Genomic DNA, 56,761 nt, shown 5'->3' with positions numbered 1-56,761 from the left:
CCAGCATGTCGGGGTGCACGACCGACACGTCGATCAGCCCTTGCAGCCCCTTGAGCGTGCGGAAGATCAGCGTGCGATGCGCCCAGGGGCAGGCGTAGGAGACATAAAGGTGATAGCGCCCCGCTTCGGCCTTGAACCCGCGGGCGCCGTCCGGGCCCGGCCCGCCGTCAGGGGTGATCCAGTTGCGAAACCGGGTTACCGTGCGTTCGAATCGCCCGCCGGTGGCGGCGGTATCGTACCAGGCCGGGTCCCAGACCCCGTTCACCAACTGTCCCATCGCGCCGATCCCCTTTGCTGTTGCAGGTTACCTAGGCGCTTGTCCGCGGCGCGCCTAGCCGGGCCTGAGGCGCAGACCACCCTGCGAATCCGCACAATCGGCGTGTCCGCAAGGGCAGTTTCACGAAAAGTCTCTGGCATGTCATGGATTTGACTTGAAAAACGGCAAGCCTGCCCCAACGTCGAAGGGCAGGATCACGGGGAACCTCCATGCTGGAACATCTGCCTGCCGAAGTGCGCGAAGGGCTGGAACGGGCCCGCAAGCGGTCGTCCGCCCGCAGCCGGCGGCTGGCCTTGCACCTGGGCGATGCGGTGTTTCCCATCCGGCGCCTGTGGGACGACGGCTTTGCCGTGGATGCCGACCGGATTTCGCACCTGCGCGGGTTCGTGGAGATTCACGAAGGCGCGCGCATGATGCTGACCTGCCTGATCCAGGCGGTCGAGGTGCAGGACGGCGAACTGATCTGCACCTTCAAGCGCGCCACGCCGGCGCTGGACCGCGCCGCGCTGGACTATGAAATCGAGGTCGAGCAACCTGCCGGCCTGTTGCCGCGGCAATAACGCAGCCTTCAGCCCCCGGGCCACTGACCGCGCCGTTGCAGCACGGCTTTCAGCAACGTCGGGCGGTCGGTCATCAGGGCATCCACCCCCATGTCCAGCAGGCGGGTCATTTCGGCTTCGTCGTCCACCGTCCAGACCTGCACGAGGATGCCGCGGGCATGGGCCGCGCGGACCACGCGCGCGGTGACCACGGGGATGCCGCGCCAGGCCACCGGAACCTGCACCACCGGAAAGTCGCAAGGCAGCGGCAGCCCCCAACCGCAGGCCCAAAGCCGCGCCACCCCGGCATGCGCCGGCGACCAGCACAACCCCGGACCCAGCGCGGCCCGCGCCGCCGCCGTGCGGGCCGGCGCGAACGACCCGATGCAGACCCTGTCCAGCGCATCCGCCCGCCGTATCACTTCGGCCAGCGGGCCGACCACGGCATCCGACTTGGCCTCGATGTTCACGCACAGACGTGGAAAGCTGTGCAACAGGTCGGCCAGCAAGGGAACGGTCGCCCCGCCTTGCGTGCGGATACCCGCAAGGTCAGCGACCGTCATATCGGCCACCGCGCGATCGACCCCGAACATGCGTTGCAAGGTTGCGTCGTGGTGGATCGCCACGGCACCATCGGCGGTCAGGTGCACGTCGATTTCGACATGGCTGTATCCGAGCCGCACCGCGTGTTCGAAGGCCGGCATGGTGTTTTCCTCGGCCTCCAGGCTGCCGCCGCGATGGGCAAAGGCGGTGGGGCTTGGGTGGTTCAGGAACGGGTGCAGGGTGCGGGCCATGCCCCCATCTTGCCGATTGTCCGCCTTGTGTCGAGGGGGCTGGCCTTTGCCGCCCACGCAAGGCACCAAGAGCGCGATGAACGCCGAGTCGCTGATCGCCCTTGCCGTCTATGCCTTTGCCACCTCGGCCTCGCCGGGGCCGAACAACATGATGCTGCTGGCGTCGGGGGTGAACTTCGGGTTCCGCCGGACCTTGCCGCACATGCTGGGCATTGGCATGGGCTTTACGGTGATGATCGTGCTGGTGGGGTTGGGGCTGGTGGGCCTGTTCACCGCCTGGCCACCGGCGCGGGTGGCGTTGCAAGGCGTGTCGGTCGTCTACATGCTGTGGCTGGCCTGGAAGATCGCCGATGCCGCCCCGTCGGCCGAAGGCGGCGCCGCCGGCAGGCCGCTGAGCTTTCTTCAGGCGGCGGGCTTCCAGTGGGTCAACCCCAAGGCCTGGGCGATGGCGCTGACCTCGGTTGCCGTCTATGCGCCCGGGCAGGATGTGGCGACGGTGCTGCTGGTGGCGGCGGTGTTCGGGGCGGTGAACCTGCCTTGCGTGTCGGCCTGGGCGGTGCTGGGCGTTGCCTTGCGCCGCTGGCTGGCCAACCCGGTGCCGCTGCGCTGGTTCAACCGCGGCATGGCGGCGGCACTGGTGCTGTCGCTTTACCCCGTGCTCGGGCTATAAGGGCGCATCCTGCCCGGAGGCGCCATGAAGCTGGCCTATATCGTCAACACCTATCCGCGCCCCTCGCACAGCTTCATCCGCCGCGAGATCCGCGCGCTGGAGGCCGCAGGGCACGAGGTGCAACGGCTGGCCATGCGCGCCGATGCCGCCCCGCTGGTGGACCCGGACGACAGGGCCGAGGCCGCGCGCACCTTTCGCGTGCTGGATCAGGGGCCCGTGGCGCTGGGCGCCGCTTTGCTGCGGGCCGGTTTGCGCCACCCCCTGCGTATGGCCCGGGCGTTGCGGCTGGCCTGGGCCTGTGGGCGCGCGGGGCGCGGCGGCGTGCCGGGCACCGGCGGGCCCTTGCGGCACCTGATCTATCTGGCCGAGGCCGCCGTGGTTGCGGGCCGGATCGGCGGCGCCGACCACATCCACGCGCATTTCGGCACCAACTCGGCCACCGTCGCCATGCTGGCCGGGGTGCTGTCCGGCATTCCCTACAGCTTCACCGTGCATGGCCCTGAGGAGTTCGACGCCCCCCGCGCCCTGGCGCTGGGGCTCAAGGCCCGGCAGGCCGCATTCACCGTGGCAATTTCCAGCTTCGGCCGCAGCCAGCTGATGCGCTGGACCGATGCGGCCGACTGGCCGCGCCTGCACGTCGTGCCCTGCGGGATCGAGCCTTTGCGCTTTGCCAAGCCCGCCCCTTTGCCGCCCGGCACCGGCCGCCTGGTCGCCATCGGGCGCTTTTCGGAACAGAAGGGCATGCTGCTGCTGGTGCAGGCGCTGGCGCTGGCCGCCCCGCGCGCGCCCGACCTGCACCTGACGCTGGTGGGCGATGGCGAACTGCGCGGCGCGATCGAGGCCGAGATCGCGCGCCATGCCCTGGCCGATCGGGTCCACCTGACCGGCTGGCTGGACGAGGCGGGGGTGCGCGCCGAACTGGCCGCGGCCCATGCGCTTGTGCTGCCCAGCTTTGCCGAGGGCTTGCCGATGGTGGTGATGGAGGCGATGGCCGCCGGTCGCCCGGTGCTGGCCACCGCCATCGCCGGGGTGCCGGAACTGGTGGTGCCGGGTCAAACCGGCTGGCTGCTGCCGGCCGGCGATGCGGATGCGCTGGCCGACGGCATGGTGGCGCTGGCCGCCACCCCGCCCGACCGGCTGGCCGCGATGGGCGATGCCGGGCGCGCCCGCGTTCTGGCCCGCCACGACATCACCGCCAGCGCCGCCGCGCTGGCCGCGCTGTTTGCCCGCAGCGACGGCTGACAGCGCTTGCACATCCCGGCCGGGCGCGCCAGCATGCCCCCGCCATTACCGGAGCCCGCCATGCCCATCCTGCCGTCCGTTGCCGCCATCGCCCCGGAGCTGACCGCGATCTACAAGGATCTGCACGCCCACCCCGAACTGGGGTTCGAGGAAACGCGCACCGCCGCCATCGTGGCCGCGCAACTGCGCGCCTGGGGCGTGGACGAGGTGCACGAAGGCATCGGCGGCACCGGCGTGGTGGGTCTGGTCCGCGGCAAGGGGCGCGGCAACCGGCGCATCGGCCTGCGCGCCGACATGGACGCGCTGCCGATCACCGAGGCGACGGGCCTGCCCCATGCCTCGACCGTGCCGGGCAAGATGCACGCCTGCGGGCACGATGCCCATACCACCATGCTGCTGGGCGCCGCCAAACACCTGGCCGAAACCCGCGACTTCGACGGCACCGCCGTGCTGATCTTTCAGCCCGCCGAAGAAGGCCTGGGCGGCGCCCGCCGAATGATCGCCGAAGGCCTGTTCGAGCGGTTCCCGTGCGACGAGGTCTACGGGATGCACAATTCCCCGAACGGCCAGCCCGGCACCTTCGGCATCTGCAAGGGCGCGGCAATGGCGGGGGCCGCGTTTTTCGACATCACCATCAAGGGGCGGGGCGCCCATGCCGCGCAACCGCACAACGGGCGCGACCCGCTGGTTGCCGCCGCATCGCTGGTGGGAGAGCTTCAGACCATCCACAGCCGTAACCTGCACCCGCTGGATACGCTGGTGCTGTCGGTCACGCAGTTGCACACCGGGTCGGCCTACAACGTGGTGCCCGAAACCGCCACGCTGGCCGGCACGATCCGGTATTTCAAGGACTCGGTCTACGACATGGCCGCGCGGCGGATGCGGGAAATCTGCGCGGGCTATGCCCTGGCGCACGGGGTGGAAATCACCGTGGATCTGCGCAATGCCTTCGACGTGCTGGTGAACGATGCCGCGCTGTCCGACGCCTACCTCGACGCGGCGCGCGATATCGTGGGCGATGACGCCGTCAGCGACGCCGAGGAACCCGCGACCGGGTCCGAGGATTTCGCCGACATGCTGAAGGTGGTGCCGGGCGCCTATTGCCGCGTGGGCCATGCCGGCACCGTGCCGCTGCACAACCCGGGTTTCGTGCTGGACCCCGATGTGCTGCCGGTCGGCGCCTCGATCCTGGCGCGGGTGGTGGAAAAGCGCCTGCCGCTGGCTGCGGGCTGAGCGGTCAGACGATGGGTCGGGCGGGGTAGCTGACGCCGACCCAGGCACAATCGGCAAAGATGTCGGGCTTGCGCGAGGATACCCGCGCGGCCTGCACATGCGGCAGGCCGGTCACGAAGGCGTGGATGCCGCGCACCAGTTCCTCTTGCGTTTCGATGGTGGTGCCGGCGCGGGCGCGGATATGCCCGACGATGGCATCGTAATCGACATAGCCCGCCGCATCGCCTGCCACATCCGCCGTCAGCACCTGCACCGAGATCACCACCCTTTGCGGTGCGACCTTTTCGAAGTCGTGCAGGCCGATGACCATGGCCACCTCCTGCTCGTGCACCTCGACCAGAAACTCAGCCATCGGCCAGCCCTTCCTTCACCAGAAACGCCACGTCGCGGTCCAGCCGCCAAAGCACCTGCCCGCCGTCCAGCACCAGTACCTGCCCGTTCTGCGACGGGTCGCGCCACAACAGCATCAGCGCATCGCAGATATCGTCCGGGGTCACGCGCCGCCCCAGCGGGTTGATGCGGGCGGACTTTTCGAAGTTTTCCTGGCTTTGCTTGCCGGAAATCAGCGTGATCGAGGGCGCGATGCCGCACACCCTCGGGTGCCCGCCGAACCGCATGGCGCACATCGTGGTGGCGGTGTGCAGCGCGGTTTTCGACAGGGTATAGGTGAAGAAATCCGGGTTCAGCGCAAAGCACTTGTTGTCCAGCATGTTCACGACCAGCGCCCCGGGCGGCAGGTCGCGCTGGCTGGCCAGCCGCTCGGTCAGCCACAGGGGGGCCTTGAGGTTGACGGCCATATGCGCATCCAGATCGGCCTCGGCCGCACCGATGATGTCGTCGTTGCGAAACAGCGAGGCATTGTTGACAAGCAGGCGGATGGGGCCGACCCGCTCGACCGCCGCCTCCCATACCGCCTCGACCTCGGCCCGGTGTGCCAGATCGCCGGTCACCACTTCGCACACCCCGCCGCCCGCGCGCAGTTCGGCCGCCAGTGCATCCGCCTCGTCGCGCGAGGCGTTGCAATGCAGCGCCACGCGAAAGCCTTCGGCCACCAGCCGCCGCACCATCGCCGCGCCAAGGCGACGCGCTGCGCCGGTGACCAGCGCGGCAGGGGGGGCAGGCGAGCGGTCGGGCATGGCGCATCCTCCGGGGTAATGCCGACCGATCTAGGGCGCCGCACGCAAAAGGGAAATCCCTAGCGAACCGCCAGCCCGCGCGCGACCTGCATCACGCGCACGGCTTCGGCGCGGTAGCCGAAGGGATCGGTTCCCTTTGCCCCGTCGGCCAGGGCAATCGCCTCATCCCAGGTCCAGCCTTGCAGATAGCGGCCCCCGGTCAGCAGTTGCGCAAAGCCGGCGATGGCGGCGGCAAAGCGCGCGTCTTCGTCGGCGTCGGCAACATCGGCCGGGATCGGCGCCTCGATCAGCGCGCTGACGGTTTCGCCGGGGGCCTTGTAGCGCAGCCTGAGCCAGCCGGCTTCGTCCTGCGGCCCGCCTGCGGGGGGCGTGCCATAGCGCAGCGGGTCGGTCAGCCGCGCGGGGCTGCCGACCGGCGTGATTTCGTAAAGCGCCGTCACCTGATGGCCTGCGCCGATGTCGCCGGCATCGACCTTGTCGTCGGCAAAGTCCTCGCGCGCGAGGCCCCGGGTTTCGTAGCCCAGCAGGCGGTATTCGGCGACCACGGCCGGGTTCCATTCGACCTGCACCTTGACGTCGTTCGCAATCGGGAACAGCGCGGCCCCGGCCTGATCGGCCAGCACCTTGCGCGCCTCGGCGGCGGTATCGATGTAGGCGGCCACGCCGTTGCCGTTCTGCGCCAGCGCCTGCATGACGGCATCGTCCAGATTGCCGCGCCCGAAGCCCAGGACCGAAAGGTAGATGCCGCTCTGGCGTTTTTCCGCGACATAGGCCGCCAGGGCGGCCGGGTCCGAAGGGCCGACGTTGAAATCGCCATCGGTGGCCAGCACCACCCGGTTGACCGCACCCTTGCCGCCCATGCGCTCGGCCAGGCGATAAGCAAGATCCAGCCCTGCACCGCCGGCGGTGCTGCCGCCGGCCTTCAGGCTGTCCAGCGCGGCCAGGATCGTGGCCCGGTCCGTTGCAGGCGTCGGGGCCAGCACTTCGCCCGCGCTGCCGGCATAGGCAACGATCGCCACCTTGTCGGCATCGCCCAGTTGCCCCAGCAACTGACGGAAGGCGTATTTCAGCAAGCCCAGCCGGTCGGGCCCCGCCATCGACCCCGAGGTATCGATGAGAAACACGAGGTTGACCGGCGGGCGGGTCACGGGTTCGGGCAGGCGCCCCTGCAACGCAATCCGAACCAGCCGGGTGCCGCTGTTCCAGGGCGTCGGCATGACCGCGATGTCGGGGCGGAACGGTGCGGCGCCGGCCTCGGGGGCGGGATAGGCATAGGGGAAGTAGTTCACCATCTCCTCCAGCCGCACGGCGGCCGGGTCCGGCAACTGCCCCAGGTTCAGCGATGCCCGCACCCAGGGCCACGAGGCCGTATCGACATCGACCGAAAAGGTCGAAACCGGCGCCTCGGCGGTGACCTTGAGAGGGTTCGGGTCAAAGGCGGCAAAGCGGTCGCCCCCCGGTTCCGGCGCGGGCGCTGCAAGGCGCGCGGCATCGGCTGCCGGCATCGAGGCGACGGCCGCAGCGCCGGCGACAGCTGCGTTGTCGGACAGGGTCGCCATCGGTGCCGCGGCCATCGGCGGCGGCAAGGGCGCCGTGGCCTCGGGCGCTGCCTTGGCCGCCGGTTGCGCAGCCGGGGCAGGCGTTGGTGCCGGGGCAGGCGTTGGTGCCGGCACAGGCGCCGTTGCGGCCACCGGAGGTGCTTCGGGTGCCGGCGCCTGTGGGCGCGTCACCAGAAAGGCACCGATCGCCACCACAGCCAGCGAAGATGTTGCGGCCAGCGCCGCACGAGAGGTCAGACGGTTCAGCATGTCACGCACTCCGGCCAGGGTTCCCGCCCCTTTCGAGCGGCTCCTGCCTTGACGCACGGCGCGGCCGAGGTCTTGGCGCGCATCGAAACTTTCCATCGCGCGGCGCAAGGCTTCGGCGCGGGCCGCCGGGTCGGGCGGGGGGGCGCCCCCTTGCAGCGCATCGCGCAGGCGGTCCAGATCGTCGGGCGCGGTCATGCCTTGGCCTCCTCTGCCGCCACGGCCCGCAGGCGGCGCTTCACTTCGGACATGCGCCAGGCAACGGTGCCTTCGGACAGGCCCAGCACCTCGGCCGCCTGCGCCTGCGTCAACCCTTCGCCCAGCACGATCGCCACGGTATCGCGCAAGTCCTCGGGCAGGCGTGCCATTGCCTGTGTCAGCCAATCCTGCGCGGCGCGATCCTCGGCCATCGCATCCTGCCGGGCCTGTTCCCAGTCGCCCCAGCCGGCGGCCGCACGGTCGCGCACCGCCTGCCGGCGCCGGCGGTCATGGGCCGCGTTCACCGCCACCCGGTAAAGCCAGGTGGTGAACCGCGCCTCGGCCCGCCAGCCGGCCAGCTTGCGCGGCAAGGCGATGCAGATGTCCTGCGCCAGATCCTCGGCCTCGGCGCGGGTGCCGGTCAGGCGCCAGGCAAAGCCGAGCAAGCGGTCGTAATGCCGCGAGACCAGCGCGGCAAAGGCCGCCCGGTCGCCTTGGGCGGCCGCAAGGGCAAGGGCTTCGTCCGAGGTTTCCATGCGCATCACGATGCTGGAACGCGCGCCGCCCTGCAATCCTTGGCGCAGTGACAAGATATGTCATTCCGTTGCGCGCAGTCACGCCGGCGCGCGCCCGCCCCCGCCTTAACGGCGCGGAAACAGCGGATACCAGGCCCAGTCGGGCAGCATCTGCCCCAGCCGGAACAGCAGCGAAAAGCCGGTCGGAAAGCTGACCTTGAAACGGTCGGTGCCCATGTGTTCGAACATGCGCCGTGCGGCTTCGTCGGGTTCCATGATGAAGGGCATGTCGAAGCTGTTCTGCGCGGTCAGCCGGGTGCGGATGAAGCCGGGGTTGACCTGCTGGACCAACACCCCGGTGCCGCGCAGGTCGGCATGCAGGCTTTCGGCCAGCATCATGCAGCCGGCCTTGGAGGCGGCATAGCCGACCGAACCGGGCAGGCCGCGAAACCCCGCCAGCGACCCGGTAATGACGACATGCCCCGCCCCGCGCGCCACCATGCCGGGCACCACCTGCCCCAACACACGTGCGCAGCCGGTCAGGTTGATGTCGCACATCGCCTCGGCCTGATCGGGGTTCCAGCCCGCTGCCGTCATGGGCCAGTAGACCCCGGCCAGCCATACCACGCCATCGACTGGGCCGACCTCGGCCGCCGCCGCCCGGACCGAGGCGCTGTCGCCCACATCCAGCGGCACCACCTGCGCGCTGCGCGGCAGTGCGGCGGCCACCTCGGCCAGCCGGTCGGCATTGCGGGCCGACAGCACCAGATCCACCCCCGCCGCCGCCATGCGCTGCGCCAGCGCCCGCCCCAACCCTTCGGAGGCGCCCACCAGCCAATAACGCTTGCCGGCCCAGGCTCTCATGCCGCGACCGGGCGCATGGTGGCGACCAGCTCGGCAACCTTGATGCCGAACTTTCGGAACTGGCTGCGGTTCATGATGGTGCCGTTTTCCATCAGATACATCCAGTCGGTCACGTTCAGCACGTGGCCGCCGGCGTCTTCGGGCAGGCGGATGCGATAGTCCAGCCGCAGCGCGGGCCCTTCCAGCCGCCCGGTTCCTTCGCCTTCGACGTCGGGCGCGGTTGCATGCACCACGCCATCGTTGCCCACACGCAGGGTCCAGACGCGGTGCTGAACCGATCCGCTGTCATAGCGGAAATCCTCGGTCATGGTGCCGGTCGATCCGTCCCAGGTAGCGTGCATGTCGGCGACAAAACGCGAGGTCACGCGGCCCAGCGGCCCGTAGATCACGCCTTCGCACAGGATCGGGCCCGACAGGTGGCGGCGCAGGTCCAGCACCGGACCCTTGCCGCGAAAGTGTTCGGGGCGTTGCGACAGGAAGCCGGCGAACCGGCTGCGGGCGGCCATCAGCGCCAGCGCAAGGATGAAGCCCAGGAACAGGGCTAGCGTGGGGGTCATGGGGTTTCCTCCGTCACAGGGGTGGCGAGAAGAAGCGCAACGGCGATCAGCTTCAGCGCGCAGGGGACAAGGGCGTAAAGGGTGGAAAGCAGGCGCAAGGCGCTGTCCGGGCTGGCCGGCCCGGCAAAGCCTGCCGCCTGCAGCAAGGGCAGCAGCGTGACGGCCGCAAAGGCCAGCGCGAACTTGGACACGAACGACCACAGGCCGAAACCCGCGGCCGCCTGCGGGGCAATCACGCTCATCAGGCGGGCGAACAGCGCGGGCAACAGCGTCAGGTCCGCGCCCATCGCCGCGCCCGAGCCAAGGCAGATCAGCGCAAAGGCCAGCGTGTCGCCGCGGCCCAGCGTGGCCGCAAAGGCAAAGGTGACAATGGCCAGCATCATCGCCGCCAGAAGCACGCGCTTTTCGCCGAAGCGGGCGGCAAGCCGCGTCCAGCCCGGGGCCGAGGCGGCGGCAGAAAGGAAGAACAGCAGCAGCAGCGGCCCCTCCCACCCCGGCGCGCCAAGGCGGCTTTCGACAAAGAACAGGAACAGGGTGGAGGTCACCGCAACCGGCGCCGCATTCACCAGCGCGATCAGCAGCAGCCGACGGGCCAGCGGGTCGGCCAACACCGGGCGCAGCCCGCCGGTGGGTGCGGCACCGCCCCCGGTCCATTCGTTGCGCATGGCCCAGGCGGCCAACACCGCGAGGCCGGCAAAGCCCAAGGCAAACCCGGCAAAGGGCGCATTCGTCACGCCGGCCAGGGCAACCGGCGCCACCGCCGCCAGCGACACGCCGACCAGCGCCCCGGTTTCGCGCCAGCCGGCCAACCGCAGGTGGCCGCCGGGGCCCATGCGGCCGGCCTTGGCCACGCCTTCGGCATAAAAGGCGATGGTCAGGAACGAAAAGGCGGAAAACAGCCCCGTCAGCATCAACGCGAACCAAACAAGCGGCGCGACGGGGGGCACCACCGCAAACAGCCCAAGCATGCTGAGCGCCAGCAGCGCCACCGCGCCGGCCACCATCCATCCGCGCCGTGCCCGGGTGCGTTCCGCCAGCCAACCCAGCAGCGGATCCTGCACCACATCCAGCAGACGCAGGCCGAACAGCGCTGCCCCCAGGCTGGCCAGGGGCACCCCGTAATCGTCGGCATAGACCTTGGGCGCGTGAATGTAGATCGGCAGCCCCGCCGCCGCGATCAGCCCGGAAAACAGCGCCCAAGGGGCCAGGCCCCCGCGCGGCATCGCCCGGTCTTGCGGCAAGGCATAGGTCACCGCGACACCTCCTCGGCCGGCGGAGCGATGCGGGTGCGGTATTTGGCGCCCTTCAGGAACAGCTTCAGCGCCTGCCAGTGGATCAGCGCCAGCACCCGGCGCGACCCGAACGGCCGGCGCAGGCAGGCGCGCAGGATGCCGCGATTGGTCAGCGGTTGCAGCGTGCCGGTCAGCGTGGCGTATAGCCCGCCTTTCGCTGTCTCGTAATCGATCCAGACCCCGACACGGTCGGGCCGGATGTCGAAGCGAAAGGTGTATTGCCCCTCGACCGGCTGGAACGGCGAGACGTGAAAGATCTTCCTCGCCTTGATGTGGTCGGTCCGGGTGATGGGCGACAGGTCGTCGTTGTGGCATAGGTAGCTGTGCCGGTCGCCGAAGGTGTTGCTAACCTCGGCAATTGCCACGCGCAAGGCGCCGGTCGCGTCGTGGCACAGCCAGAACGACACCGGGTTGAACACATGGCCCAGCACCCGGGGTTGCCCCAAGAGCAGGATGCGGTCCGCGCCGGGCAGGCCGTGGGCGGCCAGCACCTCGCGCACCCAGGCGGTGCCGCGGCCCCGGCCCGGCGCGCCGCCGTGATCGGCGTCGGAAAGTTGCAGCAGATTGCGGCGGTTGCGCGAAAACAGCCGCGGCAGCGGGCCGGGGTTGTCGGGGTCGATCAGCAGGTAGTCCACGCCATAGCGAAAGCGGTTGTCGACCGCCCCCTTCCGGCCGTGGAACGTTTCGCCGACCAGATGCTGCACGGTCATGCCGCCACCCGTTCCTCGCGCGTCACCAGGGCCGTGACCACATCAACCGCGCTGGCGATGCCGTCTTCGTGAAAGCCGTTCTTCATCCAGGCGCCGCAGAACCAGGTGTTGCGGGTGCCGTTCATCGCCCGCACCTGTTCCTGCGCCGCCAGAGCCGCCAGATCATAGACCGGGTGGCGGAAGGTGGCGGTATCGTAGATCAGATCCTGCCGGATCGGCTGCGTGGCGTTCAGCGTGACGAACAGCGGGTCGTCCTTGGGGATCGGTTGCAGCGAGTTCATCCAGTAGGTCAGGTCGATCCGGTCGGCGGTCTTGCCGGCGGCTTCGGTATAGTTCCAGCTGGCCCAGGTCAGCCGCCGTTTCGGCATGACCGAGGCATCGCAATGCAGCACGGCTTCGTTCGGCTGGTATTTCACCGCCCCCAGGGCGGCGCGTTCGGCGGGGCTGGCATCGGCCAGCAGGGCCAGCGTGTCGTCGGAATGGGTGCCGAACACCACGTCGTCGAAGGGTTCCCACTCGCCGCCCTTCGCCCGCACCAGCACGCCGCCCGGCACGCGCTGCACCCCGACCACCGGTGCGGCCAGCCGGATATCGACCCCCGCCTGCACCATCGCATTGCGCAGTCGGGTCACATACTGGATCGACCCGCCGCGCACGGTATACCACTGGTGCTGCCCGCTGGTGGACAGCAGCGCATGGTTGCGGAAAAACCGGATCATCGCCTGCGCCGGAAAATCCAGGATCCCTTGCGTGGGGGTCGACCAGATCGCCCCCGACAGCGGCAGGATGTAGTAATCGCGGAACCACGGCCCGGTGCCCAGCCGGGCAAGGAACTCGCGGATGGTCATCTGCGGGTCGTCGGCCACGGCCTCGGCCCGGGCGTTGAAAGTCAGGATATCGCGCATCATGCGCAGATAGGCCGGGCGCACCAGGTTGCGCCGCTGGGCGAACACGGCGTTCAGCGTGCGCAGCCCGTATTCGATGCGGCCGCCGTCGATGCTGGCGGCAAAGCTCATGTCGCTGTCGGCGATCGGCACGTCGAGGCTTTCGAACAGACGCACCAGATGCGGATAGTTCACCCGGTTGAACACGATGAACCCGGTATCCACCGGCTGATCGCCGCGCTTGCCTGCGATGATGGTGCGGGCATGGCCACCCAGGCGCCCCTCGGCCTCGAACAGCACGACCGAGTTGCCGCGCGACAGCATGTGCGCGGCGCTCATGCCGGAAATGCCACCCCCGATCACGGCGATGCGGCGGGGGGCGGCGTTCGGTGTCTCAAAGGGCATCAGGCGGGCTCCGTCGTTCTGGATGCAGTGTATACGGCGGCATATCCCGGCCGGATCACTGGCGCGAGAAGATTGTCCAGATTGACTGTCATGGGTGTCAGATTTTTCTGACAGTGATCTTGACGTGCGAAAAATGCGCCTCAGATGCACGATCCGGTGATCCGGCAAGGTGGGGCGCGCGTATCTGCCACATGATGCTGGTAACCCGCCCGAGCGAATTTCCCGATGCGTCGAACCCGACGCGCGCCTATGGTAGGCGCGCGGCAGGAAAGACGGATCGCAAGGCAGAGGCGGGCGTGGAAAACCGGACAGCGGCGGAACCTTCGCCGCAACATTGGGCGGACCTTCTGGTCCGGGTGCGCGACGATCAGGACCGCGCGGCGTTCGCCGTGCTGTTCCGGCACTTTGCGCCTCGGGTCAAGGGCTTCCTGATGAAGGCGGGCACACCCGCGGCAGTGGCCGAGGACTGTGCGCAGGATGTCATGGCGACGCTGTGGCAAAAGGCGCATCTGTTCGACCCTGCCCGGGCCAGCGTGGCGACCTGGGTCTATACCATCGCCCGCAACCGCAGAATCGATTTGGCGCGCCGCGTGCGCCCCGACCCCGAGGAATTGCCCTGGGGGCCGGAACCCGAACCGGATCAGGACGAGGCCCTGATCCTGCAACAGGAAACCGAAAGGCTGGGCGCCGCCTTGGCGTTGCTGCCCGACAAGCAAAGGGAGTTGATCGAACGGGCCTATTACGGCGAGCTTTCTCACACCGAGATCGCCGACCAGACCGGCCTGCCGCTTGGAACGATCAAATCCCGCATCCGGCTGGCGCTGGACCGTTTGCGCCAGCAGATGACCGAAGGCAACAAGACATGACCATCCGCCACCATCTTTCCGACTCTCTGCTGATGGCCCATGCCGCGGGTCAGCTACCCGAAGCCTTCGGGTTGGTCGTCGCCGCGCATGTGTCGATGTGCGACGAATGCCGCGTGCGGCTGGAGGCTTACGAGGCCGTCGGTGGCGCGATGCTGGACCGTTGCGACAGCGCGCCGATGGCCGATGACAGCCTGGATGCGTGCTTTGCCCGCATCGCCGGCACCCCCCGCACGCCGCGCCAGCGCCCTGCACCGGCGCCGCGGTCGGTCTTTCCGGCGCCGTTGCGCGCCTATGTCGGCGCCGATCCCGGCGCGATCCGCTGGCGTCCCGTGGGCATGGGCGTGCGGCAAGCGGTGCTGCGCACCGGCAAGGGTGCCACGGCACGGTTGCTGTATATTCCCGCCGGCCAGGCTGTGCCCGACCACGGCCACCGCGGCACCGAGCTGACCCTGGTTCTGCAAGGCGCTTTCCGCGACGAAACCGACCGTTTCGGTCCGGGCGATGTGGAAATCGCCGATCAGGCGGTCGAGCACACGCCGGTTGCCGAAGCCGGGGCAGACTGCATCTGCCTGGCTGCCACCGATGCGCCGCTGCGCTTTGCCGGGATCCTGCCGAGGCTGGCGCAGCCCTTCATCCGCATCTGAGCGACGGGCGATCAGAAGTCGATCGCCAGCCCTTTCTTTTCCCAATCGCCATAACGCACGGGCTCGGGCCCGTCGCGCCCGCCGAGTTCGGGCGGCAGTGCCGGGGCGTTTGCCTTGCGGCGCCGCTCCTCGGCTTCGGCCAGGGCGCGCAAGGCGGCGGGGGGCAGGTCGGTGGCGGGCTTTTCGTCGGACATCGGGTCGGCCTTGTGCAGCGTGCCCCTGTGATATACCGCACCAGCGCGATCCGACAAGCGGCGCAGGCTTGCGCGCTGGTGCGGGAGAGTTGTGCAAGCTGAAAGGAAAGGCCATGCCCGATGCTCTGGCGGCGCGGCGCGCGGCGGTTACGCTGCTGCTGGAGGTGACCGAGGCGCGGCGCATGCTGTCCGAAGCCCTGGCCGACGACCGGCTGTCCGCGCTGGAACCGGCCGACCGCGCCCGGGCGCAGCGTCTGGCGCTGGCCGCCTTGCGCCGGGTCGAACCGGCCGATTCGGTGCTGGTCCCGCATTTGCGCAAGGCCCCGCCGCCGGTGGTGCGCGCCATCCTGCGGCTGGCAGTGGCCGAGCTGGCCGAACGCCCCGACGAGGCGCATGGCATCGTGTCTTCGGCGGTGTCGCTGGCGCGCAGCGATACGCGGGCGGCGCAGGCCGCCGGTTTCGTGAACGCGGTTCTGCGCAAGGTGTCGGCGGCCCCGCTGGACCTGCCGGTGCAGCGCCTGCCGGCTTGGCTGCGCAACCCGCTGGTGCAGCGCTTCGGCAAGGCGGCCGTCAAGGCCATAGAGGCGGCGCACCTGGCCGGCGCGCCCCTGGACCTGACCGTCAAGCACCCGTCCGAGGCCGAGGCGCTGGCGGCAGCCCTTGGCGCAAGGGTGATGCCGGGCGGCACGCTGCGGTTGGCGACCGGGGTGCAGGTTTCGGCCTTGCCGGGCTATGACGCCGGTGCCTGGTGGGTGCAGGATGCCGCCGCGGCCGTGCCGGCCCGGGTGCTGGCCGTGCAACCCGGGGAACGGGTGGCCGACCTGTGCGCCGCCCCCGGCGGCAAGACGCTGCAACTGGCCGCCGCGGGGGCCGAGGTTACCGCGCTCGACATTTCGGAGCAGCGCATGGCGCGGGTGCGCGAAAACCTGGCGCGCTGCGGGCTGGCGGCCGCTTGCGTGGTGGCCGATGCGCTGGAATGGCAACCGGACGCAGCCTTCGACGCCATCCTGCTCGACGCGCCCTGTTCGGCCACCGGTACGATCCGCCGCCACCCTGACCTGCCGTTCGTCAAGGGGCCAGGCGACCTGCCAGGGCTGATCGCGTTGCAGGCGGCGCTGATCGACCGGGCGGTGGGCCTGCTGAAACCCGGCGGGCGGCTGGTCTATTGCACCTGTTCGCTGCTGCCCGCCGAAGGCGAAGACCAGTTCGCCGCGGCGCTGGCGCGCCACCCCGGCTTGCAGCGCGACCAGAAGGCGGTGGCGGGCTGGCCCGGCGCATGGGATGCGCGCGGCGGCGGGTTGCGCCTTCGCCCCGACCACTGGGCCGATCAGGGCGGCATCGACGGCTTTTTCATCGGCGCCTTCCGCAAGGGCTGAACGGTCAGCGCCCGCGCGCCCAACCGGCGCTGGCCGGCGCCGGCAGCCGCACGGCCAGCGAAACCGCCGCATAAACGGCAAAACCCCACGGGTCGGCCAGCGCCAGCCGCGCCAGCGCCGCGCCGCCGAGCCTGGCCTTGCCTTCGTTGGCCATAAGGTGCGGCCAGCCGGCCGCCAGTTCGCGCACACCGGCATCCTGCCGGCGGCGCACCCGCACCAGCCGGGCAAATCCTTCGACCATCGGCCAGCTATAGGGGGCGGGCAGCCCGATGCGTTCGTGCGGGGCGAAATGCAGCCGGGCGAACGTGTCGTCGGAAATGATCTGCGGCCAGTCGCCCCAGCGCGCCCGCCCCGCGGCATTCATTGCGAACAGCCCGAACCCCGGCGCGGGCGCGCGCGCAAAGGGCAGGCGTTGCCAGAACCGCGCATAGGCGCGTGTCACCGCACTGGCCGCCCGCGGGATCACCGGCGTGCCGCTGGCATAGGCGGCTTGCGGCACGCCAAGCGCCTGCACGATCTGCGCCATCAGGCCCGGCCCGACCTGCACATCGGCATCGAGGTAGACCCGGATCCCGCCTTGCGCCGCCTTGTCGCCGGCGTTCAGCGCCTGCAGCTTGCCGCCTTGCGCAAGCTCCAGCACCACCAGCCGCCAGCCGGCCGCCTCGGCTGCACCAGCCCGCGCCCGCGCAGCCGCCGCTGTGCCATCGCGGCAGCCGTTGGCGACCACCACCACCTCGGCCGGCGCGCCCGGCGGGTCCGAGGCCAGCAGCGCATCGAGGCACGGGCCGATCCAGGCCTCCTCGTTGGTGGCGGGCAGGATCACCGACAGCATCATTCCCCCCGCGCCAGCGCCCGCCAGCGCGCGTTATCGTCGCCAAGGTGCCGCAAGGCGCCCCAGCTGCCCCAGCGGCTGGGTTGCTTGATCTCGACAAAGGCGTTGAAAGGCGCGTCCGACACCGCCTGCCACCCGGCGACCAGGTCGCGGTAAAGCGGCCCCATCCCCGGGGCGTAGTTCAACCGCTCCAGAAATCCGGTGATTGCCGGGTCGTCCTGCATGGGGCCCATGGCCAGCACATGCGTGCCGCCTTCGTACATCATCAGCTTCAGGCCGTGCCGCTGCGCAACTGCGGCGTGATAGGGAAACAGGTCGCCGACCAGGCCCGCCAGCGAATCCGCGGTCTTGCCGGAATGGCGGCCATCGCGCATGTCTTCCAGCGCGCGGGCCGTGGCCTCGGCCTCGCCGGCCGCAAGCCAGCCGCGCAAGAGCGCCTCGTGTTCCGGCTGGCCGACGCCACCGGCAAAATAGCCGGTGATCGCATAGGCATCGAAGGCGGTGGCGGGCGCCGGGCGCCCTTCGGCCATGACCAGCGGGGCGGTCAGGATATCGGCCTCCAGCCCTTTCCAGCCGGTTTGCGTGGCAATCACCCGGACCAGCCGGTCCGGCGCATCGGCGAACACCTCGGCCCAGAGCCCGGCAACCTCGGCCGCGCGCAAGGCGTAATACTGCACCCACTTGTGCGGCATGCCCCAACGCGCGGCGGCCATGTCCTCGGCCCAGCGGGCCTGGGGGAACGAGAGGTTCCACACCTCGTTAGAATATTCGACATGCGCGACCAGGCCGGGGGCAAGACGGGCGTGCACGACCTCGGCATAGTGCCGGACCAGCGCATCCTCGGCCAGATGCGGCAAGGTGAACCACGGATCGGCGCGCAGGGTGTTGGCCAGATCGACCATCACCTCGATCGGCACGCCGGAGAGGGCCCAGGTGTAGTCCTCTGGCCGGGGCCTGTCCTCCAGCCGCGACAGGCTGCTGCCTGTGGTCCGCATCCAGTCCATGAAGCGGACCAGCCGCGTGCCTTGAAGCCGCCCCAGCCAGTCGGGGTTGAAGACGGCGCCGGTGTTCAGCAGCGCGGCCCGATCCTCGCGCACCACGCGGATGGCGCGGATCGGGTCCTGGGGGTCGGTTGCGGCGATGGTCAGCAGAACGGTGCCTTGCCCGGGCGTATAGTCGAACACCACGCGCCCCGGCGCGGCCTGCACCACCGCGGCGCGCCCTTCGACGCGCAGTTCGCCCCGGCCGGCATGGGTCAGGACATAGCGGCCGGCCACACCGGCGGAATCTTCCGGCAGGTCGGTCAGGATCAGGGTAGAAATGCCCGTCAGCGCTGGCGGCACGGCGCGCGGCCAACCCTGGGCATCCAGCCAGCCGCCGGCGGCCAGTTCTTCATGGCCCCATCCCCCCCATTGCCCGGGCAGATGCCCGACCCAGGGCCGCGCCGTCTTCATCACGTCCAGAAAGGGCTGCGCGACCGACCAGTCGGATGCCTCGGCCAGCCCGAAGCCGATGCCCGGCGCCGTGACCCCACCCAACGCGGCGATGCCGGCATCCGGCACCGGCGCGGCAGGCGGCGCCTCGGCCGCCGGCGGGGGGCTGGGGGCCGGGGCGCCGGCGCCGGGCGGGCCGGCCTGACGCGGGGGCGGGGCGCCGGCCTCGGCCTCGGTCCGGCGGGCTTGCACCACCTCCCAGGCGATTTCCTGCATGCGCCGGGCCATCGGCTCGGTCACGATGGCGCGGGTTTGCCATTGCCGCACCAGCCGCGCCGGCAGCCCGCGCGGATCGCGGCCGGTGATGGCGGCGTGCATCACCATCGCCACCAGATACCACCCGCGGTCGTTCGGGTGGATGTCATCGGTGAACACATCGCGGATCGACGACAGGCCGGGCACCGTGCCGCGCCCGATTTCGTCGGCCAGCTTGCCCATCGCCTGCCCTGCCGGGATCACCTGCACATCCGGGCCCGCCGCCGCCGCCAGCCCGCGCCAGTTCGCCCAGTCGTCGGCAAGGCGCTGGCGCCAGGGCAGGTGGCCCAGATCGTCATAGGGCACCGGGCGGCCGCTGCCGCTGTCCAGGCTGTGCCAGGTTTCATAGATCCAGACCCGGGCGCCCGGTTGCCGCGCGCGCGCCAGATCGGCCCATTTGCGCGCAAAACCGTGGCTGTCCGACCAGTCGAGGTGGTTCTTCAGCGGTATCGCTTCGGTCAGCACCAGATGCTCGAACCGGCCCGAGTCCAGCGCCGCCCGGCCATCGACGCCTTGCGCGGTGTGCGCGTTTTCCCAGCCCCATTTCAGCGGTGCGCCGTTGATGATCTGCGCTTCGGCGCGCAACTCGATGTTCTGGGCAGCCGCCGCGCGTTCGACCATGCCCGGCAGGGTCGGCCCGATCAGCGAATGCCCGACGAACAGGATATCGGCCAACAGCGCGGTCAGGGTCATGCGGAAACTCCGGTATGGGGCGTGTCGCGCACCACGGCCCAGGTCAGGGCCTGCAAGGCGGCGGCCGTTTCGGGGGCGACCTGCACGGGCGTGCCGTCGGCGCGGGCCACCTTGGCCGGCAGACCGACGGGCGAGCGGTGATAGAGCACCGCGTAATGCACCAGCGCAATCAGCCAGGCGCCAAGATCGCTCAGGTGGATCATGTCCTGCGACCCGTCGGGATTACGGGCAAAGAAATCCTCGCGCCGCGAAACGCCCGGCACCTGCCCGGCCTCGGCGGCCCGCGCGGCGGCGGCCAGAACCTGACCGCCGGGGATCAGGTGCACCGCCGGCGCGCCCCAGGCCATCGCGCCCTGGGCCAGCTCGCCCAGCCACAAGGCCGGCAGGTCGGCCTTGATTCGCTCCATCCAGCCGGCGGGGTCGTCCAGCCGGTGCCAGGTTTCGTAAAGGTAGATGCGCGCGTCGGGGTTGCCCGCCTGCGCCTCCAGCACCCAGCGCGCCAGATAGGCCGGGGCCGCATGCCAGCGGATCGCATCGCGCAATTCCACCATCTCGGTCAGGACCACGGCGTCGTAATCGCCCGATCGCAGCCCCTCGTGCGCCGGGCGGAAATGCGGATGGGCGTTTTCCTGCGCAAAGCCGGTGATCTCGACCCGGTCTTCCCAATGGGCGCGCAGCGGCGTGCCCCAGCCCAGCTGGCTGGCGTAATCATGGCCGGCCATCTGCGCCAGCATCGCCGGCATGTCGCGCCCCACCAGGGAATGCCCGAGGTGATAGACTCGCAGCGGCCCTGTGGGCGGGGCCAGCGGCGCCAGCGCCGCGCGGTAATCGGCCAGCGCCACCGGCGCCCGTGGCGCCGGCAGCGCCGGGCCCCGCGTCCACCGGCGCCAGCCCCACAGGGCCGCCCCGCCTGCGGCCAATGCTGCCAACCCGCCCCAGATCATCATTCGACGCTGCATTCCCAACCTTGCATCCCTTTCCGCCGCACGGGCCCGCTTTGGGCTTTCATCCCGCCGTGGCCCGGCGCTAAGCTGCGCCAACCGCCACCCTCGACAGGCCCACACCCTTGAGCGCCCCCGCAAGCCGCACGCCCGGCACCCTGCTGATCCATGTGACCGTGCCGCTGTTTCGCGCCCCGGATGGCGGCTGGCTGCTGGAAGACCAGGCCTGCAACGGCCTGCGGTTGTGGGCGCAGCATTTCCAGCGGCTGATCGTGACCATCCCGGTCGAGACCGGCGCCCCGCCGCCCAGCTGGGTGCCGGTTTCGCGCGTGGGGCCCGATCTGGACCGGATCGAGCTGGTGCCGCTGCCGTCGGCCTGGCGCGCCGACCGCTTTTTGCGCGCCTTGCCGCAGGTTGCCCGGCAGCTGAAGGGCGCCATCGCGCGTGCCGACCGCGTGGCCTTTGCCATCGGCGGGCTGTTCGGCGACTGGGGCGCCGTGGGGGCCATTCTGGCGCGCCGCATGGGCAAGCCCTATGCCGTCTGGACCGACCGCGTCGAAAGCGAGGTCACGCGCCGCCTGGCCACCACTGCCCCGCGCTGGCGCACCCGGATCAGGGCGCGGTTGACCTGGCGCCCGATGGCGGCGCTGGAACGCCATGTCATCCGTCACGCGGCGCTGGGGCTGTTTCACGGGCGCGAATGCCTCGATGCCTATGCGCCCTTCTGCGCCCGGCCCGAGCTGGTGCACGACATTCACCTGAAACGGGCCGATCACATCAGCGCGGCGGACCTTGCCGCCAAGGTCGCCCGCATCGCCCGCGGCGATGCGCCGCTGCGGCTGGTCTATGTGGGCCGGGCCGACCCGATGAAGGGGCCGCTGGACTGGGTGGCGGTGCTGGGGCATCTGGCGCAGGCAGGTGTTGCCTTTCAGGCGCGCTGGTATGGCGGCGGCGCGCAGCTTGCCGACCTGCAGGCCGAAATCGACCGCCTGGGCCTTGCCGACCGGGTGAGCCTGCCCGGCTTTCTGGCCGATCGGGCTGCGGTCATGGCCGCACTGCGCGAGGCGGACGCCTTGGTGTTTTGCCACCTGACCCCGGAATCGCCGCGCGTGCTGATCGAGGCGCTGGTTTCCGGCACCCCGATCCTGGGCTACGGCGGCGCCTTTGCCGCCGACCTGATCGCAGGTCATGGCGGCGGCGTGCTGGTGCCGGTGGGCGACCCTGCGGCACTGGCCGCCGCCGTGGCCGCCCTGGCCCGCGACCCCGCGCGGCTTGCCGAGCTGGTGCAGGCCGCGGCCGCCGACGGGGCGCCTTTCGAGGACGAAGCGGTCTTTGCCCACAGGTCGCATCTGATCACGCAAGGCTTGCCTGGGCCGCGCGGCTGAAGCCCGCCATCAGCAGCCCGGCCCCCCGCGTCACCCGGCCATGCAGCCGGTCGCCCACGGCAAAGGGCGGCACCGGAATGGCAAATACCGCCTCGACCCGCCCGTTGCCGGCAAAGCCGATGCGCAAGGCATCAAAGCCGATCACGGCGCGGCTGGCCGGAAACTGGCACTTGTAGGCGGCTTCCTTGGCCACAAAGATCATGCGGGCGGCGGTCAGCGGCTCGGGCTGGGCGGCCAGCCACCGGCGTTCTTCGGGCCGGGTGACCGACTCCACCAGATCGGCCGGAAACGGCGCGTCGGGTTCGGCATCGAAGCCAAGGCCCGCGCATTGCCGCGCCGGCGCCAGCACCGCCAGGGCCAACCCGTCGGAATGGGTGATGGACCCCACGATGCCCGCAGGCCAGGCCGGGGCGCGGGTGGGGCCAACCGGCACCGCCACCGGCGGCAGACCCAGCGCATCCAGCGCCGCCCGCACCGCCGCGCGCCCGGCCGCGAATTCCGCCTGGCGGGCAGGCACTGCCGCGGCCACCGCGGGCGCCTCGGACGGCCAGGGCGGCGGCGCCTTTCCGATGGCGCAGGCCGCCACCTCGGCGCCCGGCGGGAACAGCGCCTGCGCGACCGCGGCCGCCTGTTCGACCCGCCGCCGCATCAGCCGCCGCGCCGGGCACGCAAGGCCCGCCGTGCCGACATCGCCTCGGCCCGCTGAGCGGCGCGTTCGGCGGTTTCGCCGGTATCGGGGCCGGGGTCGGCGGGCTTGCCGCCTTCGTCCAGATGCGCGGCCAGGGCGGCCAGCGTGGGAAAGCGGAAGATATCGGTGATGCTGAGCCGGCTGGTGCCCAGTGCCGCGCGGATTTCGCGGTGCGCCTGCACCGCCAGCAGGCTATGGCCACCCAAGGCAAAGAAGTTGTCGCGCGCCCCGACCGAAGGCACGTTCAGCACCCTTTGCCAGACCTGGGCGATCACCGCCTCGACCCCTTCGGCCGGCGCCTCGAAGGCTTGCGGCGCGGGGGCGGCCTGTGCGGGGGGCGGCAGGGCCTTGCGGTCGATCTTGCGGTTGGGCGTCAGCGGAAAGGCATCGAGCCGCACGACCTGCGAAGGGACCATATGGTCGGGCAAGCGCGCGGCGATGTGGCTGCGCAGCGCATCGGGCACAAGCCAGGTGTCGCCGGTGACATAGGCCACCAGGCGCAGGTCGCCCGGAACATCCTCGCGCGCGATGACCACCGCCTGCCGGACCCCGGGGCAGGTTTCGGCCACGGCCTCGATCTCGCCCAGTTCGATACGGTAGCCGCGCAGCTTGACCTGATTGTCGGCCCGGCCGAGGAAATCCAGCTGCCCATCGGGCCGCCAGCGCGCGAGGTCGCCGGTGCGATACATGCGCCCGCCGTGGAACGGATCGGGGCGGAAGCGTTCGGCCGTGAGGTCGGGCCGCTGCCAGTAGCCGCGCGCCACGCCGGCGCCGCCGATCCACAATTCGCCGGCCACACCCACGGGCCGAGGGTTCAACCCTTCGTCCAGCACATAGACCTGCGTGTTGGCGATGGGGGTGCCGATGGTCACCGTTGCCTCGTCAGGCCCGGCAACCGCCGTGGTGGACCAGATCGTCGTTTCCGTCGGGCCATACATGTTCAGGATGCGGGCCGATGTGGCGCGGTTCAGGTCGGCAACCAGCGTACCGGGCAAGGCTTCGCCGCCGATCATCAGGGTTTTCACCCGGGCCAGGGCGGCGCGCGCCTCGTCGTTCATGGCGATCATGCGCGCCATCGAAGGGGTGCATTGCAGATGCGTCACCCCATGCCGCAGAATCTGCGCGGCGATCGAGAAATCGCCCGCATCGACCTGCGCGCCGGCATTGGTGCGCCGCAGCACCTCGGCCAGAGGGTACAGGCCCTCCAGCACCGTTTCGCGCGCAATGCCATAGTCGATCAGGCAGGCCACCTCGCCGATGCCCAGCCGCTTGAGCTGTTCGATGCGGGCCAGGCAATCTTCGACCGTGCCGAACAGGCCCGAATCCTCGAAATAGCGCTGGAAAGCGAAATCGAGGATCGCCTCGGTTTCCTCGGGGCTGAGTGTGCGCAGGTCGATGTCCGAAGGGTTGGTCACCCCGTTGGGCCGCTTGAAGGCCGGAAAGGCCCAGGCGTATTGCTTGACCAGCCCGGCGGCCGACCGCAGGTAGGCCTTCATCGGTTCGCGGGCAATGCGGCGCGCGGCCTCGCGGTCGCGGGCGACAAAGGTGTGCAGCATCAGCGTGACGGTGTGATCGGCCGGGTTGCGCCCGGCCTTGCGCAAGGCGTCGTGGTAGAGGGCGATCTTGCCTTCGAGCTCGTCCAGGCTTTGGCCCAGCAGGTGCGTCAGCACGTTTGCCCCGATCTCGCCGGCCTCGCGCCAGGTGTCGGGGTTGCCGGCGATGGTCACCCACAGGCCCAGTTCGCGCGACACCGGCCGCGGCTGGGTGACGATATCGACCATGCGGCCATCGGCCATCGGAAAGGCCACAGCCTCGCCGCGCCACAGGCGGCGCAGCTTGTCGATGGTGTCGAACATTGCCGCCTTGTTGTTCGGCGGGGTGTTTTCGGGTCGTAGCACGAAATCCTCGGGGTGCCAGCCGCTGGCAATGCCAAGCGCGGTGCGCCCGTTGGTCAGGTTGTCGATCACGGCCCATTCTTCGGCGATGCGGGCCGGGTGGTGCAGCGGCGCCACGCAGGACCCGGCGCGCACCTCGATGTTGCGCGTCACGGCCGCGACGGCGGCGCCGGTGACCGAAGGGTTGGGGTAAGGTCCGCCAAAGGCGTGGAAATGCCGCTCGGGCGTCCAGACCGCCTTGAAACCGTGGGTGTCGGCGAACCGCGCGCCTTCCAGCAGCAGTTCGTATTTCGCCGGGCCCACGCCATCGTCGTTGCCCCAGTAATACAGCGAAAAGTCGATCTTGCGGTCGCTGACCGCCGCCCCGTTCGACACCAGCGCCCGGTCGGCATCGCCCATCAGCACCACCTTGAAGCCGCGCGCGAGGGTCCAGAACAGCTCCAGCACCGAAATGTCGAACGACAGCGAGGTGACGGCCAGCCATGTGCCCGGTTCGGGGCCGATGCGGGCATCCATGCCCACGAGGAAGTTGGACAGGTTGCGATGTTCGATCATCACGCCCTTGGGCCGCCCGGTGCTGCCCGAGGTGTAGATCATGTAGGCCAGATCCTCGGGCCCGGCGCCGCTGTCGAGGTTGCCGATCGGCGCCAGATCGAGCCGCGGGTCGGTGTCGAGGTTCAGGCGCGCTGTGCTGCCCGGCAGGGCCACGCCCGTTTCGGTCACCACCACGGGTGCTGCGGAGTCTTCGAGGTAAAGCGCCGTGCGGTCGGCCGGATAGGCCGGGTCCATCGGCACATAGGCACCGCCCGCCTTCAGAATGCCCAAGGCCCCGATCACCAGCAGCGACGAGCGCCGCGTGGCCAGCCCGACCAGCGTGCCGGGGCCGACGCCCATGTCGCGCAGCACATGCGCGGCACGGTTGGCGGCGGCGTTGAGTTGCGCATAGGTCAGCGTGGTCGCCTCGTGCACCAGGGCCGGCGCATCGGGGGTGCGGGCGGCCTGCGCCTCGATCAGGCGATGGACCGGGGTGTCGGGCACATCGGTGGCGGTGGCGTTCCAGTCCTGCACGGTCAGGGCAAGCTCGGCCTCGGACAGCGCCGGCAGGTCGGCCAGCGTGGCGGCCGAGGGCAGCCGGCGCGCCACGTCGATCAGGCGCTGGTGCAGCAGGCGGGCATGCTCGGGCCGCAGGCGGGCGGCGTCATAGAGGAACGCGGTTTCGCACAGCGTGATGACGGTGCCGGGCAAGGGCGCATCGCCCTGGATCGCCAAGGCGACGTGCGGCAGGGAAACGGCCCCGATGCCGGGGTCGCGCAACGGCAGATCGGCGGCGAACCCGGGGGCATGGCGCAGCCGCGCCAGCGCCGCGCCCTGGGTGCGCGCATGTTCGGCAGGGGTTGCCGACGGGTCGGCGGTCAGCCGCAGGGGGGCCCAGGGGGTCACGAGCCCGGGTGCCTTGGGCAGGCGCGGATCGTGCAAGGCAAGGTCGGTTGCCGCAACGCCTGTCAACCCGCAAGCCCAGACGGCCACGGCGCCCGGGTCGATGCCTGCCAGGGGCAAGGCCTGCCAATCGGGCGCGGTGGCAGGTTTGGCCAGCGGCACCCTTGCAGGCGCAAAGCTGCGCAAGGTGCGGCGGATGGCGGTTTCGGCCGGGGCCACGGCGGCAATCGCGGCGTCGATGCCGGCCGCCTGCGCCTGGGTCAGGGGTGGCAGGATATCGCCTGCCTGCGCCACGGTTTTCGGGCAGACGGCCGCGCCATCCATTGTGCGCAGCCCGCGCAGCGTGACCGCGCCGCCCGCGCAGGCCACGGTCAGCCCGGCCTCGTCCACCGCCAGCACCTGCCCGGGGGCACCCGTGCCCGACGCCGCCTCGGCGGCCGAAACCACCAGCAGGCGATCCGCCGCCTGCAGCTTGGGCAGCGCCAGCGGATTGGCATAAGGCCCGTGGTCCAGCGCCTGCACCAGTGCCAGCAAACGGTGCGCCGGCTCGGCAAAGTCCAGCCGGGCCGCGGCGCGGGGTCGGTCGTCGCGGGCGTGATAGCTGCGCAAGGCCAGATCCTGCCGCCGGCGGGCCGGTGCGCCCGATTCCAGCCCCGCCACCAGGGCCGGGAAACTGTCGATCGCGGCCTCGAAGCACTTGGTATTCAGCGTCAGCGCGGTTTCGCCCGGGGCGATGGGGAACATCCGCTGTTCCAGGATGTCGCCTTCGTCGATGCCGCCGCCGATCAGGTGCCAGGTGATGCCGTGTTCGACCTCGCCCGCCAGAATCGCCCAGACCGGCGCGTTCAACCCGGCATGGCGCGGTAAGGGGCCGTCGTGAAAGTTCACCGCCCCGCGCCCGGCCTGCATCAGCAGCGCGTCGGGCACCAGCGAAAGGTTGGCCACGGAAAACAGCCAGTCGTAGCGCGCATCGGCCAGCCGGCCGGCATGGCCGGGTTCCTGCTGTTCCACGCGCAGGCCCAGCCCTTCGGCCCAGCGCCGCACCTCGGGGCTGCGGGTGACGACGGCCGCGATGCCATGCCCGCGCGCGCGCCAGATTTCGGCGCATTGCACCAGCAGGGATTCGTTGCCGATGAACAGGGCGGTCAGGGTCATGGCAGGCTCCGGCTGGGGCTGGGCGCCCCCTTGGCTGGGTGAAAGGGTCTTTGCGGCGAAAGACTGTGCACCAACAGGTCGCGCAGGAAATGCGGCGGATCGCCCACCGGGCGGCGCGCCAACGCACAGCGCAGCCGCCAGATCGCCCCGCCCGCCAGATGCGCCAGCGTTGCAGCAGCGAAGTAGGCCCGGCCGTGGTTCTTGACGAAGTAATGGCGGCGGCTGTCGAACCAGTAACGGGGCGTGCGCTTCCACCGCTTCATACCGGTGGTTTCCGACCCGATATGCGCCACGTCCGAGGCCCGCACATAGTCGGTCGGCCACCCGGCCCGGGCCGCGCGCAGGCACAGGTCGGTTTCCTCGAAATACAGAAAGAACGTTTCGTCGAACAGGCCGATACGATCCAGCACGCTGCGGCGCATCATCAGGCTGCATCCGGCCAGCCAGCCCACCCGCATGACGCCGGCGGCGGGAATCTCCATCGGCACGACATGGCGCCGCAGCGCGCGGCTGATCGGGCCGGTGCGGGCGGCGCCTTCCAGCTCGGACCAGATCGAGGGAAAGCGGAAGCAGGTGGTATGCGGATCGCCGTCGAGCCCGTGGATATAGCTGCCGGCAAAACCGACCTCGGGGTGGGTTTCCAGATGGTCCAGCAGCAGCCGGATGGCATCGGGCGCCGGAAAGGCGTCGGAGTTGAGGATGTAGATGTAATCGGGCGCCGCACCCCCCGGCAAGCCGGCGCGGATCCCGGCATTGTTGCCGGCACCGAAGCCGCCGTTGCGCCCGGCCTGCAGGATCGTCACCCGGTCCCAGCCGCGCTGGGCCACCGCGCGGCGCAGCACGGCCTCGGACCCATCGCCGCTGTCGTTGTCGACCACGGTAATCGCGCCGTCGATGCCCTGCATCGCCACCAGCGCGGCCTCGGTGGCGCGCAGCGTCATGTCTGCCGTGCGCCAGTTTAGGATCACGGTCAGCACCCGGGCGCTCATTCCGCGGCCTCGCGCTGGCTTGCCCGTTCGTCGCAGCGGGCCAGCAGCCGGCGGATGCGCCCCGCCAGCACCCGCACGTTGGGCTCCAGCACCATGCTGTCATGGTCGCCCGGCACCTCGAACACCTCGAGCCCCGGGGCGAAGGCTGACCATTGGTTGTCGGGATACACGTATTCCTTGGCCGCGCTGACCCATCGGCCGCCCGAAACCTGCCAGTGCCGATCCAGCGGGGGGCGGAACAGGGCGACCGGGCCGGACCACGGCCTGAGGTCGTAAACCGCCAAGGCGGCGCGAAAGGCGGCCTCGATCGCGGCGTTGTGCAGCTCGTGGTCGCCGGCCTGCGCGGCAGGCTGGCCTTGCGCCTGTTTCCAGGCCCGGCGCGCGCGCCACCATTCGGCGGCATAGGCCGGGCCCTTGCGCCTGAACTCGGCCAGCTTGATCAACGCCTTGTCCTGACGGGTCAATTCCGGGCGCAAGGGAATGGGCGTGTCGAGCAGCACGATCTGCGCCACCTGTTCGCCCGCTGCCTCCAGCTGGCGGGCGATTTCCCAGGCGATCAGACCGCCGCCGGAAAACCCGCCCAGCAGATAGGGCCCGTGCGCCTGAACCTGCCGCATTTCCGCAATATAGTCGCGCGCCGCCTCGACAAAGGTCATGTGCGGCGCCTGGTCGCCGTAAAGCCCGCGTGCCTGCAACCCGTAGAAGGGCCGTTCGGCCCCGATCAGTTGCGCAAGGTGGCGCAGGTTCAGCACATTGCCGAACATGCCGGCCACCAGAAAGAACGGAAGCCGCCCCGACCCGTCGCCGGCGTTCATCGGCACCAGGTGGGTATAGCGCCGGGCGGGTGCCTGCGGCGCGGTATCGGCCAAGGCATCCTGCGGGCCGATGCGCGCCTCGATCAGCGCGGCGCAGGCGGCGATGGTCGGCGCCTCGAACAGCACCGAGATGGGGAAATCCACCGCCCAGGTCTTGCGGATCATCGCAAACAGCCGCACCGCGATGAGGCTGTGACCGCCCAGGTCGAAAAAGCTGTCCTCGACCCCCACTTGCGAAACGCCCAGCAGATCCTGCCAGAACCCGACCAGCATGCGCTCGATATCGTTGCGCGGTGCGACATAGGCGCTGTCGAGCTCGGGCCGGGCAAAGCCGGGGTCGGCTTCGATTGCGGCCTGCACCTCGGCCGCCTGTTCGACCAGCGCCGGCAGCGGCATGGACGATACGATCAGCGGCGACTGGCCCAGTGCCAGCGCGCGGACAAAAGCCTCGGCGCCTTCGGCGGCACGGATGCCTTGCGCAAGGTTGTGGCGCAACCGTTCCTCGGCCGGCGACAGGTTGCGGTCGTCGGCTTCGGCGTCGAACTCCACCTCGCGCGGGTCCGGGCGCGAAGCCAGCGCCAACCCCGCATCGAGCCGTCGAATCTGGAAACCCTCGATCTCGATGCAGACGTTGCCCTCGGCATCGGTCAGGGTGATGTCGAAGCGGGCAAAGGGCGCATCGGCGCGATTGTCGGCCGCGTTGCGCACATGGCTGAACACCTCGGCCGGCAGCGGGCGCAAGACCTGCACCCGGGCATAGCTGACCGGCACCCAAAGGTGATCGGGCCGATACCCGGCGATCAGCGGCATGGCCCAGCCGGTTGCCAGGTCCATCAGCGCGGGGTGGATCAGGTGGCCGTCGGCGATGTCGTGGCGGTAGGCCAGCGGCAGCGCCAGACGGGCCAGCCCCTCGGCCGCCCCGAACGCCATCGAGCGGATCACCCGCCACCGCGGGCCAAAGGTCAGGTGGTCTTCCTGCGGGCTGCGCAGACCTTCGCCCGTGGTTGGCGGGCCACAGCGCGCGGCTATCGCCGCCGGGTCGATCCGGCGGGCCTGCGGCTTGCCGAAGCTGACGCTGGCCTGCGCGTTCAGCTGATAGCCGCGCCGCCCGTCCACCAACGTGTCGGACCGGACCTCCAGCGCATAGCCCGACTCGGTCGGCACCAGGCGCAGGCGGATATCGCGCCGGTCGTGATCGCCCACCGCGAGCGGGCGGAAGAAATACAGGTCGCGCAATTCGAACGGCCCGGTTTCGCCATGCGCGCGCAGGGCCTGGGCGATCAGGTCCAGATACCCGGTGCCCGGGATCAGCGCGGCCCCTTGCCGCGTGCGGTGGCCATCGAGCCACCAGCGCGACACATCCCAGCTTGCGGTGAACAGGCGGCGGCCGTGGTCGTCCCAGGTGGCAAGGTCGAGCATGGGGGTTTTCGCCGGCGCGGTCGGCGCAGGCTTGCGGCCGCGCACCGCCTCGGCCGCCATCCCGACATCGGACCAGATGCCCCAGTTCAGCGCCAACACCCGGGTCTTGCCGCTGCGCCCTTCGGCCCAGGCGTTGAGAAACGCGTTGGCGGCGACGTAATCGACCTGCCCCGCCGGGGCCGTGACCGTCGATGTCGAGGCGAAGACCACGATCAGCGACAGCGCCCCGTCGGGGAACACACTGTCCAGCACCTGCGTGCCGTGGACCTTGGGGGCGAACACGTCTTCGACCTGGGCGGGGGTCTTGGCCATCAGCGGCGCATCGGCCACCACGCCGGCCGCATGGATCAGCACATCCAGCCGGCCAAAGGCCGCCTCGCAGGCGGCGCGGGCGGCGCGCATGTCCTCGACGTTGCAGACATCGCCTTCGACGACGATCACCTGCGCACCCAGCGATTCCAGATGCTGAACGGCGCGGATGCGCGCGGCCAGCGGCCCGGCCGGATCGGTGCGCAGCGTGTCGGGCCAGCGTGCGCGGTCGGGCAAGGCGGTGCGCGTCAGCAAGGCGATGCGCGCGCCGTGGTCTTGCACCAGCCGTTCGGCCAGCGTCAGCCCGATGCCGCCGAAGCCGCCCGTCACCAGCACCGCCGCGCCTTGCGGCAAGGGCGCGGGCGCGGGGGGCAAGGGCTCGGGCCGGTGGGTCAGGGCAAAGCGCCGGTCGCCACGCAAGGCAAAGCTGCCCGGGGCCGGGTCGGACAGCAGGTCTTCCAGCACCCGGTCCGCCAGGGCATCCAGCCCTGCCTTGCCGGGCAGCACCAGATCGAGGCTGGAGCCGCTGATCCCCGGGATTTCCTTGCCGATCACGCGCAAGGGGCCCTGGACGGTGGCCTTTTCCGGGTAGGGCAGCGCCTCGCCCTTGACCCGCGCCGCGCCGGTGGTCACGGCCGTCAGGTGCAGCGGCCGGGGCAGGTTTTCCTCGGCCAGCGCCTGCCCGAGGAACAGCAGCGACCAGAACCCCTGTTCCAGATTGCGGTGGAAAAAGCTGGACCCGGGGCGGAAGGTTTCGGTTGCCGTCACCAGCCAGAAATGCGCGATCCGCGCCGGGGCGATGCCGTGCTGCGCCAGATCCTGCAACAGGTGGTCGTAGTCCTCGCGCCCGCGTTCGGGGCTGAGGACATAGGCATCTTCGCCGGTTCGGGCAAAGCGGTCGCCGGCGGCAACGGTGACCACCCGGTGCCCGGCCGCGCGCAGACGGGCGACGACGCGGGCCGCCAGACCCACCGTATCGGCAAACACCAGCCAGGTGCGCGGCGTGGACCGTGCCAGATCCTCGGGCTCGACCTCGGGTTCCGCGGCACGGGGGCGCCAGTGCGGGCGCCAGCCCCACTGCGCGATGTCTTCGACCCGTTCGGGCCAGGCAGGTGCAGGCGCCTCGTCGACACGACCTGCGCCGGGCTCGATGAAATAGCGGCTGCGCTGGAACGGATAGGTCGGCAAGGGCACGCGGTGGCGCGGGCCATCGCCCCAGATCGGCGCCCAGTCCACCGGCACCCCCAGCGCCCAGAGCCGGGCAAAGACGCCGAAGAAATGGATGTCGTCCGCCACTGCCTGATCGGGATGCCGCAAGGACGACAGCACCTGACCCGCGGGCACACCATTGGCCTGCGCCAGCGACGACAGCGCCTTGCCCGGCCCGACCTCCAGGAACACCCGGTTCGGGCTGGCGGCCAGATGGGCGATGCAATCGGCGAACATCACCGTGCCGCGCAGGTGATAGACCCAGTATTCCGGGTCGGTCGCCTGCTGCGCGGTCAGCGGCTTGCCGGTGCGGTTGGAGATGATCGGCAGTTTCGGCGGGCTCAGCCGCATCCGCCGCAAGGCATCGCCGAAGCGTTTCAGAATGGGCTCCAGCATCCGGCTGTGCGCGGCAATGTCGATCGGCACGCGCTGCGCCTCGACCCCTTTTGCCGCCAGCCTGGCCGCCAGCCGGTCGAGCTCGGCCTGCGGGCCGGAGACCACGCACAATTCCGGCGCATTGACCGAGGCCATGTCCAGACTGTCGCCCATTTCGCGGCGAAGCGCGTCTTCGGACAGCGGGACCGACAGCATCCCGCCCGGTGCGATGGTGTCGAACAACTGCCCGCGCAGGTGGACAAGGTCGATGCAATCCTCGAAGGTCATCACCCCGGCCAGGCAGGCAGCGGTGTTTTCGCCCATCGAATGCCCGACCAGCGCGGCAGGCTGCACCCCCCAGCTCATCCACAACTGCGCCAGCGCATATTCGGTCATCAGGATCAGCGGCAGTTGCACCGATGGCTTCTTCAGTCGCTCGGCCGCCGCAACCTCGGCCCCCGGTTCGGGCAGCCACAGTGCGCGCAGGTCGTAATCGAGCTTAGGTGCCAGATGGGCCAGCCCGCGGTCCATCCAGTCGCGGAACACGGGTTCGGTTTCGTAAAGGTCGCGGGCCATGCCCGCATACTGCGCCCCGCCACCGGGGAACAGGAACACCACCTCGGGGGTGTCGCCCAAGTGGGTATGGGTGAACACGCGGTGCCGGTCGCCGGTTTCCAGCAGGCGGGCGGCCTCCTCGTGCGTTTCGGCGACCAGCACGCGGCGCCGCTCGAACGCGCGGCGGCCCTTGTGCAGCGTCCAGGCCACATCGGCCAGCGGCTGTTCGGGATGGGCGCGCAGATGGGCGGCAAGCCGGGCGGACGCTTCGTCCAGCGCCTTGGGCGAGCGGGCCGACAGCGTCAGGATCTGGAACGGAAAATCGCTTTCGCCCGAAGGCGGGCGAAGGGGCGCCTCCTCCAGCACGGCATGGGCGTTGGTGCCGCCGACACCCAGGCTGTTCACCCCCGCCCGGCGCGGCGCGCCAAGCGCCGGAAAGGGCGAGAGCCGGTCGTTCACCCGGAAGGGCGAGGTGTCGAAGTCGATGGCGGGGTTCGGCGCCTCGTAGTTCAGGCTGGGCGGGATTTCCTTGTGGTGCAGCGCCAGCGACGCCTTGATCAGACTGGCCACCCCCGCCGCCGTATCCAGATGCCCGATGTTGGTTTTCACCGAACCGATGCGGGCAAAGCCCACCTTGTCGGTGGTTTCACGGAAGGCCTGCGTCAGTGCCGCCACCTCGATCGGGTCGCCCAGATAGGTGCCGGTGCCGTGGCATTCGACATAGCCCACGGTATCGGCAGTGATGCCGGCCACCGCCTGCGCCTCGGCCACCGCCTTGGCCTGGCCATCGACCGAAGGCGCCAGATACCCCGCCTTGGCCGCACCATCGTTGTTGATCGCGCTGCCTTTCAGCACCGCCCAGATGTGGTCGCCATCGGCAATCGCATCCTTCAGCCGCCGCAGCACCACGCAGCCCGCACCCGAGCCGAACACCGTGCCTTGCGCGCGGTGGTCGAAGGCGTGGCAATGCCCGTCGGGCGACAGGATTTCGCCTTCCTCGAACATGTAGCCGCGGCCGTGCGGCAGCTCGATGGTGACACCCCCTGCCAGCGCCATGTCGCATTCGCCGTTCAGCAGCGACTGCGCCGCCACGTGCACCGCCACGAGGCTGGTGGAACAGGCGGTCTGGATGTTCAGGCTGGGCCCCTTGAGGTCGAAGATATGGCTCACCCGGGTGGACAGGAAATCCTTGTCGTTCCCCGTGTGCCGCAGCAGGAACATCCCGGTGTTCCTGACCAGATCGGGGTTGGAGCAGACGTTGAAATAGAAATAGCTGCCCATGCCGCAGCCGGCATAGACGCCGACGCGACCGGGGAAGGTTTCGGGCGGGTGGCCGGCATCTTCCAGCGCTTCCCAGGCCACTTCCAGGAACTGGCGGTGCTGGGGGTCCATGATCGCCGCCTCTTTCGGCGACAGGCCGAAGAACTCGGCATCGAAATGGTCGAAACGGTCCAGCATCACGGTCGCCGGGACATAATTCCTGGCCCGCAGCCGCGCAGGAAATTCGCCGTTGGCCAGCAGTTCCTCGGCGCTGAGGTGGCGGATCGATTCGATTCCGGCGCGAAGGTTCGCCCAATAGGCCGCAACCGTTTCAGCATCTGGCAAATGTGCTGCCATGCCGACAATGGCAATGTCGGTTTCGGAAACAATGCTGTCAATCGTCACGGCGGGCATCACATCGAATCCTGAGTGGCTCTGAGGCAGGGCTACGCAAAGACATTGGCCAAATTAAGGACGTTAACAGTTAACGACAGATGCCACAGTTGCGCCCTGCAATCAAAGAATGGTGCGCGGCTGCGGCGTAATCGTCTTGGGCCTGCGGTTCTTTCCGCGGCGTTCGGCGGCCAGGGCCTCGGCATGGCCCAACAGGGCCCCGGCAATCAGCCAGGTCAGCGGGGTCAGCGTGGCATTGGGCAGCATGTCCACCATGTTCACGCCGTGAATCACCGCCAGCGCCCCCAGCGGCGCCGCCAGGCTGCCGGTGCGGCGGGCCCGGGATTCGCGCCACAGCAGGAACAGCGGCAAGGCCAGCAACCCGAACTCGCCGATGTAGCCGGCCCAGCCGAACATGCCCAGCACGATCACCCAGCGACCATCGGCGATGGTGGCGACCTGCCCGGTGATCGGGTCGTGCAACAGGTTGCGCTCGTATCCGCCCCAGCCGAACCAGGGCTTGCGGAACGCATGTTCCAGCAGCATGGCCTCGTTAGCAAAGCGGTAGGCCAGCGAATGCGCGCGCTCGGCGCTGTAGCGCGCCGCGAAGGCCACCATGTCGTCGGCCGGGATGTAGCCGGCCGACCGCAGCACCGGATAGCTCAGCGCCAGAACCGCCATGGCAACGGCGGCGCGAAACATCCACCGCTGGCCCGCCAGCAGGACCAGCGGCACAAGCACGATGGCATAGACCAGCGAGCCTGCCGATTTGCACAGCACCAGCATCACGAACAGCCAACCGGCCGCCGCCAGCATCCGCGGCCGGTCTGCCGGGGCGGCGCTGCGCGCCAGCGATACGGCCGCCAGCACGGTTGTCATGGCAAAAAAGGCCACCCACAGCCCGTGCGACAGGAACACGATGGGCCGGAACCCGTCGCCGCGCATCATCTGTTCGAACGAGTGCTGGAAGAAGCCGTAAATCCAGACGTTGATCTGCGGCGACAGCCGTATTTCCACCAGCATCGGCAGCGAATAGGCCAACCCGCCGATCACCAGCGCCAGCAGGATTTCGCGCAAGGCCGCCGCGCTGGCCAGCAGGCTGCGCGCCAGGGCAAAGGTCAGGATGACAAAGGCCTGGAACGCGATGATCGAGATGGCGTCATACAGCCTCAGGCCGGGCAAGGCGCCATGATGGGCGACCGGGATGGCTTCCGGGTTGGTCAGGATCGTGCCGAAGGGCGTCAGCACGAAAACCGCCAGCAGCGCCCGACCAAGGCCGCTTTCCGGCTTCAGCGGCACCCGGATGCCCAGCATCAGCGTGACGACCAGATAGGCCGAAAGCGCCGGAATCGACATCTTGTCCAGCGCCGGCACCGCAGGCAGGTCGATGGCCACGACCGGCGGCAACAGCAGGTAGCCGCCGAGGATCGACCAGATCAGCGCCCGCTCCACCGTCATGCGCCGGAACAGCACCACCACCACGATGGGCCAAAGCGCAAGAGCAAGATAGGCGGTGCTGCTGGCGGCCATGCAGGGTTCCAAGGTTTCGGCGGCCAAAGGCTACCACGGTCGGCTGGCCCTGTCATGCACGGGGCCGGGCGCGCGACCTGCTGTGCGGCTGCCGCAGGCGACGGGCAAGGGGCAATCGCCGATGGAAACGGTGTGTCGCCGTCAGGCGGGCTGTGCTTTCCGCTTGTATCAAGGCAAGCCGGGGCTGCATCCTGTGGCCGTCATAACCGGAAGCCCCCGTGCAGTTCCGCATCGAAAAGACCACGATCACGGTGAACCAGCCCGACCGCGCCAGCCTGCTGGGTGCGGTGGCGGGGCGCTGGCGGGCAGGGCAGGGGTTTGCGCTGGCGACGCTGAACCTTGACCACCTGGTCAAGTTGCGCCGGTCGGCGGTCTTCCGCTCGGCCTATGCCGCGCAGGATCTGGTGGTGGCGGATGGCAACCCGGTGGTCTGGCTGTCGCGCCTGGCGCGGCGGCCGGTGGCGCTGGTGCCCGGATCGGAACTGGTGCTGCCGCTGGCCCGGCTGGCGACGGACTGCGGGGTGACGGTGGCCTTGCTGGGCAGCACCGACGCGACCTTGCAGGCCGCGGCCAAGCATATGCGGCACGCGGTGCCGGGGTTGCAGATCGTGCTTTGCCTTGCGCCGCCGATGGGGTTCGACCCCGAAGGCCCGCAGGCGCAGGAAATGCTGGCCCAGGTGGCGGCCAGCGGGGCCCGGCTGTGTTTCCTGGCGCTCGGGGCGCCGCGGCAGGAACAGCTTGCGGCGCTCGGGCGGCGCCTGGCGCCCGGGGTCGGCTTCGTCTCGGTCGGGGCAGGGCTCGATTTTCTGGCCGGAACGCAGGTGCGCGCGCCGGTCTGGGTGCGCCGGCTGGCGCTGGAATGGCTGTGGCGCATGGTGTCGAACCCGCGGCGGTTGGCGGGGCGCTATGCCGCCTGCGCCGCGATCCTGCCGGCCGAGGTGGCCAAGGCGCTGGCGCAAAGGCCCCGCGCGGCGCCCTGACGGGGCTACTTGTATTCGATCAACCCGCGCTGCCGCCCGCGCAACCGCCCGGTCCAGTAGCCCAGCACGCCCAGGGCCTCGGGCAGCTTGCCCAGAACGGTAAAGGCCGCCCTTTCCCAACCGCGGCGCCCCCCGCCCCAGCGTCGCGCCAGCCGCACCACCTGCAAGGGCCAGGCCAGCAGCAACAGCAGGGCCGCCGGGTGCAGTACCAGCGCGCCGACCCCTGCCGCCGTGGGCAGGGCAAGACCCCAGAGCAAGGCCCGCCGCGTTTCGGCGACCCAGTGCCGCTCGGGCCCGGCCCCGTGCAGCGCCGCGCCTTCGGCAAAGGCGTGGCCGGCGCGTTTGGTCCGCCACCACCACTGGCCGAAGCGGGTCATCGCCGCATCGTGAAGCGTCATCTCGGCGCCGATCCGCCAGATCTGCCAACCGGCGCGGCGCAGGCGCAGGCACAGTTCGGGCTCCTCGCCGGCGATCAGGTCGGGGCGGTATCCGCCGGCAGCCGCCACCGCGGCATGACGCATCAGCGCATCGCCGCCGCAGGCCGCGGCCGGCCCCACGGGCGTATCCCATTCGGCATCGGCCAGCCGGTTGTAGACCGAGGCACCCGGAAACCGCTCGCGCCGCCGCCCGCAGACGACACCGGCCTGCGGATGCGCCGCCATATGCGCCAGCGCCGCCGCGATCCAGCCCGGGTCCACGGCGCAGTCGCCATCGACGAACTGCACGAACCGCGGCGGATCGGTGGCCAGCGCGTCCAGCCCGGCGTTGCGCGCCCGCGCTGCGGTGAAGGGCCGAAGCGTATCGAGTCTGACGACCTCAGCCCCTGCGGCCTCGGCCAGTGCCACCGACCCATCGGTCGAACCGCTGTCCACATAGATCACCCGGCGCACCTGCCCCGCCAGCGATTGCAGGCAGGCCGCCAGCCGGGCGCCTTCGTTGCGCCCGATCACCACGGCATCCACCGTTTCTGCGTTTCCGTTGCCCGCCATGCCCGGCTCCGCCTTTCGCCCCGCGCAAGGCTAGGACATTCAAGGGGTTTTGACCATCGCGCCAGATCGTTTCCAGATCGACGGCTTTTTGTCGAGCAGCGAATCGGCTATGCTGAAACCGCTGGGTCTCGGCCCGGATGGTGCGGCCGGTCGCGGGGTTGCCTTGGCTTTTCCCGAATATGGTCATGGTTTTGCGTTGTATCGGAGCATGGCCGCAAACCCGGCCAGCTGCTCCGCCGGCTTGCCGGCTGCCTTGGAAAGGCTCTTGCGATGGCCCTTGCCGGACCGCTTTTCGAAACAGAGGTGCAGGCCTTTGGCCTGGAGGGCACAAGCATGACCACCCATGGCCAACCCGACAGACCCGGGGGCAGCCGGGCGGTGTCGGTCTTTGGCCAGGGGCGGGTGGCGCCGCGCGCGGGTCTGCCCGATCTGCCGGACCCGGCGCTGCGTCATGCGCTGCTGCCGATCCGGCACGATCCCGACCGGCTTTGGGCCGATCTTCCGGCGTTGCAACTCGATCCGGCCCATGCGGCGGCCGGGCACCTGATCGTCACGCACCGCGAAGACCCCGTTGGCCTGTTGTACGACCACCTGCGCACCCGCCTGTTGCAGGCGCTTCAGGAACGCGGCTGGACAAGGGTTGCGGTTGCCAGCCCCACCCGGGGCTGCGGCGCCACCACGGTTGCGGCCAACCTGGCCCTTTCGCTGGCCCGGCGCCCTTCGGGCCGCACGGTGCTGATCGACATGAACTTGCGCGCGCCGGGGCTGGCCGCCTTGTTCGGCGTGACGAACCCCGGCCGTCTGCGCGATGTGCTGACCGGCGCGCAACCGATGGAATCGCATTTCCTGCGCCTGGGGCGCACGCTGGCGCTGGGCCTGAACGGGCAGGTCGAGCCGGATTCGGCCGAACTGTTGCAGGAACCCGCCACCGCCACCGCGCTGGAGGCCATCCTCGAGGATCTGTCGCCCGATGTGGCGATCCACGACCTGCCCGCCTTGCTGGAATGCGACGATGCGCTGGCCTTCCTGCCCGAGGTCGACGGCCTGCTGCTGGTGGCCGACGGCACACGCACCACCGCAGCCCAGGTGCGCGAATGCGAATTGCTGCTGAAAGGCCGCACCGAGCTTCTGGGCGTGGTGCTGAACCGTGCCGAAGACAGCCCCGCCGCCCGCCCGAAAGGGCGCCGCGATGGGTAACATCCAGACCCTTGCCGATGTGATTGCGCTGGTCCGTCGCCAGTCGCTGGCGATTCTGGCGGTTGTGCTGGCGGGCACGCTGGCCACGCTGTTCGTCGTGCTGCAGACCCGGCCGGTCTATGAAACCGCCGCGGTCCTGCAGGTGGAACTGCCGCGTGTCAGCGCCGAGGCGGCTTCGGGCGATGCGGTGTCGCGCTCGGCCCAGCGGTTGCAGCTGCTGGAACAGGAATTGACCAGCCGCGACAACATGCTGGCGCTGATCGAACGCCACGGGCTTTTTGCCGACGCCCCGGCGATGACGCCCACCGAACGCGTCGTGGCCCTGCGCAAGGCCATTCGCATCGAAACCGTGCGTGCCGGTGGCAACCCCTTTGCCGGCGAACAGCAGGTTTCGGCCATGCTGATCGTCGTGCAGCTGAGCCACCCCGACAAGGCCGCGGATGTCGCCAACGACCTGGCGCAGCGGGTGCTTGACCTGACCGAGCAGAAGCAATCCGAGCGCGTGCGCGAAACGCTGGAGTTCTACGCAGCCGAGGATGCGCGTCTGGGCAGTGCCATCGCGGCGCTGGAGGCCGAAATCACCGCCTTCAAGAACGCCAATGTCGATGCCTTGCCCGATGGCATCCAGGCCCGGCGCGACGAAATCGGCCGGCTCGATGCCACGTTGCGCGATCTCGACCTGCAATTGCTGGACCTGCGGCAGGAACTCGCGGCGTTGCAGGCGGGTGGCAGCCCGCGCGCCATCGAACAACGGCAGATCACGGCCTTGCAGGCGCAGATCGCCGGGTTGGAAACCCAGCGCAGCGCGGCCCTGGCGCGCCGGGCCGAGGTCGAGGCCGCCGTGAACCGCGCGCCCAACGTGGAAACCACGCTGGGCACCTTTGCCCGCCGGTTGCAGCAGTTGCAGGACCAGTATTCGGTCATCAATCGCCGCCGTGCCGAGGCCGAAACCAGCCAGCGGCTGGACAGCGAACGCCAGACCGAGCGTTTCCAGGTGCTGGAAACGGCCTTGCCGCCCGACTATCCGCTGGCGTCGGGCCGGCGCAAGATGATGGTGTTCGGCGTGTTCGGCAGCCTGATGGCCGCGCTGGGGCTGGCGCTGGCGCTGGACCTGCGCAACCCTGTGCTGCGTTCGGCCCGCCAGATGCAGCGTGCGCTGGACTTGCGCCCGGTCATTGCACTGCCCGATCTGCCGACCCGGCAAAGCCGCCGGCGCGGCCGCATGCGGCGCCTGCTGGCCTGGGCGATGATTCTGGCCGCAGGGCTGGGTGCCTGGGCGTTACGGGGGCTTGGGCCGCTGCAGATGCGCGCGACCGAAACGCTGTCCGCGCGGCGCAAGGTCTGAGGCCTCAGCCCGGCCGCACCAGCGTCTGCAAGGCGGCCCGCAGCGGTTCGGCCAGCGGCGCCGGCCGGCGGCTGACCGCATCGACATAGACATGGACGAAAAACCCCTCGGCCGCGGCAAGGTCGTCGTCGTTGCGAAACAGACCCAGTTCGTAGCGCACCGAAGACCCGCCCAGCCGCGCCACCCGCAGGCCCGCGGTGATCCGGTCGGGGTAGCCCATTTCGGCGTGGTAGCGGCAGCCGGTTTCTGCCACCAGCCCGATCTGCGCCCCCCGCGCCGGGTCCAGAAGCCCGCGCGCGATCAGCCAGGCGTTCACGGTGCTGTCGAACAGCGCGTAATGCACCACGTTGTTCAGATGGCCGTATACGTCGTTGTCGTTCCACCTCGTGGTGTGGGCATGAAAGGCGGCATAGTCGGCGCGGCGGCCAGGGGGCAGGCGTTGGGTCATGGCGGGCCCTTGCATGGCGGTCGGCGCCAGCTTGCCGCCCAAACGGCAAAGGTGCAAGCTGCCTGCGGCACAAGGCAAGGGACAGGCAAGGGGGGCAGGATGCGGACCATCGACCTCAATTCCGATCTGGGCGAAGGCTATGGGCCCTGGAGCATGGGCGAAGACGCCGCCTTGCTGCAGGTGGTGACCAGCGCCAACATCGCCTGCGGCGGCCATGCCGGCGACCCCGAAACGATGTTCGCCACGCTTCGCCGAGCGGTGGAATGCGGGGTCACGGTCGGGGCGCATCCCGGCTATCAGGATCGGGCCGGTTTCGGGCGCCGGGTCATTCCGATGGCGCCGGGCGAAATCGGGCGCATGGTTGCGGCCCAGGTCGGCGCGCTGCAAGGGCTGGCGGCGCTTGCGGGCGCGCGGGTCGCCTATGTCAAGCCGCATGGCGCGCTGGCCAACCTGGCCGCCGACGATGCAGAAGTGGCAGGCGCAATCGCCCGGGCCGTTGCCGCGTTGCCCGGCGGGCTGGCCGTGCTGGCAATCTCCGGCACCGCGCTGGAACAGGCCGCCCGCGCCGAGGGCCTTACGGTCTTTTCCGAAATCTTCGCCGATCGCGGTTACCTGCCCAATGGCCGGCTGGTCCCGCGCAGCCAGCCCGGTGCCATGATCCACGATGCCGACGCCGCCTGCGACCGGCTGCTGCGGTTTCTGGACAGCGGGTTGATGCCGGTGGCTGATGGCGGCCCGCCGATCCGGCTGGAGGCCCATTCGATCTGCGTGCACGGCGACGGACCGGCGGCGCTGGCGATGGCGCAAGGCCTCCGCGCCCGGCTGACGGCGTCCGGCGTGGTGCTGCGGCCCTTCGTGGCGGGCTGAGGGCGCTCAGCCCAACGCAAACCGTGCCGCCAGTTCGACATGGGTGGACCAGCGGAACTGGTCCACCACCTGCACCGTGCCCAGCCGGTAGCCGGCGGCGACCAGGGCCCGGGCATCGCGGGCAAAGGTGACAGGGTTGCACGACACCATCGCCACCACCGGCACCCGGGCGCGGGCGATCTCGGCCACCTGCGCCTCGGCCCCGGCGCGCGGCGGGTCGATCACCACGGCTTCGCAGCGACATTCGTCGGGCAGCAAGGGGCGGCGGAACAGGTCGCGGGTTTCGACCGTTACGGGTTTCAGCCCCGGCGCCGTCCGCGCCGCGGCGGCAAGCGCCGCGGTCAGCGCCGCATCGCCTTCGACGGCGTGAACCTCGGCGGTTTCCGCCAGCGGCAAGGCAAAGGTGCCGCATCCGGCAAACAGGTCCACCACCTTTCGCGCCGGGCCGACCGCCTCGCGCACCGCCGCCAGCAAGGCCGCTTCGCCGGCGGCGGTCGCCTGCAGAAAGGCACCCGGCGGCAGCGGCACCCTGGCCTTGCCAAGGGACACCATCGGTTGCGCCCGCAGCGCCACCACTTCCGCATCCCAGGTCAGGCGTGCCAGGCGGTGGGTTTCGGCCAGCGCCGCCAGGTCTTGCACCAAGGCGGCGTCCAGCGGTTTGCCGCCCGCGACCGCCACATCGGGGCCGCTTGCGGTTTCGGTGACCGTCAGCGCCAGTTCCCCCTTGCGCGAGGCGCCGGCCCGGACCAGCGCCTCCAGCGCCGGAAAGGCGGCCATGAGGCCCGGCGCCAGCAACTGGCAGTTCGGCACCGCCACCAGCTGATCGGCACCGCGCATGTGAAACCCCAGCGTGACCCCGGCCTTGGTGCGGCGCCCGGCCAGCGTGGCCCGCCGCCGCGACTGCGGTGGCGAGGTGGCAGGGCCGGTCACTTCGGCCGCCAGCCCTTGCCCCGCCAGCGCGGCGCGCACCACCTCCAGCTTCCAGCGGGCGACGAAGGCATCGTCGGCGTGCTGCAAGGCGCAGCCGCCGCAGGTGCGGGCATGGGCGCAAGGCGGTTTGCGGCGATGCGGCGAAGGCGTCACGATCCGCGCGCCTTCCAGCCGGTCGCCCGCCAGGGTGCCTGCCACCACCTCGCCCGGCAATGCGCCAGGCACGAAAACCGGCCCCTCGGGGCCGCGCGCCACGCCATCGCCCAGGTGGCCAAGGCGCTCGACCGTTACGTCCATGCCGGGTTCCTGCGTTTCTGTCCTGCGCCGCAAGGCGTCATTGCGCGGCCTCCTCCAGCCCCAGGAAACCGCCCGACTGGCGGTTCCAGTAACGGGCATAAAGCCCCCCGGCCGCCAGCAGTTCGGCATGGCTGCCCTGTTCCACGATCCGCCCCGCTTCCATCACCACGATGCGGTCCATCTCGGCAATGGTCGAAAGCCGGTGCGCGATGGCCAGCACGGTCTTGCCTTGCATCACCCGTGTCAAGGCGCTCTGGATCTGGGCCTCGACCTCGCTGTCCAGGTCGCTGGTCGCCTCGTCCAGCACCAGGATGGGGGCATCCTTCAGAAAAGCGCGCGCCAACGCGATGCGCTGCCGCTGCCCGCCCGAAAGCTTGACCCCGCGTTCGCCCAGATGGGCGTCATAGCCCTTGCGACCCTTGTGATCCTGCAAGGTCAGGATGAAATCGTGCGCCTCGGCGGCTTTTGCTGCGGCGATGATTTCGTCCTCGGTGGCATCGGGGCGGCCATACAGGATGTTGTCGCGGGCGGATCGGTTGAACATCGCGGTTTCCTGCGTGACCATGGCGATCTGCCGGCGCAACGATTCCTGCGTGACGCCGCGCACGTCCTGGCCGTCGATCCGCAAGGCACCCTGCTCGGTGTCGTAAAGCCGCAACAACAGCGAGACCAGCGTGGATTTGCCCGCGCCCGAGGCCCCGACGATGCCCAGCCTTTCGCCGGGGCGGATGGTCAGGTCAATATCCTGCACCCCGCCCGTATCCCGCCCATAGGCAAAGCCGACATGATCGAAGCGGATCTCGCCGCGCACCCGTTCCAGCCGCGTCGCGCCCGGCGCATCGGTCAGGGCGTGGGGCGGGGTCAGGGTGCGCATACCGTCTTCGACCTCGCCGACGTTGGCGTAGATGGTCATCAGCGTAAAGCTGACCCAGCCGGTCATCTGCGCGATGCGAATGGCGATGGTGCCCGCTGCCGCCACATCGCCGGTGGTCGCGGTGCCCTGTTGCCACAACAGCAGCGTGCCGCCGATCAGCAGCACCGGCAGCGCCCCGGCCAGCGTCATCAGCGCCAGCCGGAACCAGGCCGAGATCACCCCGAAGTCGATGGACTTTTCACGATATAGCCCCATCGAGCGCAGCGCGGCGCGGTCTTCGTGGTCGGCATGGGCGAACAGCTTGACCGTCTTGATGTTGGTGATGGTATCGACCACCTGCCCGGTCACGTTGGCCCGCGCCGCCGCCCGCGCCGCCGAGGTGCTGCGCACCCGCGGCAGGAAAAACCGGATCAGCACGACATAGGCCCCCAGCCACACCGCCAGAGCCAGCGCGACCCGGGCATCGATCGCCAGCAGGAACACGACCGACCCGAGGATCGAGGCCAGCGCAAAGGCGACGGTGTTGATGACCTCGGTGGCGACATCGGTGATGGCGCGGGCGGTCTGCATCTGCTTGGTGGCGATCCGCCCGGCAAAGTCGTTGTCGAAAAACGTCACCGCCTGCCCCATCGTCCAGCGGTGCAGCCGCGACAGCACCAGCGGCATGACGTTGGGTCCGATCACCACCGAGTTCGCGGCCGAGGAAAGCGCAAAGATCATCGGCCGCGCCAGCAGGTAGAAGGCCACGAACCCTGCCAGCAGCAGCGCATGCGCCCCGAAAAACGCATCGCGCGCCGAGGCATTCGCCGCGTCGATCACCGCGCCCAGGATCATCGCCGACACCACCTCGCTGACCCCTGCCGCCGCCGACAGCGCCGTGGCGACCCAAAGCACGGGCCACGATCCCTTGAGCCCCCACACCATGAAGGCGCCCAGCGTGCGGGGCGGCGGACCTTCGGCGGGGGAAAACGGGGCGATCAGGTCGGCGATCTTCATGTGCTTTCGGCCTTTTGCTGCAGGCGTTCCACCAGCGCGGCAAGGTCGCGGTAGCGGTCGGCGATCTGGCCCGAGAGCGAGCCGGCAAAGTCGCGCAAGCGTTCGGGCGCGGGCATGTCGCGCCAGGCATCGGGAAAGACATCCAGCAAGGCGACGGTCTGCATTTCAAAGCAATACAGCGCCTGCTCTCCGCCATGCGCCGCCACCAGGTCGAAGGCTGCGTCCAGATCCTCTTGCCCGGCGGCCTTGGTGGCGATGAAGGGATCGGTGATGCCGATGACCAGTGCGCGGATGTCGCGGTCGGTTTCATGGGCGCGGGCGCGGTCGAACAGCAGGTTGGTATAGGTCCAGAACGGCATGTCGGCCATCGGCGGCAAGGCGGCATCGCCGATGCTGTGGTGCGGCACCCCGCTGGCCGGCAAGGCATCGAGCGCGACCATCATTGCCGCCGCGGCAGCTTCGGCCCGGGCGTCGTCGCCGGACCCGTCTTCGGCCAGGCTGTCGGCCATCCGGGTCAGCGTCTCGGTCGCCTCGTCCAGAAAGCGGTCCATCTCGGGCGGCATCGGGCGCCAGATCGCCCGCGACAGGGCCCCGGCGCCAAGGCAGGCCACGGGCGGCAACCAAAGGGGCAAATCGGGCCGCCATCCGGTCAGCGCCGCAAACCCGACCCCCATCCAGAACAGCACCAGCACCAGCAGGACCTGGCCGGCGATGTCCCGCGAAAGTGCCTGCGCCCCGCCCGGCTGCGCAAGCCGGGTCAGCAGCCAGGGTCGCGCCAGAAGCCGCGCCGCGACGAAACCGGCGGTCACCAGCACAAAGCCCGCCAGCCCATGCCCCGCCGCGCCGCTGGCCAGCGCCGCCAGCATCATTGCCAGCCCCAGCGCCAGCAGACCGCGTGCCTTCCATGCCAGACGGCGTGCCGACCGCCCGGTCATTCCGCGGCCTCGCTGCCGATGAACCCGCCCGATTGCCGCGCCCACAGGCCGGCATAGATGCCGCCGCGCGCCAGCAGCGCGGCATGGCTGCCGTCCTCGACCACGCGGCCCTGGTCCAGCACCACGATGCGATCCATCGCGGCGATGGTGGAAAGGCGGTGCGCAATGGCGATGACCGTCTTGCCCTGCATCACGCGGTAAAGCGTATCCTGGATCGCGGCCTCGACCTCGCTGTCCAGCGCCGATGTCGCCTCGTCCAGCACCAGGATGGGCGCGTCCTTCAGGATCACGCGGGCAAGGGTGATGCGCTGCCGCTGCCCGCCCGAAAGTTTGACCCCGCGTTCGCCGACATGGGCATCATAGCCCTTGCGGCCTTCGGGGTCTTGCAGCGTCAGGATGAAATCGTGCGCCTCGGCCCGGCGGGCGGCCGCGATCATTTCGGCCTCGGTCGCCTCGGGACGGCCATACAGGATGTTGTCGCGCACCGAACGGTGCAGAAGCGAGGAATCCTGCTGCACCATGCCGATGCGGCGGCGCAGGCTGTCTTGCGTGACCTGCGCGATATCCTGCCCGTCGATCAGGATCCGCCCGCCTTCGAGGTCGTAGAACCGCAGCAGCAACTTGACCAGCGTGGTCTTGCCCGCGCCGGACCGGCCGACCAGACCCACCTTTTCGCCCGGTGCGATGGTCAGGTTCACGCCTTGCAGCCCGCCGCTGTCGCGGCCGTAATGGTGGCGGGCGTTGTCGAACACGATCCGGCCTTCGCGCCATTCCAGCGGCCGGGCGCCCGGCGCATCCAGCACGGTGACAGGCTGGGCGATGGTTTCCATCCCCTCGGCCACGGTGCCCAGGGCCTGCACAAGGCCGGTGGTGGCCCACATCAGCCAATAGGTCAGGTTGTTCAGCCGCAACACAAGCGTGGCCGCCGCCGCCACCGCGCCCACCGACGCCGCGCCCTGATACCACAGCACCCCGGCCCAGAAGATGACCGAGGTGATGAGCAACCCGTTCAGCACCGTCAGCGTGATGTCCATGCGCACGATGATGCGCATCTCCTGCTGGAACTTCTGCCGCGCCGTCTCGATCGCTTCGCGGGCATAGGCGATTTCGCGGTCGTGGTGGGCGAACAGCTTGACCGAGTGGATGTTGGTGTAGGCATCGACGACGCGGCCCGTGATGGCGCTGCGGGCATCGGCGCTGGCCTTGGACGCGGGCCCCGCGTGGCGGATCGTCCAGCGCACCAGCCAGGCATAGGCCGCAAACCACACGACCAGCGGCACCAGAAGCCAGGGGTCGGCATCGGCCAGCAGAACGCCTGCCCCCACCACCGTGACGATGCCGAAGGCCATGGCATCGAAGGTCTGGAACACCGCATCCCCCGCGGCGGGCGGGGTCTGCATGATGCGGTTGGCGATGCGGCCGGCGAAATCGCCTTCGAACCAGCCCACGGGCTGGCGCAGCACATGCCGGTGGGCGCGCCAGCGGATCATGGTGCCGAAGTTGGGCAGGATGGTGTTGTGCAGCAACGCCGTTCCGGTGCCCGATACCAGCGGCCGCACCACCGCCACCACCAGCGCCACCGCAAGGAATTCCCAGCCGTGCGCCGCCAGCACCTGCGCAGGTTCGCCCGAAGCCAGCAGGTCGACGATGCGGCCGACATACCAGATCAGCGCGACATCGCCCGCGGCGATCAGAATCGAGAATATCCCCGTAACCGCAAACACCTTGCGGAACGGCAGCACGTATTCGCGCAGGAACGGCCAAAGCCGCCGCGGCGGGGCATCCGACTGCGGATAGGGTTGATACGGGTCGACCAGGGATTCGAAAAACCGGAACATGCGCGCCTTCCTTGCACCCCGGTATAGGCCGGCTGCGCGCAAAGGAAAACCGCCCCCGGTTGCAGGGGCGGCTCAACCGGGCATCAGGCCCGGATCAGATGGCCGAGGCGATCCAGCTTTGCAGCGCGGCCTTGGGGGCGGCGCCGGTCTTGTTCGACACGACCTTGCCGTCCTTGAACAGGAACAGCGCCGGAATGCCGCGCACCCCCAGTTGCGCCGCGGCGGCCTGATCGTGATCGACGTTGACCTTCACGATCTTCACCTTGCCGGCGTATTCGTTCGAAAGCTCCTCCAGCGCGGGGCCGATCTGGCGGCAGGGGCCGCACCATTCGGCCCAGAAATCGACGACCACCGGAATGGGCGACTTGACTACTTCGGCTTCGAAGGTGGCATCGGTGACGGGGACGGTGGCCATGACATATCTCCTGGCGTGAATATGAAGTTGAACCGAAGGTAGGCACGCCGCCCCCCGGCGTCAAGCCGCACCGGCCCGGTCCAGCGCGGCCGACACCAGATCGTGCGGCAAGGGCATAAGCCGGGCCGCCCGCGTCCACAGGATCGCGGTTTCGATGCGGCGCCCCGGGTAAATGTCGGCCAGAGCCCGCGCATAGGCCCCCATCTGGCGCAGGATGCCTTCGGGCACGTCCTGCGGGGCATCGGGCAAGCTGGCGTTCGACTTGAAATCCACCGCAAGCACGCGGTCGGGGCCGACGATCAGCCGGTCGATGGTGCCGGACAGCGTGGTATCGCCCAAGCGCGCGACAAAAGGCACCTCGGCCAGCGTGTCGGGCGCGAACAGATGCGCAAGGTCGGGGTGTTCCAGCACGGCACGGGCTTCGTCCAGCACGATTTCCCCGCCGGGAATGGTTGCGGCCAAGGCCGGCCAGTCGGCCGGCGGATATTCGGGCAGCCGTTCCAGCAACAGGTGCAACGCGGTGCCGCGCGCCATCGCCTCGGCCTCGGGCAGGCCGGCGTCGCCCGGCAGGGCCTTGGCCCCGCCGAGGTCCGAGGGGTTCAGCGCCCGCGGCGGGCGCGGGGCGGCCGGGGCCGGGGTGGCGGCCCAGTCGGGCAGCGCCACGCCGGGCGCCGCATCGGCGGATTCGCGGGCGCCGGGTTCGGGCCAGGTGCCGAAGGCCAGCCGCAGCCCCGGCCCGGTGGGCATGTCCACCGCCACGGCGCCGGCCGCCTGCAACCCGGTGGCGATGCGGTTGTGCCAGCACTCCGGCTTTTCGGTGGTGCCGGCGGCGGCCACGATCAGCCAGCTTTCGGCCCGGGTCATGGCCACGTAAAGCAGGCGCTGGTTCTCCTCCTCCCACCGGCGGGCGATTTCGGCCTTGGCTTCGGCGATGGGCGCGGGGCTGTCGCCGGCGTTGGTCTGCCAGACCGGCACCTCGCCCAGCAGCATCATGTCGCCGCCGCGTGGCGGCTTGCGGTCGCCGGTGTCGGGCAGAATGACCACCGGCGCCTCCAGCCCCTTGGCGCCGTGCACCGTCATCACCCGAATCCGGTCGCCCGCCGCATCCGACTGGCGCTTGACCTCGACATCGTCGGTCTGCAACCAGGTCAGAAAGCCGGTCAGGCTGGGAACCTCCATCCGCTCGTAGGCCAGCGCCTGGCCCAGCAATTGGTCGATGCCGTCTTCCGCCTCGGGGCCAAGGCGGGCAACCAGGCGGCGGCGGCCGTCGTGGCGGGTCAGGATGCGGTCGATCAGCTCGAACGGACGCAGGAAATCGGCACGGTTGCGCAGGTCGGCCAGCGTGGCGCGGGTTGCGGCATGGTCGTCGCGGTTGCGCAAGGCTTCCCACAGCCAACCCTTGCGACCATGCGCCAGGTCGAACAGCTCCGCCTCGGACCAGCCGAACAAGGGCGAGCGCAAGGCCACCGCCAGCGACAGGTCGTCCTCGGGCGTGGCCAGAAACGACAGCAGCGCCGCCAGATCCTTGACCGCGATTTCGCCGCCCAGCTTCAGCCGGTCGGCCCCGGCAATCGGCAAGCCTGCCGCCTTGCAGGCACGGATCACCTCGGAAAACATCGCGCGGCGCCGCTGCACCAGGATCAGCACGTCGCCTGCGCGCATCGGCCGTTCGCCGCCGCGCACCGGAATGCGCGTGCCGCTGTCCAGCCAGCCCTTGATCTGGCTGGCGATGGTTTCGGCCAGCACCACCTCGGGCGCGCGGGGGGCCGGCAGATCGACCGGGTCGAACCAGTTGCCGCGGTCGGGCTCGTCGGCTGCCTGCACGGGGGGCCACAGGTCCACCCGGCCCGGCATCGCTTCGTTGAAGGCGATGTGCCCCACCGGCCCCAGGCTGGCAAAGGGCGCGCAGGTGGCATCCACCGCGCGCAGCACGGCCGGGGACGACCGAAAGGAATATTCCAGCGCCTGCGCCTGCAACGGCGTGCCCATCGCCGCCAGCCGGGCCGAGAAATGCGCCTGCATCGCGTCGAACTTTTCCAGGTCGGCACCCTGAAAGGAATAGATCGACTGTTTCTTGTCGCCCACCACAAAGATCGTGCGCGGCTTGTCGCGCGCGCCTTGCCCGGCGGTGAACTCCTGCGCCAGCAGTTCGATGACGCGCCACTGTTCGGGGCCGGTATCCTGCGCCTCGTCCACAAGGATATGGTCGATGCCGCCATCCAGCCGATACAGCACCCATTGCGCCAGCGACGACACCGACAAAAGGTCGCGCGCGCGCAGGATCAGGTCGTCGAAGTCCAGCCAGCCAAGCGCCTGCTTGCGCCGATCGTATTCCGGCAGGAAGGCCGCCGCAAAATCGTGCAGCGCCTCGGCCCGTTGCAGCGCACCCAGCGCCAGGCGCCGGTTGCGGGCCGATTCGACCCGCGCCATCAGCTGTTCCAGCGGCGCCAGCAGCGGGCCCAGCGCGCCGCGCGTGTCCTTGGTGGGAAACTTGCCGATCTTGGCCTGAAAGGCGCGCTCGCCGCTTTGGGTCAGCAGCACCTTTTCGAGGCCGAGGAGATCTTGCAGGCCGGCCGACACCAGGTTCAGCGCCTTGAGCCGCGCGGCATCCTTGATGTCGGTCGTCTTGCCGGTTTCCATGCGGGCGGCCACCTCGGCCAGCCATTCGGCCTCGCCCCCGAGGAACACATCCGCCAGCAGCCTTTCGGGGCTGTCGCCGGGTTGCAGCCCCAGAGTTTCGGGCAAGGCGGCGCGCGCCTGCGGGGTAAAGCGGGCGCGCAGGCCGGCGATGTCCTGCGTCAGTTTCAGGAAATCCTCGCCGGTATACAGCGCGGCCAGGCGGCGCACCGCCTCGGGGGCCAGCCGTTCGGCCATGTCCTCGATGATTTCCGCGCGCATCAGGTCGGCCGCGCGTTCGTCCATTTCCGCGAAACCGGGGGACACCCCGGCCTCCAGCGGAAAGCGCCGCAAAAGCGAGGCGCAGAAGCTGTGGATGGTCTGAATCTTCAGCCCGCCGGGGGTTTCGATGGCGCGAGCGAACAGCCGGCGTGCGGCCGAAAGGGTGCCTGCATCGGGGCTGGCGGCAAGGCCCAGCTCGGCCAGCGCCTGCAACAGCTCGGCCTCGGGCATCATCGCCCAGGCGCCGAGGCGGCGGAACAGGCGGTTCTGCATTTCGGCCGCGGCGGCCTTGGTATAGGTCAGGCACAGGATGCGCTGCGGCTCGGTGCCTTCCAGCAGCAAACGCGCCACGCGGTCGGTCAGCACCTTGGTCTTGCCCGAGCCGGCGTTCGCCGAAAGCCAGGTGGACCGCGCCGGGTCGGCGGCGGCGCGCTGGCGGGCCGAGGCAGGATGCGTCATGGCGCCCCCCCCACAACCAGCCGGACGGCCGCATCGGCCATGTCCCATTCGCCATGCCGCGACAGGGCATCGTAATCGCTGGCGAACGAGGTGCGGAACATCGCGCGCCGCGCGGTATAGCCGGTATCGGCCTGCTGATAGGTGGCGATCAGCCGGATCAACCCGGACCAGACGCGGTCCAGCCCCTCGGGTGTCACGTCCACGGGCACGGCCTTGGGCGTGGCGCCCAGCCCGACATAGGTGGCCGCCGCCACTTCGGCCGGCCCCAGGCGCGCAAAGCCGCCTTGCCTGGCCATGGCCGCCTGCAAGGCCAGTTGCTGGTTGAAATAGGCCTGCTGTTCGGCCGTGGGCGGAGAGCTGGTCTTGTAATCGTAGATGTGCAACCGCCCGTCGGCCAGACGGTCGATGCGGTCGGGGCGCGCGGTCAGCCGGAACCCGAGGCCCGGCAGGGTGACGGCACCGGGGGTTTCCAGCAGTTCGGGCGTGCCGGCGTGGTCGGCCTCGAACGCGGCGACCCAGTCGGCCACCCGCGCCAGACGGGCGCGCCACAGCACGCGGGCTGCGGGCCAGGGCACCTCGGCCTCCAGCACCGCATCGGCGGCGGTCATCAGGGCGGCGGCGGTGCCGCGGCCGTCGCGGGCAAAGGCCTCCATCACCTTGTGCAGGGCGGTTCCGCGCAGGCGGGCGTCGGGGCTGGCCCGCAGCGGGTCGAGCCCGCGCAGCCGCAGGATGTGCCGGGCATAGATCGCGTAAGGGTCGCGGATCAGGGTTTCGATGCCGGTGACCGCCAGTTCCACGGGCCGGGCCGCCACCGGCGGGCAAGGCGAGGGCCGCGGCGCCCGCGGCACGGTGGCGGCGGGCCTTTCCAGCGCGCGCGCCATGCCCAGCCAGACGGCGCCGCGCGCCTTCATGGCGGCCAGCGCCTGCGGCCCGTTCCGGTCGGGCAAGCCCTGCATCAGGTTCACCAGCCGGTTCAACCAGCGCGAGGGCACGCATTCCGCCTCGTCGCTGCGGGCGGCGCGGGTCAGCACCACCTCGGGGGCGGCGATGGCCTGCTGGAAATCGTGCGCCGCAAGGCCGATGCGCCGTTCGGGCAGCAACAGCCCGGCCTTCAGCCGCATCTGCCGATTCAGCCAGGGGTCGGGCGGCGGCAGCTGCGGCCAGCCGCCATCGTTCAGCCCGCCGAGGATCACCAGCCCGGCCGACAGCTCGCGCGCCTCGCGCGCACCCTGGATGCGGATCAGCGGGTGCGGGGCGGCGGTTTCGCGCACCTCCTGCCCGGCAAGAACGGCATCGAACAGCGCCGCGTAATCGTGCGGGGCCAGCGTGCCGCCATGCGCGGCTTCGGCCTCCAGCGCGGCAAGCGCGGCCTGCGCGGCTTCGCCCGGGGCTTGCAGCCACAACTCACCGCTGCCGGGCACGGGGCCGGCGCACAGCGCCTCGGCCAGGGCGCGGTGATGGGTCAGATGATCGGCCAGCGGCCTTTCGGCCACCGAGTCCAGCCCGGCGATGCGGTCGGCCAGCCAGCCGGCCCAGGCTTCGGCCTTGTGCGCGGCGCCCCAGACCCGCAGGAAGCCGGCATCGGGAAAGGCCGGCCCCTTGCGGCGCAGGTGCAGTTCCAGGTCGCGGGTCAGCCGCAGATGGTCGCCCCGATCGGTGCCGGTATGAACCAGCGGATGTTTCAGCAGCGCCAGCAGCCGGTCGCCGGTGATCCGCTGGCCGAACAGCCCGGCCACCTGCCGCAACAGCCGCCCCGGCGGGGTCAGCATCAGCGGGCGGCCGGCGCTGTCGTCGGGGACGATACCCCAGCGGTCCAGCGCCACGGTCACCTGCCGGGCAAGGTCGCGGTCGGGGGTGACCAGGGCCGCAACCCGCCCGACCTCTGCCGCCTCGCGCAGGATCAGGGCAATCGCCAGCGCCTCGGCCCGCGGGCTGGGCGCCTCGATCAGGGTCATGCCGGCGGTTGCCGGCACCAGATCGGGCAGGGTTGCGCCTTCGCTCAGCCACTGATCGGTCACAGGGGCCGGGCGCAAGGCCAGCGATACCAGCGCGTTGCGCCCCGGCGCCGGGGCCGGGTCATCGGTCCAGGGCCGGACGGCCGCGGCCGTCAGCCCCAGCCGGTCCAGCAGGCGGCGGGTGCGGTATTGCGGGTGATCCTCGGCCGTCAGCGCATCGCCCAGATGGTCCCACACCGTGGGCGGCATGGCGAAATCGTGCCCGGGCAACACCAGCGCGCCTTGCGGCAAGCCCGCCACCGCCTGCATCATCAGCGCCGTCGCCCCGCGCGATCCGGTCGAGCCCGCCACGATCACCGGCCCCGGCGGCGGGCGCGTTGCCCAGATCGCGCCCAAGCGCTCGGCCACCATCCGGCGGCGGGTTTCGGCCTGCGGGCTGGCATCGGGCCCGAAGAACGGCGCCACGATGCCCAGAAACCGCTGGGTCCGCGCCCAGTGCAGCGAATGATCCGACACATCCAGCGCCGCCACCGCCTCGGGGCTTGCGCCTTCGCCGGCCATCTCGTCCATCAGGTTGGCCAGGCTGTCGGCCAGATCGTAAAGCGCCGACCGCGGCGCAAGGTCGGGTTCGGCATCCAGCAACCGGGCGATCAGCTGGGTCAGTTGCAGCCGCCGGCGCAAGGCGGGTTCGGGCGCGGGCAGATGCGGCAGGGGGTGCGCCTCGGCCAGTTCGGTCACCAGCCGGATGCGCGGCAGCAGGTCCGGGCCGCGGAACTGCGCCTTGACCCGCTCGCGCATGCGCGAGGAGTTGACCCACAGCGTGACGCGCGCCATCGCCTCGGGCGGGGCCGCGCTCAGCCGGCTGCGCAGGCCCGCGACAAGGGCGGCGGCGAAATCCACCCCGGGCGGCAGCCCGAAGACGCGCGCTTCGCCGCTGTCAAACATCGCCGGCCTCGCGCAACATTGCCTCGGCCTCGGCGATGCCTTCGGGGCGGCCGACGTCGCACCATCGGCCGGTATGCACCACGCCGAAGGCACGGCCCGCCGCGATCAGCGCATCCCAATGGCGGTTGAGCGAAAAGACCCGCTCCGGCCGGGCTTCCAGACCCGCCGGGTCCACGATCTGCGCGCCCAGATACACAAGGTCGCCCCCCCGCGTGATGCGGCCGTCGGGGTGCAGGGCAAAGTCGCCCTTGCCCGCATGGCCCCGGGTCTGCGCCACCGGCGCAAGCAGCAGCAGCGCGCCCATGCCGAGGCGCCATCCGGCCGCCAGCGTCTTCAGCGGGTTCGGGCCCGTCCAGACCGCATCGGTGTTCAGCGTGAACACCGGCCCTGGCCCCAGCAGCGGCAGGGCTGCACGCAGGCCGCCGCCGGTTTCGAGGATTTCCGGCGATTCGTCGGAAAAGGCAATGTCGCGCCCCGCAAGGTGGTCGCGGATCATCGCCCCCTTGTAATGCAGGTTCGCCACGATGCGCGCGATGCCGGCGTCGTCGGCCAGCGCCAGCGCATGGTCGATCAGCGCCCGCCCGGCCACCCGGATCAGCGGCTTGGGCCGTTCGGCCGTCAGCGCGCCCATGCGGGTGCCGAAGCCTGCGGCGAACAGCATCAGAGGGTAGGGACAGTGCCGCACAGGTCGGTGATCCTTTGCAGGGCTTCGGGCGTAGGCTCGGGCAGGCGGGCTGCGGCGCGCACCCCGGCCAGGGCAGGATGGGCAAGGTCGGCCTGCAGATGCGCCCAGACCCGGGGAATCAGCCGCACATATCCCGGCTTGCCGAAATGCAGGCTCAGCCGGGTGAACCCGCCCAGAATGCGCAAGGCGCGCTGCGCGCCCAGAACGGCACAGGCGGTGGCGGTGCGTTCGGGGTCGGCGCCGGTGATTTGCGCGAAGTGCGCGATCAACGGGGCCGCCAGCGCCGGCGACACATCGCGGCGGGCATCCTGCAACAACGAGATCAGGTCGTATTCCGGCTGGCCCATCGACCCCATCTGGAAATCCAGGAGGCCCACACGGGCCAGCCCCGCGCGACCGGGCAGCCACAACAGGTTTTCGGCATGGTAGTCGCGCAGCACCAGCACCGGGCGCGCGGTGCAATGTGCCGCCATCGCCTGCGCCATCGCCCGTTGCAACGGTGCCGGATCCTGCGGCTGGCCGGTGACGGCACGGGCATACCAGGTCAGGCTCAGCGCTGCCGCCTCGGCCATGAAGGCGGGGCTGTGGTCGGGCAGGCCGACCGGCGGCGGGGCCGCCTGCAGGGTGGCCAGAACCTCGACCGCGGCGGTGTAAAGTGCCTGTTCCCGGCCCGGGTCGCGGGCCAGAGCCCGGGCGAACAGATCGTCGCCAAGGTCTTCCAGCAGCAGAAAGCCGTTGCCAGCGTCTTCGGCCAGGATTTCCGGTGCCGAAAGGCCCAAGGCGCGCAGGTGCCGCGCCATGACGACAAAGGGCCGCACATCCTCGCCCCGGTCGGGCGGAGCATCCATCAGAACGGCCGTCGTGTCGCCCAGCGTAAGCCGGTCGTAGCGGCGGGGCGAGGCATCGCCGGCCAGAAACTGCCGCCGGGCCGTGCCCCAGCCCGACCGCGCCAGGAAATCTGCAGCAAGCCCGGCCCGCGCGGTCATGGCATCGGCCCCAGACGTGCCAGCCGGTCGGAGGGGCCGCGCAAGGTGGCAAGCCGGCCCGCGCCGTCGTCGGCAAGCGTCAGGTGCAAGGCATGCGCCGGGGTCAGCTTGCCCAGCCGGTCTGGCCATTCGACAAGGCACAAGGCGGTGCCGAAGGCCTCGTCCAGCCCCAGTTCCGCCACTTCGGCCGGGTGCGACAGGCGATAGAGGTCGGCGTGCCAGATTTCGCCCGAGGCGTTGTCATAAACCTGAACCAGCGTGAAGGTGGGCGAAGGCACGTCCTCCATCCGCCCGGCCGCGGCAAGCCGGTGCTGGATCAGGGCGCGGGCCAGATGGGTCTTGCCGGCGCCGATCGGCCCTTCCAGCAGCAGCACATCGCCGGGGCCCAATCGGTCGGCCAGCCACCGGCCCAGGGCTTCGGTCGCAGCCGCATCGGGCAAGGAAAACACCAGTCGGTCGGGCGGGGCGGTCGGGCTCATGCCCGATGTCTAGCCTGCCGGGCCGGGCAGGGAAAGGCCCGGCCAAGCTTAGCAGGCTGCTGAAGAAGTCAGCCCTCGACCCGGAGTTAGGAACATGTTTCACCCTTTGCACGACAACGGTGGGGGTGATGATGCGCGGGACGGACGAGGCGAGCGGGTCGCTGTTCAGCTATGTTGACCTTGAAGCGCGCATCCCCGCCCGGCATCCGCTGCGCAAGATCCGGCAGGTGGTCAACGAGGCGCTGGCCAGTCTCGATGCCGAGTTCGAGGCGCTCTACACCGATTTTGGCCGTCCCTCGATTGCGCCGGAACGGTTGATCCGGGCGAGCCTGATCCAGATCCTGTTTTCGGTCCGCTCGGAGCGGCAGTTGATGGAACAGATGCAGTATAACCTGATGTTCCGCTGGTTCGTGG

The 56,761-nt window shown here is 70.1% G+C and carries 45 protein-coding genes (1 of these 45 cut by a window edge); 13 read left to right on the top strand and 32 right to left on the bottom strand.

Going from position 1 to position 56,761, the window contains the following annotated elements; genetic code table 11:
* On the bottom strand, positions 1-277 hold the beginning of the coding sequence (locus ACK4S2_RS00225; RefSeq protein WP_409619067.1) for a glutathione S-transferase family protein. 710 nt of this gene lie to the left of the window's left edge; the window shows 277 of its 987 coding nt (coding positions 1-277); the start codon lies at positions 275-277; its stop codon lies off the left edge, out of view.
* Between the two features lie 209 nt (positions 278-486).
* Here ACK4S2_RS00225 and ACK4S2_RS00220 point away from each other — a divergent pair, with 209 nt between their 5' ends.
* Positions 487-837 carry a hypothetical protein gene (locus ACK4S2_RS00220; RefSeq protein WP_409619063.1) on the top strand — a complete coding sequence of 117 codons (351 nt, stop codon included), beginning with the start codon at positions 487-489 and terminating at the stop codon, positions 835-837.
* An 8-nt stretch (positions 838-845) separates the two neighbouring features.
* Here ACK4S2_RS00220 and ACK4S2_RS00215 read toward each other — a convergent pair whose 3' ends face one another.
* Positions 846-1,610: a glycerophosphodiester phosphodiesterase family protein gene (locus ACK4S2_RS00215; RefSeq protein ID WP_409619060.1), complete on the bottom strand. Its 765-nt coding sequence runs from the start codon at positions 1,608-1,610 to the stop codon at positions 846-848.
* A 76-nt stretch (positions 1,611-1,686) separates the two neighbouring features.
* On the opposite strand from ACK4S2_RS00215, the gene ACK4S2_RS00210 reads away from it, so the two are divergent.
* From ACK4S2_RS00210 to ACK4S2_RS00200, 3 genes are read left to right on the top strand one after another with little or no spacing between them, the layout of a single operon-like run.
* Positions 1,687-2,280 carry a LysE family translocator gene (locus tag ACK4S2_RS00210; RefSeq protein WP_409619057.1) on the top strand — a complete coding sequence of 198 codons (594 nt, stop codon included), beginning with the start codon at positions 1,687-1,689 and terminating at the stop codon, positions 2,278-2,280.
* A gap of 24 nt (positions 2,281-2,304) precedes the next feature.
* Positions 2,305-3,522, top strand: a complete 1,218-nt coding sequence (locus ACK4S2_RS00205; protein ID WP_409619055.1) for a glycosyltransferase — start codon at positions 2,305-2,307, stop codon at positions 3,520-3,522.
* Between the two features lie 60 nt (positions 3,523-3,582).
* A complete protein-coding gene (locus tag ACK4S2_RS00200) occupies positions 3,583-4,755 on the top strand; it encodes a M20 aminoacylase family protein (RefSeq protein WP_409619052.1) in 1,173 nt (390 codons plus the stop codon).
* 4 nt (positions 4,756-4,759) lie between these two features.
* Here the strand turns inward: ACK4S2_RS00200 and ACK4S2_RS00195 are convergent, their stop codons facing one another.
* The 9 genes from ACK4S2_RS00195 to ACK4S2_RS00155 all read right to left on the bottom strand — a co-directional run bounded on the left by ACK4S2_RS00195 (position 4,760) and on the right by ACK4S2_RS00155 (position 13,121).
* The gene (locus tag ACK4S2_RS00195) at positions 4,760-5,107 is read right to left on the bottom strand and encodes a dihydroneopterin aldolase (protein ID WP_409619049.1); all 348 of its coding nucleotides are present in this window, start codon (positions 5,105-5,107) and stop codon (positions 4,760-4,762) included.
* Positions 5,100-5,891: an SDR family NAD(P)-dependent oxidoreductase gene (locus tag ACK4S2_RS00190; RefSeq protein ID WP_409619046.1), complete on the bottom strand. Its 792-nt coding sequence runs from the start codon at positions 5,889-5,891 to the stop codon at positions 5,100-5,102. Before ACK4S2_RS00190 ends, ACK4S2_RS00195 begins: the two co-directional genes overlap by 8 nt.
* 59 nt (positions 5,892-5,950) lie before the next feature.
* Complete coding sequence (locus tag ACK4S2_RS00185) at positions 5,951-7,894, bottom strand: vWA domain-containing protein (protein ID WP_409619043.1); 1,944 nt, start codon at positions 7,892-7,894, stop codon at positions 5,951-5,953.
* Entirely contained in the window at positions 7,891-8,430 is a 540-nt protein-coding gene (locus ACK4S2_RS00180) for an RNA polymerase sigma factor (protein ID WP_409619300.1), read from the bottom strand. Before ACK4S2_RS00180 ends, ACK4S2_RS00185 begins: the two co-directional genes overlap by 4 nt.
* Before the next feature lie 105 nt (positions 8,431-8,535).
* Positions 8,536-9,273, bottom strand: coding sequence for an SDR family NAD(P)-dependent oxidoreductase (locus tag ACK4S2_RS00175; RefSeq protein WP_409619041.1), 738 nt, complete (start codon positions 9,271-9,273; stop codon positions 8,536-8,538).
* Entirely contained in the window at positions 9,270-9,830 is a 561-nt protein-coding gene (locus ACK4S2_RS00170) for a DUF3833 domain-containing protein (protein WP_409619038.1), read from the bottom strand. Before ACK4S2_RS00170 ends, ACK4S2_RS00175 begins: the two co-directional genes overlap by 4 nt.
* Entirely contained in the window at positions 9,827-11,053 is a 1,227-nt protein-coding gene (locus ACK4S2_RS00165; protein WP_409619298.1) for an MFS transporter, read from the bottom strand. Before ACK4S2_RS00165 ends, ACK4S2_RS00170 begins: the two co-directional genes overlap by 4 nt.
* Positions 11,054-11,079: 26 nt before the next feature.
* Positions 11,080-11,832, bottom strand: a complete 753-nt coding sequence (locus tag ACK4S2_RS00160) for a DUF1365 domain-containing protein (protein ID WP_409619035.1) — start codon at positions 11,830-11,832, stop codon at positions 11,080-11,082.
* Positions 11,829-13,121: an NAD(P)/FAD-dependent oxidoreductase gene (locus ACK4S2_RS00155; protein WP_409619032.1), complete on the bottom strand. Its 1,293-nt coding sequence runs from the start codon at positions 13,119-13,121 to the stop codon at positions 11,829-11,831. The genes ACK4S2_RS00160 and ACK4S2_RS00155 overlap by 4 nt, the downstream gene beginning before the upstream one ends.
* Before the next feature lie 191 nt (positions 13,122-13,312).
* Here ACK4S2_RS00155 and ACK4S2_RS00150 point away from each other — a divergent pair, with 191 nt between their 5' ends.
* Positions 13,313-13,987, top strand: coding sequence for a sigma-70 family RNA polymerase sigma factor (locus tag ACK4S2_RS00150; protein WP_409619030.1), 675 nt, complete (start codon positions 13,313-13,315; stop codon positions 13,985-13,987).
* Positions 13,984-14,631, top strand: a complete 648-nt coding sequence (locus tag ACK4S2_RS00145) for a ChrR family anti-sigma-E factor (RefSeq protein WP_409619027.1) — start codon at positions 13,984-13,986, stop codon at positions 14,629-14,631. The genes ACK4S2_RS00150 and ACK4S2_RS00145 overlap by 4 nt, the downstream gene beginning before the upstream one ends.
* A gap of 11 nt (positions 14,632-14,642) precedes the next feature.
* Here ACK4S2_RS00145 and ACK4S2_RS00140 read toward each other — a convergent pair whose 3' ends face one another.
* Positions 14,643-14,825 (bottom strand): DUF1674 domain-containing protein, encoded by a 183-nt coding sequence (locus tag ACK4S2_RS00140; RefSeq protein ID WP_409619024.1) that lies wholly within the window; start codon positions 14,823-14,825, stop codon positions 14,643-14,645.
* A gap of 113 nt (positions 14,826-14,938) precedes the next feature.
* On the opposite strand from ACK4S2_RS00140, the gene ACK4S2_RS00135 reads away from it, so the two are divergent.
* Entirely contained in the window at positions 14,939-16,201 is a 1,263-nt protein-coding gene (locus ACK4S2_RS00135) for an RsmB/NOP family class I SAM-dependent RNA methyltransferase (protein WP_409619021.1), read from the top strand.
* A gap of 4 nt (positions 16,202-16,205) precedes the next feature.
* Here the strand turns inward: ACK4S2_RS00135 and ACK4S2_RS00130 are convergent, their stop codons facing one another.
* From ACK4S2_RS00130 to ACK4S2_RS00120, 3 genes are read right to left on the bottom strand one after another with little or no spacing between them, the layout of a single operon-like run.
* Entirely contained in the window at positions 16,206-17,033 is an 828-nt protein-coding gene (locus ACK4S2_RS00130) for a glycosyltransferase family 2 protein (RefSeq protein WP_409619297.1), read from the bottom strand.
* Positions 17,033-19,474, bottom strand: a complete 2,442-nt coding sequence (locus ACK4S2_RS00125) for a hypothetical protein (protein WP_409619018.1) — start codon at positions 19,472-19,474, stop codon at positions 17,033-17,035. Before ACK4S2_RS00125 ends, ACK4S2_RS00130 begins: the two co-directional genes overlap by 1 nt.
* Complete coding sequence (locus tag ACK4S2_RS00120) at positions 19,471-20,433, bottom strand: hypothetical protein (protein WP_409619016.1); 963 nt, start codon at positions 20,431-20,433, stop codon at positions 19,471-19,473. The genes ACK4S2_RS00125 and ACK4S2_RS00120 overlap by 4 nt, the downstream gene beginning before the upstream one ends.
* A gap of 107 nt (positions 20,434-20,540) precedes the next feature.
* On the opposite strand from ACK4S2_RS00120, the gene ACK4S2_RS00115 reads away from it, so the two are divergent.
* Positions 20,541-21,800: a glycosyltransferase gene (locus ACK4S2_RS00115; RefSeq protein WP_409619013.1), complete on the top strand. Its 1,260-nt coding sequence runs from the start codon at positions 20,541-20,543 to the stop codon at positions 21,798-21,800.
* On the opposite strand, the gene ACK4S2_RS00110 is transcribed toward ACK4S2_RS00115, so the two are convergent.
* From ACK4S2_RS00110 to ACK4S2_RS00090, 5 genes are all read right to left on the bottom strand, one after another.
* Entirely contained in the window at positions 21,769-22,449 is a 681-nt protein-coding gene (locus ACK4S2_RS00110) for a 4'-phosphopantetheinyl transferase (protein ID WP_409619010.1), read from the bottom strand. The two genes, ACK4S2_RS00115 and ACK4S2_RS00110, sit on opposite strands and share 32 nt — an antisense overlap.
* On the bottom strand, positions 22,449-26,975 hold the full coding sequence (locus tag ACK4S2_RS00105) for a MupA/Atu3671 family FMN-dependent luciferase-like monooxygenase (protein ID WP_409619007.1): 4,527 nt from the start codon (positions 26,973-26,975) through the stop codon (positions 22,449-22,451). The genes ACK4S2_RS00110 and ACK4S2_RS00105 overlap by 1 nt, the downstream gene beginning before the upstream one ends.
* The gene (locus ACK4S2_RS00100; RefSeq protein WP_409619004.1) at positions 26,972-27,964 is read right to left on the bottom strand and encodes a glycosyltransferase; all 993 of its coding nucleotides are present in this window, start codon (positions 27,962-27,964) and stop codon (positions 26,972-26,974) included. Before ACK4S2_RS00100 ends, ACK4S2_RS00105 begins: the two co-directional genes overlap by 4 nt.
* Entirely contained in the window at positions 27,961-34,320 is a 6,360-nt protein-coding gene (locus ACK4S2_RS00095) for a type I polyketide synthase (RefSeq protein WP_409619002.1), read from the bottom strand. The genes ACK4S2_RS00100 and ACK4S2_RS00095 overlap by 4 nt, the downstream gene beginning before the upstream one ends.
* A 102-nt stretch (positions 34,321-34,422) precedes the next feature.
* Positions 34,423-35,829: a hypothetical protein gene (locus ACK4S2_RS00090; RefSeq protein ID WP_409618999.1), complete on the bottom strand. Its 1,407-nt coding sequence runs from the start codon at positions 35,827-35,829 to the stop codon at positions 34,423-34,425.
* Between the two features lie 218 nt (positions 35,830-36,047).
* Here ACK4S2_RS00090 and ACK4S2_RS00085 point away from each other — a divergent pair, with 218 nt between their 5' ends.
* Positions 36,048-36,809 carry a WecB/TagA/CpsF family glycosyltransferase gene (locus tag ACK4S2_RS00085; RefSeq protein ID WP_409618997.1) on the top strand — a complete coding sequence of 254 codons (762 nt, stop codon included), beginning with the start codon at positions 36,048-36,050 and terminating at the stop codon, positions 36,807-36,809.
* A 5-nt stretch (positions 36,810-36,814) separates the two neighbouring features.
* Here the strand turns inward: ACK4S2_RS00085 and ACK4S2_RS00080 are convergent, their stop codons facing one another.
* A complete protein-coding gene (locus ACK4S2_RS00080; protein ID WP_409618994.1) occupies positions 36,815-37,798 on the bottom strand; it encodes a glycosyltransferase family 2 protein in 984 nt (327 codons plus the stop codon).
* Positions 37,799-38,131: 333 nt separating this feature from the next.
* Here ACK4S2_RS00080 and ACK4S2_RS00075 point away from each other — a divergent pair, with 333 nt between their 5' ends.
* The gene (locus ACK4S2_RS00075) at positions 38,132-38,995 is read left to right on the top strand and encodes a CpsD/CapB family tyrosine-protein kinase (RefSeq protein ID WP_409618991.1); all 864 of its coding nucleotides are present in this window, start codon (positions 38,132-38,134) and stop codon (positions 38,993-38,995) included.
* Positions 38,988-40,340 carry a Wzz/FepE/Etk N-terminal domain-containing protein gene (locus tag ACK4S2_RS00070; protein ID WP_409618988.1) on the top strand — a complete coding sequence of 451 codons (1,353 nt, stop codon included), beginning with the start codon at positions 38,988-38,990 and terminating at the stop codon, positions 40,338-40,340. The genes ACK4S2_RS00075 and ACK4S2_RS00070 overlap by 8 nt, the downstream gene beginning before the upstream one ends.
* 4 nt (positions 40,341-40,344) lie before the next feature.
* Here the strand turns inward: ACK4S2_RS00070 and ACK4S2_RS00065 are convergent, their stop codons facing one another.
* Entirely contained in the window at positions 40,345-40,788 is a 444-nt protein-coding gene (locus tag ACK4S2_RS00065) for an acyl-CoA thioesterase (protein WP_409618986.1), read from the bottom strand.
* A 99-nt stretch (positions 40,789-40,887) separates the two neighbouring features.
* Here ACK4S2_RS00065 and ACK4S2_RS00060 point away from each other — a divergent pair, with 99 nt between their 5' ends.
* Positions 40,888-41,655, top strand: a complete 768-nt coding sequence (locus tag ACK4S2_RS00060; RefSeq protein WP_409618984.1) for a LamB/YcsF family protein — start codon at positions 40,888-40,890, stop codon at positions 41,653-41,655.
* Positions 41,656-41,661: 6 nt separating this feature from the next.
* Here ACK4S2_RS00060 and ACK4S2_RS00055 read toward each other — a convergent pair whose 3' ends face one another.
* The 10 genes from ACK4S2_RS00055 to tsaE all read right to left on the bottom strand — a co-directional run bounded on the left by ACK4S2_RS00055 (position 41,662) and on the right by tsaE (position 56,347).
* Positions 41,662-42,882 (bottom strand): class I SAM-dependent RNA methyltransferase, encoded by a 1,221-nt coding sequence (locus ACK4S2_RS00055; protein WP_409618982.1) that lies wholly within the window; start codon positions 42,880-42,882, stop codon positions 41,662-41,664.
* Positions 42,883-42,919: 37 nt separating this feature from the next.
* Complete coding sequence (locus tag ACK4S2_RS00050) at positions 42,920-44,752, bottom strand: ABC transporter ATP-binding protein (RefSeq protein ID WP_409618979.1); 1,833 nt, start codon at positions 44,750-44,752, stop codon at positions 42,920-42,922.
* Positions 44,749-45,687, bottom strand: coding sequence for a hypothetical protein (locus ACK4S2_RS00045; protein ID WP_409618976.1), 939 nt, complete (start codon positions 45,685-45,687; stop codon positions 44,749-44,751). Before ACK4S2_RS00045 ends, ACK4S2_RS00050 begins: the two co-directional genes overlap by 4 nt.
* The gene (locus tag ACK4S2_RS00040; RefSeq protein WP_409618974.1) at positions 45,684-47,525 is read right to left on the bottom strand and encodes an ABC transporter ATP-binding protein; all 1,842 of its coding nucleotides are present in this window, start codon (positions 47,523-47,525) and stop codon (positions 45,684-45,686) included. Before ACK4S2_RS00040 ends, ACK4S2_RS00045 begins: the two co-directional genes overlap by 4 nt.
* A gap of 94 nt (positions 47,526-47,619) precedes the next feature.
* On the bottom strand, positions 47,620-47,940 hold the full coding sequence (gene trxA / locus ACK4S2_RS00035) for a thioredoxin (RefSeq protein ID WP_409618971.1): 321 nt from the start codon (positions 47,938-47,940) through the stop codon (positions 47,620-47,622).
* 60 nt (positions 47,941-48,000) lie between these two features.
* Positions 48,001-51,297: a double-strand break repair helicase AddA gene (addA, locus tag ACK4S2_RS00030; protein ID WP_409618968.1), complete on the bottom strand. Its 3,297-nt coding sequence runs from the start codon at positions 51,295-51,297 to the stop codon at positions 48,001-48,003.
* Positions 51,294-54,197 carry a double-strand break repair protein AddB gene (gene addB, locus ACK4S2_RS00025; protein ID WP_409618965.1) on the bottom strand — a complete coding sequence of 968 codons (2,904 nt, stop codon included), beginning with the start codon at positions 54,195-54,197 and terminating at the stop codon, positions 51,294-51,296. Before addB ends, addA begins: the two co-directional genes overlap by 4 nt.
* Entirely contained in the window at positions 54,190-54,882 is a 693-nt protein-coding gene (locus tag ACK4S2_RS00020; RefSeq protein WP_409618963.1) for a nucleotidyltransferase family protein, read from the bottom strand. Before ACK4S2_RS00020 ends, addB begins: the two co-directional genes overlap by 8 nt.
* Positions 54,858-55,868: an aminoglycoside phosphotransferase family protein gene (locus tag ACK4S2_RS00015; protein ID WP_409618960.1), complete on the bottom strand. Its 1,011-nt coding sequence runs from the start codon at positions 55,866-55,868 to the stop codon at positions 54,858-54,860. Before ACK4S2_RS00015 ends, ACK4S2_RS00020 begins: the two co-directional genes overlap by 25 nt.
* Positions 55,865-56,347: a tRNA (adenosine(37)-N6)-threonylcarbamoyltransferase complex ATPase subunit type 1 TsaE gene (gene tsaE, locus ACK4S2_RS00010; RefSeq protein WP_409618957.1), complete on the bottom strand. Its 483-nt coding sequence runs from the start codon at positions 56,345-56,347 to the stop codon at positions 55,865-55,867. The genes ACK4S2_RS00015 and tsaE overlap by 4 nt, the downstream gene beginning before the upstream one ends.
* Before the next feature lie 131 nt (positions 56,348-56,478).
* Between tsaE and ACK4S2_RS00005 the strand changes: the two genes are divergently transcribed.
* On the top strand, positions 56,479-56,761 hold a 283-nt coding region (locus tag ACK4S2_RS00005; protein WP_409618954.1), incomplete at its 3' end, for a transposase.

The sequence above is a fragment of the Gemmobacter sp. genome, assembly GCF_046292685.1.
Taxonomy (GTDB): Bacteria; Pseudomonadota; Alphaproteobacteria; order Rhodobacterales; family Rhodobacteraceae; genus Wagnerdoeblera.
The sequence above is the reverse complement of the archived record's forward strand: the minus strand, read 5'-3'. Positions and strand labels throughout refer to the sequence as shown.

Excerpts from the sequence above, each read along its gene's own strand:
- ACK4S2_RS00220 (WP_409619063.1), top strand. The coding sequence starts at position 487 with ATGCTGGAACATCTGCCTGCCGAAGTGCGCGAAGGGCTGGAACGGGCC.
- ACK4S2_RS00215 (WP_409619060.1), bottom strand. The coding sequence starts at position 1,610 with ATGGCCCGCACCCTGCACCCGTTCCTGAACCACCCAAGCCCCACCGCC.
- ACK4S2_RS00210 (WP_409619057.1), top strand. The coding sequence starts at position 1,687 with ATGAACGCCGAGTCGCTGATCGCCCTTGCCGTCTATGCCTTTGCCACC.
- ACK4S2_RS00205 (WP_409619055.1), top strand. The coding sequence starts at position 2,305 with ATGAAGCTGGCCTATATCGTCAACACCTATCCGCGCCCCTCGCACAGC.
- ACK4S2_RS00200 (WP_409619052.1), top strand. The coding sequence starts at position 3,583 with ATGCCCATCCTGCCGTCCGTTGCCGCCATCGCCCCGGAGCTGACCGCG.
- ACK4S2_RS00195 (WP_409619049.1), bottom strand. The coding sequence starts at position 5,107 with ATGGCTGAGTTTCTGGTCGAGGTGCACGAGCAGGAGGTGGCCATGGTC.
- ACK4S2_RS00190 (WP_409619046.1), bottom strand. The coding sequence starts at position 5,891 with ATGCCCGACCGCTCGCCTGCCCCCCCTGCCGCGCTGGTCACCGGCGCA.
- ACK4S2_RS00185 (WP_409619043.1), bottom strand. The coding sequence starts at position 7,894 with ATGACCGCGCCCGACGATCTGGACCGCCTGCGCGATGCGCTGCAAGGG.
- ACK4S2_RS00180 (WP_409619300.1), bottom strand. The coding sequence starts at position 8,430 with ATGGAAACCTCGGACGAAGCCCTTGCCCTTGCGGCCGCCCAAGGCGAC.
- ACK4S2_RS00175 (WP_409619041.1), bottom strand. The coding sequence starts at position 9,273 with ATGAGAGCCTGGGCCGGCAAGCGTTATTGGCTGGTGGGCGCCTCCGAA.
- ACK4S2_RS00170 (WP_409619038.1), bottom strand. The coding sequence starts at position 9,830 with ATGACCCCCACGCTAGCCCTGTTCCTGGGCTTCATCCTTGCGCTGGCG.
- ACK4S2_RS00165 (WP_409619298.1), bottom strand. The coding sequence starts at position 11,053 with ATGCCGCGCGGGGGCCTGGCCCCTTGGGCGCTGTTTTCCGGGCTGATC.
- ACK4S2_RS00160 (WP_409619035.1), bottom strand. The coding sequence starts at position 11,832 with ATGACCGTGCAGCATCTGGTCGGCGAAACGTTCCACGGCCGGAAGGGG.
- ACK4S2_RS00155 (WP_409619032.1), bottom strand. The coding sequence starts at position 13,121 with ATGCCCTTTGAGACACCGAACGCCGCCCCCCGCCGCATCGCCGTGATC.
- ACK4S2_RS00150 (WP_409619030.1), top strand. The coding sequence starts at position 13,313 with ATGATGCTGGTAACCCGCCCGAGCGAATTTCCCGATGCGTCGAACCCG.
- ACK4S2_RS00145 (WP_409619027.1), top strand. The coding sequence starts at position 13,984 with ATGACCATCCGCCACCATCTTTCCGACTCTCTGCTGATGGCCCATGCC.
- ACK4S2_RS00140 (WP_409619024.1), bottom strand. The coding sequence starts at position 14,825 with ATGTCCGACGAAAAGCCCGCCACCGACCTGCCCCCCGCCGCCTTGCGC.
- ACK4S2_RS00135 (WP_409619021.1), top strand. The coding sequence starts at position 14,939 with ATGCCCGATGCTCTGGCGGCGCGGCGCGCGGCGGTTACGCTGCTGCTG.
- ACK4S2_RS00130 (WP_409619297.1), bottom strand. The coding sequence starts at position 17,033 with ATGCTGTCGGTGATCCTGCCCGCCACCAACGAGGAGGCCTGGATCGGC.
- ACK4S2_RS00125 (WP_409619018.1), bottom strand. The coding sequence starts at position 19,474 with ATGACCCTGACCGCGCTGTTGGCCGATATCCTGTTCGTCGGGCATTCG.
- ACK4S2_RS00120 (WP_409619016.1), bottom strand. The coding sequence starts at position 20,433 with ATGCAGCGTCGAATGATGATCTGGGGCGGGTTGGCAGCATTGGCCGCA.
- ACK4S2_RS00110 (WP_409619010.1), bottom strand. The coding sequence starts at position 22,449 with ATGCGGCGGCGGGTCGAACAGGCGGCCGCGGTCGCGCAGGCGCTGTTC.
- ACK4S2_RS00105 (WP_409619007.1), bottom strand. The coding sequence starts at position 26,975 with ATGACCCTGACCGCCCTGTTCATCGGCAACGAATCCCTGCTGGTGCAA.
- ACK4S2_RS00100 (WP_409619004.1), bottom strand. The coding sequence starts at position 27,964 with ATGAGCGCCCGGGTGCTGACCGTGATCCTAAACTGGCGCACGGCAGAC.
- ACK4S2_RS00095 (WP_409619002.1), bottom strand. The coding sequence starts at position 34,320 with ATGCCCGCCGTGACGATTGACAGCATTGTTTCCGAAACCGACATTGCC.
- ACK4S2_RS00090 (WP_409618999.1), bottom strand. The coding sequence starts at position 35,829 with ATGGCCGCCAGCAGCACCGCCTATCTTGCTCTTGCGCTTTGGCCCATC.
- ACK4S2_RS00080 (WP_409618994.1), bottom strand. The coding sequence starts at position 37,798 with ATGGCGGGCAACGGAAACGCAGAAACGGTGGATGCCGTGGTGATCGGG.
- ACK4S2_RS00075 (WP_409618991.1), top strand. The coding sequence starts at position 38,132 with ATGACCACCCATGGCCAACCCGACAGACCCGGGGGCAGCCGGGCGGTG.
- ACK4S2_RS00070 (WP_409618988.1), top strand. The coding sequence starts at position 38,988 with ATGGGTAACATCCAGACCCTTGCCGATGTGATTGCGCTGGTCCGTCGC.
- ACK4S2_RS00065 (WP_409618986.1), bottom strand. The coding sequence starts at position 40,788 with ATGACCCAACGCCTGCCCCCTGGCCGCCGCGCCGACTATGCCGCCTTT.
- ACK4S2_RS00060 (WP_409618984.1), top strand. The coding sequence starts at position 40,888 with ATGCGGACCATCGACCTCAATTCCGATCTGGGCGAAGGCTATGGGCCC.
- ACK4S2_RS00055 (WP_409618982.1), bottom strand. The coding sequence starts at position 42,882 with ATGGACGTAACGGTCGAGCGCCTTGGCCACCTGGGCGATGGCGTGGCG.
- ACK4S2_RS00050 (WP_409618979.1), bottom strand. The coding sequence starts at position 44,752 with ATGAAGATCGCCGACCTGATCGCCCCGTTTTCCCCCGCCGAAGGTCCG.
- ACK4S2_RS00045 (WP_409618976.1), bottom strand. The coding sequence starts at position 45,687 with ATGACCGGGCGGTCGGCACGCCGTCTGGCATGGAAGGCACGCGGTCTG.
- ACK4S2_RS00040 (WP_409618974.1), bottom strand. The coding sequence starts at position 47,525 with ATGTTCCGGTTTTTCGAATCCCTGGTCGACCCGTATCAACCCTATCCG.
- trxA (WP_409618971.1), bottom strand. The coding sequence starts at position 47,940 with ATGGCCACCGTCCCCGTCACCGATGCCACCTTCGAAGCCGAAGTAGTC.
- addA (WP_409618968.1), bottom strand. The coding sequence starts at position 51,297 with ATGACGCATCCTGCCTCGGCCCGCCAGCGCGCCGCCGCCGACCCGGCG.
- addB (WP_409618965.1), bottom strand. The coding sequence starts at position 54,197 with ATGTTTGACAGCGGCGAAGCGCGCGTCTTCGGGCTGCCGCCCGGGGTG.
- ACK4S2_RS00015 (WP_409618960.1), bottom strand. The coding sequence starts at position 55,868 with ATGACCGCGCGGGCCGGGCTTGCTGCAGATTTCCTGGCGCGGTCGGGC.
- tsaE (WP_409618957.1), bottom strand. The coding sequence starts at position 56,347 with ATGAGCCCGACCGCCCCGCCCGACCGACTGGTGTTTTCCTTGCCCGAT.